This window comes from Pseudomonas fluvialis, from assembly GCF_002234375.1.
GTDB classification, from domain to species: domain Bacteria; phylum Pseudomonadota; class Gammaproteobacteria; order Pseudomonadales; family Pseudomonadaceae; genus Aquipseudomonas; species Aquipseudomonas fluvialis.
On sequence record NZ_NMQV01000001.1, the window covers coordinates 57,011 to 114,681 of the forward strand.

General features: G+C 65.5%; 51 protein-coding genes (1 of these 51 cut by a window edge). 28 read left to right on the forward strand and 23 right to left on the reverse strand.

What is annotated here, in order from left to right; all coding sequences use genetic code 11:
* The 3 genes in view from CFY91_RS00265 to CFY91_RS00275 are tightly spaced (at most 17 nt apart) and all read left to right on the forward strand, a layout consistent with a single transcriptional unit that may run on beyond the window.
* Nucleotides 1-686 carry the final stretch of a putative bifunctional diguanylate cyclase/phosphodiesterase gene (locus tag CFY91_RS00265; RefSeq protein WP_093984326.1) on the forward strand. 1,567 nt of this gene lie to the left of the window's left edge, so 686 of the gene's 2,253 nt are visible here — the last part of the coding sequence; its start codon lies beyond the left edge, outside the window; its stop codon occupies nt 684-686.
* 17 nt (nt 687-703) lie between these two features.
* Entirely contained in the window at nt 704-1,825 is a 1,122-nt protein-coding gene (locus CFY91_RS00270) for an ABC transporter substrate-binding protein (RefSeq protein ID WP_093984327.1), read from the forward strand.
* Nucleotides 1,800-3,815 (forward strand): sensor histidine kinase, encoded by a 2,016-nt coding sequence (locus CFY91_RS00275; protein ID WP_093984328.1) that lies wholly within the window; start codon nt 1,800-1,802, stop codon nt 3,813-3,815. The genes CFY91_RS00270 and CFY91_RS00275 overlap by 26 nt, the downstream gene beginning before the upstream one ends.
* Here CFY91_RS00275 and CFY91_RS00280 read toward each other — a convergent pair.
* A complete protein-coding gene (locus tag CFY91_RS00280; RefSeq protein WP_093984329.1) occupies nt 3,745-4,521 on the reverse strand; it encodes a ferredoxin--NADP reductase in 777 nt (258 codons plus the stop codon). The two genes, CFY91_RS00275 and CFY91_RS00280, sit on opposite strands and share 71 nt — an antisense overlap.
* 72 nt (nt 4,522-4,593) lie before the next feature.
* Here CFY91_RS00280 and CFY91_RS00285 point away from each other — a divergent pair, with 72 nt between their 5' ends.
* The 6 genes from CFY91_RS00285 (at nt 4,594) to CFY91_RS00305 (ending at nt 12,064) form a co-directional block, all read left to right on the forward strand.
* Complete coding sequence (locus tag CFY91_RS00285; protein ID WP_093984330.1) at nt 4,594-5,718, forward strand: methyltransferase; 1,125 nt, start codon at nt 4,594-4,596, stop codon at nt 5,716-5,718.
* Between the two features lie 47 nt (nt 5,719-5,765).
* Nucleotides 5,766-8,462 carry a diguanylate cyclase domain-containing protein gene (locus CFY91_RS00290; RefSeq protein ID WP_093984331.1) on the forward strand — a complete coding sequence of 899 codons (2,697 nt, stop codon included), beginning with the start codon at nt 5,766-5,768 and terminating at the stop codon, nt 8,460-8,462.
* A gap of 193 nt (nt 8,463-8,655) precedes the next feature.
* Nucleotides 8,656-9,951 (forward strand): NCS2 family permease, encoded by a 1,296-nt coding sequence (locus tag CFY91_RS00295; protein WP_093984332.1) that lies wholly within the window; start codon nt 8,656-8,658, stop codon nt 9,949-9,951.
* A 95-nt stretch (nt 9,952-10,046) separates the two neighbouring features.
* Nucleotides 10,047-10,193, forward strand: coding sequence for a hypothetical protein (locus tag CFY91_RS15960; RefSeq protein ID WP_165765279.1), 147 nt, complete (start codon nt 10,047-10,049; stop codon nt 10,191-10,193).
* 80 nt (nt 10,194-10,273) lie between these two features.
* Entirely contained in the window at nt 10,274-11,431 is a 1,158-nt protein-coding gene (locus tag CFY91_RS00300; RefSeq protein WP_093984333.1) for an MFS transporter, read from the forward strand.
* A 63-nt stretch (nt 11,432-11,494) separates the two neighbouring features.
* Nucleotides 11,495-12,064 carry a COG3904 family protein gene (locus CFY91_RS00305; protein WP_093984334.1) on the forward strand — a complete coding sequence of 190 codons (570 nt, stop codon included), beginning with the start codon at nt 11,495-11,497 and terminating at the stop codon, nt 12,062-12,064.
* A 2-nt stretch (nt 12,065-12,066) separates the two neighbouring features.
* On the opposite strand, the gene lipA is transcribed toward CFY91_RS00305, so the two are convergent.
* The 12 genes from lipA to CFY91_RS00365 form a co-directional block, all read right to left on the reverse strand.
* Nucleotides 12,067-13,041, reverse strand: a complete 975-nt coding sequence (gene lipA, locus CFY91_RS00310; RefSeq protein ID WP_093984335.1) for a lipoyl synthase — start codon at nt 13,039-13,041, stop codon at nt 12,067-12,069.
* On the reverse strand, nt 13,038-13,706 hold the full coding sequence (gene lipB, locus CFY91_RS00315) for a lipoyl(octanoyl) transferase LipB (RefSeq protein WP_093984336.1): 669 nt from the start codon (nt 13,704-13,706) through the stop codon (nt 13,038-13,040). Before lipB ends, lipA begins: the two co-directional genes overlap by 4 nt.
* A complete protein-coding gene (locus CFY91_RS00320; protein ID WP_093984337.1) occupies nt 13,706-13,984 on the reverse strand; it encodes a DUF493 domain-containing protein in 279 nt (92 codons plus the stop codon). Before CFY91_RS00320 ends, lipB begins: the two co-directional genes overlap by 1 nt.
* Before the next feature lie 127 nt (nt 13,985-14,111).
* Nucleotides 14,112-15,272, reverse strand: coding sequence for a D-alanyl-D-alanine carboxypeptidase family protein (locus CFY91_RS00325; protein WP_093984338.1), 1,161 nt, complete (start codon nt 15,270-15,272; stop codon nt 14,112-14,114).
* 70 nt (nt 15,273-15,342) lie between these two features.
* On the reverse strand, nt 15,343-16,359 hold the full coding sequence (locus CFY91_RS00330; RefSeq protein ID WP_093984339.1) for a septal ring lytic transglycosylase RlpA family protein: 1,017 nt from the start codon (nt 16,357-16,359) through the stop codon (nt 15,343-15,345).
* On the reverse strand, nt 16,356-17,360 hold the full coding sequence (gene mltB, locus CFY91_RS00335) for a lytic murein transglycosylase B (RefSeq protein WP_093984410.1): 1,005 nt from the start codon (nt 17,358-17,360) through the stop codon (nt 16,356-16,358). The genes CFY91_RS00330 and mltB overlap by 4 nt, the downstream gene beginning before the upstream one ends.
* Before the next feature lie 13 nt (nt 17,361-17,373).
* On the reverse strand, nt 17,374-18,519 hold the full coding sequence (gene rodA / locus CFY91_RS00340) for a rod shape-determining protein RodA (RefSeq protein WP_093984411.1): 1,146 nt from the start codon (nt 18,517-18,519) through the stop codon (nt 17,374-17,376).
* Between the two features lie 2 nt (nt 18,520-18,521).
* Complete coding sequence (gene mrdA, locus CFY91_RS00345) at nt 18,522-20,411, reverse strand: penicillin-binding protein 2 (RefSeq protein ID WP_093984340.1); 1,890 nt, start codon at nt 20,409-20,411, stop codon at nt 18,522-18,524.
* Nucleotides 20,412-20,417: 6 nt separating this feature from the next.
* Nucleotides 20,418-20,885 carry a 23S rRNA (pseudouridine(1915)-N(3))-methyltransferase RlmH gene (gene rlmH / locus CFY91_RS00350; protein WP_093984341.1) on the reverse strand — a complete coding sequence of 156 codons (468 nt, stop codon included), beginning with the start codon at nt 20,883-20,885 and terminating at the stop codon, nt 20,418-20,420.
* A 7-nt stretch (nt 20,886-20,892) separates the two neighbouring features.
* The gene (rsfS, locus tag CFY91_RS00355; RefSeq protein WP_093984342.1) at nt 20,893-21,243 is read right to left on the reverse strand and encodes a ribosome silencing factor; all 351 of its coding nucleotides are present in this window, start codon (nt 21,241-21,243) and stop codon (nt 20,893-20,895) included.
* A gap of 12 nt (nt 21,244-21,255) precedes the next feature.
* Nucleotides 21,256-21,900: a nicotinate-nucleotide adenylyltransferase gene (gene nadD, locus CFY91_RS00360; protein ID WP_093984343.1), complete on the reverse strand. Its 645-nt coding sequence runs from the start codon at nt 21,898-21,900 to the stop codon at nt 21,256-21,258.
* Nucleotides 21,900-23,165, reverse strand: coding sequence for a glutamate-5-semialdehyde dehydrogenase (locus CFY91_RS00365; RefSeq protein WP_093984412.1), 1,266 nt, complete (start codon nt 23,163-23,165; stop codon nt 21,900-21,902). Before CFY91_RS00365 ends, nadD begins: the two co-directional genes overlap by 1 nt.
* A 132-nt stretch (nt 23,166-23,297) precedes the next feature.
* Here CFY91_RS00365 and CFY91_RS00370 point away from each other — a divergent pair, with 132 nt between their 5' ends.
* Nucleotides 23,298-23,987, forward strand: a complete 690-nt coding sequence (locus tag CFY91_RS00370; protein WP_093984344.1) for a DNA-3-methyladenine glycosylase — start codon at nt 23,298-23,300, stop codon at nt 23,985-23,987.
* Nucleotides 23,984-25,300: a bifunctional DedA family/phosphatase PAP2 family protein gene (locus CFY91_RS00375; protein ID WP_093984345.1), complete on the forward strand. Its 1,317-nt coding sequence runs from the start codon at nt 23,984-23,986 to the stop codon at nt 25,298-25,300. Before CFY91_RS00370 ends, CFY91_RS00375 begins: the two co-directional genes overlap by 4 nt.
* A gap of 1 nt (nt 25,301) precedes the next feature.
* Here CFY91_RS00375 and CFY91_RS00380 read toward each other — a convergent pair whose 3' ends face one another.
* From CFY91_RS00380 to CFY91_RS00390, 3 genes are read right to left on the reverse strand one after another with little or no spacing between them, the layout of a single operon-like run.
* Nucleotides 25,302-25,886, reverse strand: coding sequence for an LON peptidase substrate-binding domain-containing protein (locus CFY91_RS00380; RefSeq protein ID WP_093984346.1), 585 nt, complete (start codon nt 25,884-25,886; stop codon nt 25,302-25,304).
* A 17-nt stretch (nt 25,887-25,903) separates the two neighbouring features.
* Entirely contained in the window at nt 25,904-26,617 is a 714-nt protein-coding gene (locus CFY91_RS00385; protein ID WP_093984347.1) for an LrgB family protein, read from the reverse strand.
* Complete coding sequence (locus CFY91_RS00390; protein WP_093984348.1) at nt 26,610-26,972, reverse strand: CidA/LrgA family protein; 363 nt, start codon at nt 26,970-26,972, stop codon at nt 26,610-26,612. The genes CFY91_RS00385 and CFY91_RS00390 overlap by 8 nt, the downstream gene beginning before the upstream one ends.
* A 208-nt stretch (nt 26,973-27,180) precedes the next feature.
* Between CFY91_RS00390 and CFY91_RS00395 the strand changes: the two genes are divergently transcribed.
* The 5 genes from CFY91_RS00395 to CFY91_RS00415 all read left to right on the forward strand — a co-directional run bounded on the left by CFY91_RS00395 (nt 27,181) and on the right by CFY91_RS00415 (nt 31,648).
* Nucleotides 27,181-27,636 (forward strand): MaoC family dehydratase, encoded by a 456-nt coding sequence (locus tag CFY91_RS00395; protein WP_093984349.1) that lies wholly within the window; start codon nt 27,181-27,183, stop codon nt 27,634-27,636.
* Between the two features lie 63 nt (nt 27,637-27,699).
* Nucleotides 27,700-27,912: an NINE protein gene (locus tag CFY91_RS00400; protein WP_093984350.1), complete on the forward strand. Its 213-nt coding sequence runs from the start codon at nt 27,700-27,702 to the stop codon at nt 27,910-27,912.
* A 103-nt stretch (nt 27,913-28,015) separates the two neighbouring features.
* Nucleotides 28,016-28,657 (forward strand): Rossmann-fold NAD(P)-binding domain-containing protein, encoded by a 642-nt coding sequence (locus CFY91_RS00405; RefSeq protein WP_093984351.1) that lies wholly within the window; start codon nt 28,016-28,018, stop codon nt 28,655-28,657.
* Nucleotides 28,658-28,709: 52 nt separating this feature from the next.
* The gene (locus tag CFY91_RS00410) at nt 28,710-28,997 is read left to right on the forward strand and encodes a DUF5629 family protein (RefSeq protein ID WP_093984352.1); all 288 of its coding nucleotides are present in this window, start codon (nt 28,710-28,712) and stop codon (nt 28,995-28,997) included.
* Nucleotides 28,998-29,056: 59 nt separating this feature from the next.
* Nucleotides 29,057-31,648 (forward strand): EAL domain-containing protein, encoded by a 2,592-nt coding sequence (locus CFY91_RS00415; protein ID WP_093984353.1) that lies wholly within the window; start codon nt 29,057-29,059, stop codon nt 31,646-31,648.
* A 5-nt stretch (nt 31,649-31,653) separates the two neighbouring features.
* Here the strand turns inward: CFY91_RS00415 and CFY91_RS00420 are convergent, their stop codons facing one another.
* Nucleotides 31,654-32,292: a response regulator transcription factor gene (locus CFY91_RS00420; protein WP_093984354.1), complete on the reverse strand. Its 639-nt coding sequence runs from the start codon at nt 32,290-32,292 to the stop codon at nt 31,654-31,656.
* Nucleotides 32,293-32,314: 22 nt separating this feature from the next.
* Entirely contained in the window at nt 32,315-34,591 is a 2,277-nt protein-coding gene (locus CFY91_RS00425; protein WP_093984355.1) for a PAS domain-containing sensor histidine kinase, read from the reverse strand.
* A 151-nt stretch (nt 34,592-34,742) separates the two neighbouring features.
* On the opposite strand from CFY91_RS00425, the gene CFY91_RS00430 reads away from it, so the two are divergent.
* From CFY91_RS00430 to CFY91_RS00485, 12 genes are all read left to right on the forward strand, one after another.
* Nucleotides 34,743-36,365, forward strand: coding sequence for an acyl-CoA synthetase (locus CFY91_RS00430; protein ID WP_093984356.1), 1,623 nt, complete (start codon nt 34,743-34,745; stop codon nt 36,363-36,365).
* 99 nt (nt 36,366-36,464) lie between these two features.
* Entirely contained in the window at nt 36,465-37,838 is a 1,374-nt protein-coding gene (locus CFY91_RS00435) for a solute carrier family 23 protein (protein ID WP_093984357.1), read from the forward strand.
* A 172-nt stretch (nt 37,839-38,010) separates the two neighbouring features.
* On the forward strand, nt 38,011-38,877 hold the full coding sequence (locus CFY91_RS00440) for an MBL fold metallo-hydrolase (RefSeq protein ID WP_093984358.1): 867 nt from the start codon (nt 38,011-38,013) through the stop codon (nt 38,875-38,877).
* Between the two features lie 44 nt (nt 38,878-38,921).
* Nucleotides 38,922-39,242, forward strand: coding sequence for a MazG-like family protein (locus tag CFY91_RS00445; protein ID WP_093984359.1), 321 nt, complete (start codon nt 38,922-38,924; stop codon nt 39,240-39,242).
* Complete coding sequence (locus tag CFY91_RS00450; protein ID WP_093984360.1) at nt 39,235-39,984, forward strand: methyltransferase; 750 nt, start codon at nt 39,235-39,237, stop codon at nt 39,982-39,984. Before CFY91_RS00445 ends, CFY91_RS00450 begins: the two co-directional genes overlap by 8 nt.
* Before the next feature lie 77 nt (nt 39,985-40,061).
* Nucleotides 40,062-40,649, forward strand: a complete 588-nt coding sequence (locus CFY91_RS00455; RefSeq protein WP_165765280.1) for a DUF4136 domain-containing protein — start codon at nt 40,062-40,064, stop codon at nt 40,647-40,649.
* A gap of 20 nt (nt 40,650-40,669) precedes the next feature.
* Nucleotides 40,670-41,212 carry a DUF4136 domain-containing protein gene (locus tag CFY91_RS00460; RefSeq protein WP_093984362.1) on the forward strand — a complete coding sequence of 181 codons (543 nt, stop codon included), beginning with the start codon at nt 40,670-40,672 and terminating at the stop codon, nt 41,210-41,212.
* Between the two features lie 8 nt (nt 41,213-41,220).
* Nucleotides 41,221-41,709, forward strand: coding sequence for a GNAT family N-acetyltransferase (locus CFY91_RS00465; protein ID WP_093984363.1), 489 nt, complete (start codon nt 41,221-41,223; stop codon nt 41,707-41,709).
* 53 nt (nt 41,710-41,762) lie between these two features.
* A complete protein-coding gene (locus CFY91_RS00470; protein WP_093984364.1) occupies nt 41,763-42,212 on the forward strand; it encodes a DMT family transporter in 450 nt (149 codons plus the stop codon).
* Between the two features lie 159 nt (nt 42,213-42,371).
* On the forward strand, nt 42,372-43,859 hold the full coding sequence (locus CFY91_RS00475) for a SulP family inorganic anion transporter (RefSeq protein ID WP_093984365.1): 1,488 nt from the start codon (nt 42,372-42,374) through the stop codon (nt 43,857-43,859).
* A 15-nt stretch (nt 43,860-43,874) separates the two neighbouring features.
* On the forward strand, nt 43,875-44,726 hold the full coding sequence (locus CFY91_RS00480) for a universal stress protein (protein ID WP_093984366.1): 852 nt from the start codon (nt 43,875-43,877) through the stop codon (nt 44,724-44,726).
* A gap of 87 nt (nt 44,727-44,813) precedes the next feature.
* Nucleotides 44,814-45,935, forward strand: coding sequence for a GGDEF domain-containing protein (locus CFY91_RS00485; RefSeq protein ID WP_093984367.1), 1,122 nt, complete (start codon nt 44,814-44,816; stop codon nt 45,933-45,935).
* 9 nt (nt 45,936-45,944) lie between these two features.
* On the opposite strand, the gene CFY91_RS00490 is transcribed toward CFY91_RS00485, so the two are convergent.
* The 5 genes from CFY91_RS00490 to CFY91_RS00510 form a co-directional block, all read right to left on the reverse strand.
* Nucleotides 45,945-47,276 (reverse strand): hemolysin family protein, encoded by a 1,332-nt coding sequence (locus CFY91_RS00490; protein WP_093984368.1) that lies wholly within the window; start codon nt 47,274-47,276, stop codon nt 45,945-45,947.
* Between the two features lie 354 nt (nt 47,277-47,630).
* Nucleotides 47,631-49,949: a peptidoglycan glycosyltransferase PbpC gene (gene pbpC, locus CFY91_RS00495; protein WP_093984369.1), complete on the reverse strand. Its 2,319-nt coding sequence runs from the start codon at nt 49,947-49,949 to the stop codon at nt 47,631-47,633.
* A 49-nt stretch (nt 49,950-49,998) separates the two neighbouring features.
* On the reverse strand, nt 49,999-54,903 hold the full coding sequence (locus tag CFY91_RS00500) for an alpha-2-macroglobulin family protein (RefSeq protein WP_093984370.1): 4,905 nt from the start codon (nt 54,901-54,903) through the stop codon (nt 49,999-50,001).
* Between the two features lie 202 nt (nt 54,904-55,105).
* The gene (speA, locus tag CFY91_RS00505) at nt 55,106-57,019 is read right to left on the reverse strand and encodes an arginine decarboxylase (protein WP_093984371.1); all 1,914 of its coding nucleotides are present in this window, start codon (nt 57,017-57,019) and stop codon (nt 55,106-55,108) included.
* Between the two features lie 96 nt (nt 57,020-57,115).
* On the reverse strand, nt 57,116-57,487 hold the full coding sequence (locus CFY91_RS00510) for a translation initiation factor Sui1 (RefSeq protein ID WP_093984372.1): 372 nt from the start codon (nt 57,485-57,487) through the stop codon (nt 57,116-57,118).
* Nucleotides 57,488-57,671 lie beyond the last annotated feature (184 nt).

The window sequence follows — 57,671 nt, forward strand, 5'->3', positions numbered from 1 at the left end:
GCTGGCGCAAGAGCGACGGCCAGTGGGTTGCTCCCGACCAGTTCATTCCGCTGGCGGAAAGCTCCGGGCTGATCGTCAGTCTCGGTGCCTGGGTACTGCAGCGCGCCTGTAGCGATCTGCAACGACTGCAGGCTGCCACCCGGCAACCCCTGCGCATGGCCGTGAATGTCTCGGTCAGCCAGTTCCGCCAGGCCGGCTTCCTGGCAACCCTCGACCAGGCCCTGCAGCACAGCGGCATCGCGCCGGAACGCCTGGAGCTGGAGATCACCGAATCGGTGGCCATGCTGGACGCCGAGTTCATGGTCGAGCTGATCAACCACATCAAGCAACGCGGCGTACGCATCGCCATCGACGACTTCGGTACCGGGTTCTCTTCCCTCAGCTACCTGCAGCAACTGCAGGTCGATCGCCTGAAGATCGACCTCAGCTTTATCCGCCAACTGGAACATAACGAAGGCAGCCGACGCATCGTCGAAAGCATCGTGCAACTCGGCCACAGTCTGCAGCTGCAACTGCTGGCCGAAGGCATCGAGCAGGCCAGCCAGGCCCGTCGCCTGGTGAGCATGGGCTGCCAGGAAGGCCAGGGCTACTGGTTTGCCCGCCCCATGCCGCTGGACGATTTGTTGCAACTGGTGGAGCAGCGCGCCAACGGCAGCCTGCAACTGCCCCAGGAGATCGCCCTGTAAACCTGCGAGGACCTGCCATGCGAGCATTGCCCTTAGCGACCCTGGCCCTGCTGACCAGCCTGCTGCTGAGCGGTTGCGACAGCCCTGCCAACCCCCCTCCCGCCTGGCAACTGGGCATTCTGGTCGACACGTCCGGGCCGAGTGCCAGCCTGGGCATCTCCGGGCGCAACGGCATGCAGCTGGCCGTGGAACAGGCCAATGCCCAGGGCGGCATCCAGGGACGCCCGGTGGAGCTGGTGTTTCGCGACGACGCCTTCAACCCTGTGCAGGCCCGGCACGCCGCGGGCGAACTGATCGCCCTGCAGGTGGATGCCGCGCTTGGCCCGATGACCAGCCTGGTCGCCGAACAGGTAGCCCCGCTATTCAGTGATGCCGGCATTCTGTTGATGGGCGGCTCACCGCTGACCCGCCAGCTGGCCGGACGCGACGACCAGTTCTTCCGCACGCTCAGCCATGACAACCCGGACGCCCGTGCCATCGCCCGCCATCTGCGCGAAGCCCTGCAACTGCAGCACCTCGCCGTCCTCGTGGAAAGCAGCAACAGCGCCTTCACCCGTCCCTGGCTGGATGACTTCACGGCGCACTTCGAGGCGCTAGGTGGTCAACTGCATGCGCCCATCGAGTTTCAGCGCGATCCCCAAACCGACTTTGCCGCGCTGGCCCGCCAGGCGCTGGCCAGCGGTCCGCAAGGGGTGGTGCTGGTCAGCAGTGCCCTGGATACCGCCCTGCTGGCTACCCAGTTGCGCCAGCAACACCCCGGACTGCCGCTGGCGGCACCTGCCTGGTCCGCCGCCGACGACCTGATCGGCATGGGCGGCAAGGCCGTGGAGGGTCTGGTGACCGCACAGGTTTTCGACCTCGATGACCCCAGCGCACATTTCCGGGCCTTTCGCGAAGCCTTTGAAAAACGCTTTGGCCAACCGATCAATACCGCATCGGTCACCGGCTACAACGCTGCCCAGGTCCTGCTCGAAGCCATGCGCCAAGGCCAGCCCGGAGAGCCACTCAAGCAGACCCTGCTACGCATCCGCCGCTTCAACGGCCTGCAGTATGAAATCGTCTTCGATGACTATGGCGACAGCCACAGCCCCTTCTACCTGATGGTGGTGCGCGATGGCCGCTACAGCCGCGCAGACTGACAAGGCCCGGCCACTGCTGTGGACACTGGCCGGACGTTTCCTGCTGGTCGCCCTGCTGCCCATTCTGACCATGGGCCTGCTGTTCTACCTGTACTACGCACCGCTCATGCGCAGCGCCGTGGAGCAACGCCAGCAACTCGCCGCCGACACCACCGCACAACAGCTACAGCGCCACTTCAGCATTGCCAACCGTGAGCTCAGTGCGCTGGCTGCACTGTTTCGGCATAACCGCCAGCTACCGGTCGCCCAGCTGCAGACACTGCTGGACGCTTACGCCGACTCTTCGGACTTCTACGAAGCGATCTACCTGACCGATGCCGAGAGCCGCATTCAGGTCATCGGGCTGCCCCAGGCCAAACGCCACCTGCGCCAGAACCTGGCCGGGCTGGATCTGTCGGCGCGCGATTTCGTTCGCCAGGCCCATCAACAACAGCAAGCCTACTGGTCGAACAGTTTTCTCTCCACGGTCAGCGCCCGCCCGGCGGTGGCCCTGGCCCTGCCGGTTGGCCGGCGTAGCCTGGTCGGCGAGGTGGCGATCAGTCCGCTGCCGCAACTCGCCCACCAGCTGAGTCTGGACGGTACCCTGCAGGTGCGTATCGTTGACCGGCAATACCAGCTGATCGCTGACTCGCAACGCCAGGGCGATCTGCAGCAACTCAACCTGGGACACCTCGCGGTGCTCCAGGACGATGCGCCCAGCCCCCGTGAATTTACCCTCGACGGCCAGCGACTCACCGGCCTGGCCCGCCAGGTCGACGGTCCCGGCTGGCGCGTACTGGTCGCGCAGCCGGTCGAGCAGGCCTATGCGCTGATCCAGGCCACCTGGCAGCACCTGCTGATTGCCCTCGGCCTGACCCTGACCCTCGGCCTGCTGTTTGCCGGGGCCACCAGCTGGGCACTGGCCGGGCGCATTTCCCTGTTCAGCCGGCATGCCCGGGCAATTGCCGCCGGCGACTACCAGCTGCCCCTGGAACACAGCCGGATTGCCGAACTGAACGACCTGAGTCACAGCCTGCAACGCATGGTCGCGGCCATCCATGAACGGGAAAGCGACTACCGCGAACTCAATGCCAGCCTCGAGCAGCGCATCAACGACCGCACCGAAGCCCTGCGCCAGAGCAACAGCGAACTGAGCAGCGCCATGCAGATTCTCCAGCACACACAAAGCGAGCTGGTACAGAGCGAAAAGCTCGCCGCGCTTGGTGCGCTGGTCGCTGGCATCGCCCATGAGCTGAATACGCCGATCGGCAACAGCCTGATGGCTGCCAGCAGCCTGCAGGACTTCAGCCGCGAGGTGGCCAGCGCCATCAGCGACGGCACCCTCAAGCGCAGTGCATTGGAAAGTTTCCTGGCCGACAACCAGACCGCCAGCGACATCCTGATCCGCAACCTGCGACGCGCCAGCGAGCTGATCAGCAGTTTCAAGCAGGTGGCCGTCGACCAGGCCAGCGCCCAGCGCCGCCAGTTCCACCTCGACGAGGTGGTCAGCGAGATTCTCATCACCCTCGGCCCAAGCCTGAAGAAAACCCCCTACCGGGTAGTCAACCAGGTGCAGTTGCATGAGGAACTGGACAGCTATCCCGGGCCGCTCGGCCAGGTGCTGGTCAACCTGATCAACAATGCGCTGCTGCATGCCTTCCACGCTCGCGAGCAAGGCTGTATCGAACTACGCGGACAAACCCTGCCCGGTGACTGGCTGGAACTGCAGGTGTGTGACGATGGCATCGGCATTGCCGATGAGCACCTGCCACGCATCTTCGACCCGTTCTTCACGACCCGGCTTGGTCAGGGCGGCAGCGGCCTGGGCCTGCATATCGTGCACAACCTGGTCAGCGGCGTACTGGGCGGCAAGCTGAGCGTGCGCAGCCAACTGGGCCAGGGCACCTGCTTCACCCTGCGTCTGCCACGCGTGGCACCGCTTACCAGTAGTTCTCCACCGCCACCTGACCGGGCCGACGAGTCAACGCCAACTGCAAATCCCGCTGCCTGAGCGATTCGCGGGTATCTTCGATCATCTGCGGATTGCCACAGACCATCAGGCGCGAGTGCTCCGGCTGCAAGGCCAGGCCAGCGGCGCGCTCCAGTTCACCTGTGGCCAGCAAGCGGGTCAGCCGTCCGTGCAGGCAGCCGTCCTGCTGCTCGCCGGTCAGGGTCACCAGGTACTGCCATTGACCGGCCCGGATACCCAGATAGTCACACCCCGGCAAGGCATCGAGTAGCCCCCGATATACCTGTTCCTCGGCGTGGCGCACGCTGTATAGCAGGCGCACCTGGGCAAAGCGCTGCCAGACCTCTGGCTCCTGGAGAATCGACAGGAACGGCGCAATCCCCGTACCACTGGCCAGCAACCACAGGTCGCGGCCATCGCTGAAGCGGTCCAGGGTGAGAAAACCATAGGCCTGGCGCTCCACCAACAGCTCATCGCCAACCTGCAGGCGGGCCAGCTGGCTGCTGAACTGGCCATCGGGCACCTGGATGGAGAAGAATTCCAGGTAATCATCGTGCGGCGCCGACACCATCGAATAGGCACGCCAGACCACGCAACCGCTGGCCGTTCGTACGCCGAGGCGGGCGAACTGCCCGGCACGGAAACGGAAAGCTGCGTCGCGGGTGCAGCGCAGACTGAACAGCTTGGGCGTATGGCGCTGCAGCGCGGTAATAGTCTGGCGGGTGAACTTGTCGTCACGGGCAGTCATACTGTGTCCCCCTTGTACGCGGCTCACTGCCAGTGTCGCGCAAGTCACGCCGAACAAACACCGCCAGTTGCTATGCCTATTCTGACCAGCCCCTTTGCCGCCCACGACCTGATCCGCCAGCCCGAGATGGCCAACCAGCCACTGCAGGCCTTCGATGCCGCCGATCAGTACCTGCTTGAGCACCTGCATGCCCAGGGCCTGGCCCCGGTCAGCCGGGTGCTGCTGCTCAACGACAGTTTCGGCGCACTGGCCTGTGCACTGACCGGGCACTGCCAGCTCACCAGCAGCGGTGACTCCTTCCTCGGTCACCTGGCCCTGAGCAAGAACCTGCTGCGCAACGGCCTGGCCGCTGACAGCCTGCGCTTCGTGCCGGCCAGCCAGCCCGTCAGCGGCCCCTTCGACTGGGTGGTGCTGCGTATCCCCAAGACGCTGGCCTTGCTCGAAGAGCAACTGATCCGCCTGCACGGCCAGCTGGCACCGGGCGCCCGGGTCGTTGCCGGCGCCATGCTCAAGCACCTGCCCCGCGCCGCAGGCGAGCTACTGGAGCGCTACGTCGGCCCGGTGCAGGCCAGCCTGGCGGTGAAGAAGGCCCGCCTGCTGTTCGCTACGCCGCAGCCGCGTCCGCAGCCGCACTCGCCTTACCCGACCTATTACTCGCTCGAGCAACCCGCCATCCGCCTCGCCAACCACGCCAATGTGTTCTGCCGGGAAGGCCTGGATATCGGCACCCGCGCACTGCTCCCGCACCTGCCCGCGCGCACAGGCGCGCTGCGCGTCGCCGACCTGGGTTGCGGCAACGGCGTGCTGGGGATTGTCTTTGCCCTGCACAATCCCGAGGCACAGCTGACCCTGGTCGACGAGTCCTACATGGCCGTGCAGTCGGCCGAGGAAAACTGGCAGGCCGTGCATGGCGCACGGCCAGTGTCTATCCGCGCGGGCGACGGGCTGGCCGAACAGCCTGCGGCCTCGCTGGACCTGGTGCTGTGCAATCCGCCCTTTCACCAGCAGCAAGTGGTCGGAGACTTCCTCGCCTGGCGTATGTTCCAGCAGGCCCGCGCAGCCTTGGTGGCGGGCGGCGAACTGTGGGTGGTCGGCAACCGCCACCTGGCCTATCACATCAAGCTGAAACGTCTGTTTAGCGAAGTCCATCAGCTGGCCGCCACGGCAAAATTCGTGATTCTCCGCGCAATACGCTAGGCTGGGAAAAACCACCGCAGCGATGGCCACCTGCCACCGAGTTCTCCATGCGCCCCGGCTCACCGAGCGATACGCCCATTCCCTGGCAACGCTACCTGCAAGCCCTGCTGGTCTTTCTGCTGGCCAGCCTGGCCAGCCTGAGCCTGCTTTATCTGCATCAGCAACAGCGCCAGGCAGAAACCGACCAGGCCCTGCGCCAGCAACTGCGTCAGGCCGTGCAACGTTTCGAAGAGGAAGTGCAACAGGCACAGAGTGGCAATGCCGAGCTGCGGCGCCTGCTGGCACGCGGCGCCGAACAGGCCGAACTGGAGCAACTGGCGGCCCAGTTGCTGACCCGCCACCCGCCTATCGTCAGCATCAGCACCACACGCAAGCTGCGCGTCAATTTCATCTACCCGCTACAAGGCAACGAGGCGCTGCTCGGCCTGGACTACAGTGTCAATCCCGAGCAAATGAGCGGCGTTGAACGCGCCATCGCCCAACGCGATACGGTACTGGTCGGACCGATACGCCTGGTGCAGAGCCTTAACCTGGGCATCGTCAACCGCACACCGGTATTTGCCGACGAGGGCAACGGCGAACTACTCGGCCTGGTATCCATCGCGCTCAGTCTGCAGGACACCCTGCAGCGCGCCGGCCTGCTCGATCTGCCCGCCGGGGTACGCCTGGCCCTGCGTGGCGTGGATGGCCAGGGTGAACACGGCCAGATCTTCCACGGCGAGGCCAGCCTGTTTCGCCAGGCTCGCCTGCTACTCAACATACACCTGCCCGGTGGGCAGTGGCAGCTGGCTGCCGACTGGCCACAGCAAGGCCTGACCGCCAGCCGCGAGAGCCGTCTGTTACTGGCCTGCGGCCAGTTGCTGGCCCTGGTGGTCGCCCTGCTGTGGTTTCATCGCCGTCGACCACGCAGTCGCACCGTATTCAGCTCGCGCCCCTTGCCGCTGCGCCAACTGTTGCTCGGCGCCCTGTTGCTGACCCTGCTGCCAATCATCGCCATCGGCGGCTGGCTGGCCTACGAACATGCGCAACGTGCAGCCGAGCAGATCTCCCGGCAACTGGCGGATAGCATCAGCGAACGCACCCAGGACCAGCTGCAGCGTTTCTTTGAGGCCCCACGCAGCGTACTGGCCCTGAATGTCGAGCAAGCCAGCGTGGACCTGCTCGATACACAGCAGCCGGATGCCCTGCTGCAACGCCTGCTCCTGCAACTGCGCCAGCACCCGCTGCTGACCTTTGTCTCGGTCGGCCTCGCCGACGGCCAGTACTATGCCGGCAGTCGTCCACCGATGGGCCCGGACCGCGGGTTGCGCATGCTGCATGCGCGACCGGCCGAGCAGATGCAGATGCAGATCCACCGGGTCGATGCGGCCAACCGCAAAGGCAGCCTGGTTTCTACCGGCGCGCACTTCGACGCCCGCCAGCGCCCCTGGTTCAAGGCGGCCCGTCACAACGGCAGCATGGCCTGGTATGAGGTATATGCCTATGCCATCCATGATCAGGAGCAGGCCTATGCCACCCTGGGTATCGGTATGTCCGCACCGCTGCACGACAGCCAGGGGCGCTTTCTCGGTGTGGCCACCGCGGATATCGCCCTGCCGCAACTCAGCGGGTTTCTCGCCGAACTGAGCGAGGGCACCCAGGCCCTGGTATTTCTTCTGGAAAACGACGACCAGTTGCTGGCCACTTCCAGCACGGACGCCCTGTACCGACGCCAGGGCGAACAGGTCGAGCGCCTGACCAGCCAGACCAGCGATAACCCACTGATTCGTGCCGCCGGCCAGGCCCTGCGCGACAGTGGGGACAGCGAAGGCAGCCTGCACCTGCAGATCGACGGCCAGACCTACCACCTCGACTGGCGTCCCTATGTACTGGCCAAGGGGCCCCGCCTGACCCAGGTCGTGCTGCTGCCGGACAGCCAGTTCGCCAGTGCCATGCAGGCCCTGCTACACAACACCCTGTACCTGGGCCTGGCGGTTCTGGCCCTCGGCCTGCTGATCGCCCTGTTTGTCAGCGACTGGGTCGCCCGTCCGCTGGTTGCCCTCAACCACTGGGCGGCGCAACTCGCCGCCGGACAGTGGCAGGCCAGCCCACCACAGCGCAGCCCGGTGCGCGAGGTCAGCGACCTGGCACGCTCGCTGGACCAGATGGCCAGGCAGTTGCAGCAGAACACCGAGCAACTGGAGCAGCGTGTGGCGCAACGCACCGCCGAACTGCAGCAGGCCAACCTGCAACTCGCCGAGCTGTCACGCACCGACGCACTGACTGGCCTGGGTAACCGCCGCCACTTCGATGAAATCCTCGCCGACGAATGGGCGCGGGCCGCGCGCAGTGGCCAGCAGCTGGCCTTGCTGATGCTGGATGTCGACCACTTCAAGCTGTACAACGACCACCTCGGCCACCAGGCCGGCGACCAGTGCCTGAAGACCATCGCCAGCGTGCTGCAATCCTGCGCACGGCGTGCCGGCGATCACGTGGCCCGCTATGGCGGTGAGGAGTTCGCGGTGATTGCCGCCGATTGCGACCTGGCCCGCGCCCGCCAGCTGGGCGAGACCATCCTCAGCGTACTGGCCACCTTGGGCCTGCCCCACCCGCATAGCCCACTGGGCCGGGTCAGCCTGAGCATCGGCGTGGCGGTACGTGCAGCAAGCAACCAGGGCAGCGCCGGCGAACTCATCGAGCAGGCCGACGCAGCGCTGTACCGAGCCAAGCAAAACGGTCGCAACCGGGTAGAGTCCGACGCGTAGCGTCTCGCCGGCGCACACAAACTGGCTGCACGGTCAGATTCTCGACCTGCCAGCAAGCTGCTATGATGCCGCCGCTTTTTGCCCGGGACGGCGCATGGCGCGGCCTGCAGGGCCATACGCGAGGTCGCTCAGAGCGGTCACGCGTTGCCGAATCAGTCATTTCACGGCGCCCTGGCGCCAGCGGGGAATCCACATGCTGGAAAAACTCTTCCAACTGCAGGCTCACAACACCACGGTGCGCACCGAGCTGCTGGCCGGCCTGACCACCTTCCTGACCATGGCCTACATCCTCTTCGTCAACCCCAGCCTGCTCAGCGAAGCCGGCATGGATCGCGGCGCGGTATTCGTCGCCACCTGCCTGGCGGCCGCAATCGGCTCGGCCATCATGGGCCTGGTTGCCAACTATCCGATCGCCCTGGCGCCCGGCATGGGCCTCAACGCCTTCTTCACCTACACCGTGGTACTGACCATGGGCTACACTTGGCAAGTCGCGCTGGGCGCGGTGTTCCTCTCCGGGGCGATCTTTTTCGCCCTGTCGATCTTCAAGATCCGCGAGTGGATCATCAACAGCATCCCGCTACCACTGCGCTCGGGTATTGCTGCCGGTATCGGCCTGTTCCTGGCGATCATTGCCCTGAAAAATGCCGGCATCGTGGTCGATCATCCGGCCACTCTGGTAACCCTCGGCGACCTCAGCAGCGGCGGCGCCCTGCTCGCCTGCCTGGGCTTCTTCGTCATCGCCGGGCTGTATTACCGCCAGGTCACCGGGGCCGTGATGATTGGCATCCTGCTGGTCACCGTACTGTCCATCGTGCTCGGTCTGTCCAAGCTTGATGGCGTGGTGTCCATGCCGCCCAGCCTGATGCCCACCCTGATGCAACTGGATATCGCCGGTGCTCTGGATATCGGCCTGATCAGCGTGATTTTTGCCTTCCTGTTCGTCGACCTGTTCGACACCTCGGGCACCCTGGTCGGCGTGGCACAAAAAGCCGATCTGCTCGACAAGGACGGCAAGATGCCGCGAGTCGGTCGTGCACTGCTTGCCGACAGTACCGCAACCATGGCCGGCGCTGCGCTGGGTACCAGTACGACCACCAGCTATATCGAATCGGCGGCCGGCATCAGCGCCGGCGGGCGTACCGGCCTGACGGCACTGACCGTGGCGGCGCTGTTCTTGCTCAGCCTGTTCTTCGCCCCGCTGGCCGGCGCCGTACCGGCTTTTGCTACCGCACCGGCGCTGTTGTTCGTCGCCGTGCTGATGACCAGCAGCCTGGCGCGCATCGACTGGGATGACCTGTCGGTTGCCGCCCCGGTGGTGGTCGCCGCGCTGGCCATGCCGCTGACCTTCTCGATCGCCAACGGCATCGCCTTCGGCTTCATCGCCTGGACCGCCATCAAGCTGCTGGCCGGCCAGTGGCGCCAGCTGAACCCGGCGCTGTGGATCCTCTCTGCCCTGTTCGTGGTCAAGCTCGCCTACTTCAGCGCCTAACGCGCTTCGCCTTGCCGGCACTGCCGGCAAGGCTTGGCCTGACCTGCGCAACCGGCTACACTCGCCGCCCGCTGAACAACCCTGCGTCTTTCGTCATGTCGCTGCTCTGCTCACTGTCCTTCTACGTGGTCCTGGCCCTGCAAGCCATGGCCAGCCGTGAGTGGCCACGCGACGCCCTGCTGCGTCGTCGTCGCAGCGTACTGTTCGCCTTCACCTTCTCGCCTCCCGCCGGCTACGCCTGAGCCGCGCCGGCGCCGCTGCCGGCCCTACCTTGCCTGTCTGTCGCAAGCCCGGCTGTCCGTATCCGGGTGGGAGTCTTTTGATGCGTAACTATCTGCTGGCCCTGCTGATCTTCGCCGTTTCGGTGGTCGGTCTGAGCATGGGCGCCACCCTGCCCCTGGTTTCCCTACGTCTGCACGAGGACGGCGCCAGTCCCTGGCTGATCGGCCTGTTCAGTGCGCTACCCGCCGCCGGGATGATCATCGCCGCGCTGCTGATCAATCCATTGCAGCGCCGCTTGAGCGGCCGACACCTGTACCTGGGCAGCTTTGCCGTCGCCCTGCTGTGCTGCGCCGTCCTAGAGTGGCCACAGCCCTCAGCCTGGTTTCTGGGCCTGGCGCGCCTGGGCCTGGGCCTGGCCATGGGCATCCTGGTCATTCTCGGCGAGTCGTGGGTCAACGAACTGTGCAGCGAGGCGCGCCGCGGTCAGGTGGTGGCGTTGTATGCCGCCTGCTTCACCGGTTTCCAGTTGGTCGGCCCGGCGATGATCGGCCTGTTCGGCGCCGCCAGCCCCTGGCTGATCGGCCTGGTCAGTCTGGCCAATCTGCTCGCGTTGCTACTGGTCTATGCCTATCTGCCGGCCGGCTGGGGGCAGGTTGCCGCACACGCCACGCGCAGTTTCTCCCTGGTGGGCTTTTTCCGGGTAGCCCCGGCGCTGTGCATGGGCGTGCTGTTCTTCGCCTTCTTCGATAGCGTGGTGCTGTCGCTGTTCCCGGTTTATGCCAGCGGCCATGGCTATGCGGTGGCTGCGGCGGCCTTCATGGCCACGCTGATCCTGCTCGGCGACATGCTCTGCCAGGTGCCGCTGGGTTGGCTGTCGGATCGCCTGGACCGCCGCCGCCTGCACCTGACCTGCGGGGTTCTGGCTCTGCTGCTAGGCATGGCACTGCCCTGGCTGATGCAACACCCCTGGCTGCTCTGGCCAAGCCTGGCGCTGCTCGGCGCGGTAGCCGGCGGCGTATACACCCTGGCCCTGGTACTGATTGGTCAGGACTTCCGTGGCCAGGACCTGGTTACCGCCAACGCCTGTGTCGGCCTGCTGTGGGGCGTGGGCAGTCTCAGCGGGCCGCTGCTCAGTGGCGCGCTGATGGGCCTGGCCAGCCACGGCCTGCCCCTGGCACTGAGCCTGGCCGCCGGCCTGTTCGTGGTGACCGCGCTGGGCAGCGCGCATCGTCTGCGCCACAGCCTGCCGGCCAGCTAGCCGCTCACCCGCGCAACACGTAACATGCCGGTGCCACTGCCGCGCCGAGGAGACCCACCCGTCATGTTGCGTATTCCCGCCCTTGTTCTGTTTGTCCTGAGCAGCCTTGGCCTGTCGCCTGCACTGGCCCAGGTCGAAGTGCTGCCGGTGGATCACCAGCGCCTGGGACGAGTCTTGGTGGCCAAGGTTTCCGCCGACATCGCGCCAGGCGACTACGAAACCCTGCTCAAGGGGCTGCGCGACCACCCGGGGCACTACCAGCAGAAACTGCTGCTGCTCGACAGCATTGGCGGCAGCGTGCCGGAAGCCCTGCGCATGGGCCGCCTGCTGCGCGAAACCGGTTTTGTTGCGCTGGTAGCGTCCCACGCGGTGTGCCAGGGCAGCTGTGTCTACCTGCTGGCTGCCGGGCAGTCACGCACCATACGCGGTGCGGTAGGCCTGCATCGCCCCGCCTATCCGGGTGCCGACTCCAGCCTGGGCGCCGAGCAGGCCCGCCAGCAGCGCTATAACCCGCAGCACTACCTGCGCGAAATGGGCGTTTCCGCACAGCTGTTCCGCGACATGCAGGCCATCGCCCCGCACAGCCCGCGACTGCTCTCCGCGCTGGAGCTCAGTCGCTACGGGCTGCACTGAGGCTACTTGCAGCCGCCACCGTGCGCCTGCTGGTCGGCATGGTAGGAGGAGCGTACCAGCGGGCCGGAGGCCACATTCTTGAAGCCCATGCGCGCACCTTCCTCGGCAAACCAGGCAAAGGTGTCCGGATGTACGAAGCGCTGCACGGCCATGTGGCTGCGTGACGGCTGTAGATACTGACCCAAGGTAAGCATGTCGATCTCGTGCTCGCGCATGCGCTGCATGACCTCCAGCACTTCCTCGTCGGTCTCGCCCAGGCCGAGCATCAACCCGGATTTGGTCGGTACCCCTGGCACGCGCTTCTTGAAGTTTTCCAGCAGGTCCAGCGACCACTCGAAGTCGGAGCCGGGACGCGCAGCACGGTACAGCCGCGGCACGGTTTCCAGGTTGTGGTTGAACACATCCGGCGGCTCGCTGGCAGTGATATCCAGAGCAATCTCCATGCGCCCACGGTAGTCCGGCACCAGGGTTTCCAGCTGGATGCTCGGCGACAGGCGGCGAATCTCGCGCAGGCAGTCGGCAAAATGCTGAGCTCCGCCATCACGCAGATCATCACGGTCGACCGAGGTGATCACCACGTACTTCAGGCGCATGTCGGCAATCGCCTTGGCCAGGTTCCGCGGCTCGTCGGGGTCGAGCGGCTTGGGCCGGCCATGGCCGACATCGCAGAACGGGCAGCGCCTTGTACAGATATCGCCCATGATCATGAAGGTCGCGGTGCCACTGGAGAAGCACTCGCCCAGGTTCGGGCAGGACGCTTCCTCGCAGACGCTGTGCAGCTTGTGCTGACGCAGCGTGCTCTTGATCTGGTCGACTTCGGCCGACACCGGCACGCGCACGCGAATCCAGTCCGGCTTGCGCGGCAACTCGTCGGTGGGAATGATCTTCACCGGAATACGCGCGACCTTCTCGGCACCGCGCAGCTTGACGCCAGCTTCGACTTTGGCCGGCTTGCCGGCGGGGTTTTCACTACTCATAGGGATTCGATACCGCCCGCGAGGGTCTGCTGTACTGGGTAATCGAGGTGTGTGACGAGCTGTTCGCGCAATTGGCCACTGACCCTGGCGAAATCCACCGGGGCGTCGATCAGCTCGCGCAACTGAGTCATGGCCATGCCCGCATAGCCACAGGGGTTGATACGACTGAACGGCTGCAGATCCATGTCGAGGTTGAGTGCCAGGCCATGGAAAGAACAACCGCGGCGGATGCGCAGGCCCAGCGAGGCGATCTTCGCCGCGCCCACATACACCCCCGGCGCATCGGCACGTGGCGCGGCACTGACGCCATATTCGGCCAGCAAGGCGACCAGGCTCTGCTCGATACGGCTGACCAGCTCCCGTACGCCGAGACCCTTGCGGCGCACATCGAGCAGCAGGTAAGCCACCAGCTGCCCCGGACCGTGGTAGGTCACCTGACCACCGCGATCGACCTGCACCACCGGAATATCGCCGGGGAACAGCAGGTGTTCGGCCTTGCCGGCCTGGCCCTGGGTAAATACCGGCGGATGCTGCAACAGCCAGATTTCGTCAGGCGTCTCGGGGCCGCGCGCATCCGTGAAGCGCTGCATCGCCTGCCAGGTGGGGAGATAGGGCTGCAGCCCCAGATCGCGCACGCCCAACGGGGGCAGCGGCGCGCCGTCCATCACAACACCATGTGCACGCGCCCGGTGGCGCGCAGGTCGACATGGATGGCCTGCAACTGCTCGACACCCGTGGCGGTGATCAGCACCTGCACGGACAGGAAGCGACCATTGCGGCTATCGCGGATCACCAGGCTGCCGGCATCGAAATCCGGCGCATGGCGCTGCATCACCTCGATGATCAGCTCGGTGAAGCCCTCGCCCGCCTCGCCGATCACCTTGATCGGGTAGCGCTCGCAGGGGAACTCGATTTTCGGAGCTTGTACGTCGGTATCGTTCATGACTTCTGCAGGCTTGTGGCCTGTTGGCAAGGGGCTGTCGGGTAGACAGCAAATGGGGGCGTGCCTGGCCGATTGCAAGCAGGCCCGGGCAAGTTTGCCGGACGCCCCGCAGGGCGTCCATGCGACCTCAGTTGAACAGGTTGAAGAAGAACAGTCGTACGCTGTCCCACAGACGGCGGAAGAAACCACCCTGCTCAACTGCTTCCAGGGCCACCAGATCGCTGCTGTGCACCAGTTGCTCGCCCAGCTTGACCTCGACCTTGCCAATCACCTGACCGGCTTCGATCGGGGCTTCCAGCTGCGGGTTGAGCAGCATGCCGGCCTGCAATTGGGCCATCTGGCCCTTGGGCAGGGTCAGGCTGAGGTCTTCGGCCAAGCCGGCCTTGACCTGGCGTGTCGTACCTTTCCAGACCGTCGCCTGGGCCAGCTCGGCGCCTTTCTGGAAGAAGGTCTTGGTTTCGAAGAAGCGGAAGCCGTAGGTCAGCAGTTTCTGGGTTTCCGCGGCACGCGCCTGCTCGCTGACCGTACCGAATACCGAAGTGATCATCCGTGCGTTGTCACGCACCGCTGACGCCACCAGGCAGAAGCCTGCCTCCTCGGTATGCCCGGTCTTCAGGCCATCGACCGTCTTGTCGCGCCACAGCAGCAGGTTGCGGTTGGGCTGCTTGATGTTGTTCCAGAAGAACTCCTTCTGCGAGTAGATCGCATAGTGCTCGGGGTCTTCGAGGATGATTGCCCGCGCCAGGATGGCCATGTCGTGCGCGCTGGAATAGTGGTTGGGGTCTGGCAGGCCCGTGGCATTGACGAAATGCGTGTTGTGCATGCCCAGGCGCTGCGCAGTGGCATTCATCATGTCAGCGAAGGCTTCCTCGCTGCCGGCAATGTACTCGGCGATCGCCACACTGGCATCGTTGCCGGACTGGATGATGATGCCGTGCAGCAGGTCGCTGACGCTGACCTGGGTGTTGACCTGGATGAACATGCGCGAGCCGCCGGTACGCCAGGCCTTTTCGCTGACAGTCACCATGTCCTGCTCGCCGATCTTGCCGTTACGGATTTCCAGGGTGGCGATGTAGGCGGTCATCAGCTTGGTCAGGCTGGCGGGCGGCAGGCGCTGGTCGCCATTGTTTTCCACCAGCACCTTGCCGCTGGCGGCATCCATCAGCACGTAGGACTTGGCCGCCAGCTGCGGCGCGGCCGGCAGTGCCGGGGCGCTGGCCTGGGCCAGGCCGGCAAGGCTCAGGGACAGGGTCAGCAGAAGGGATTTGCCAAGGGTCAGAATGTTCATCGTTCTCTCTAAGGGTCAGCGGGACAGCACCCCTGCCCAGGCCAAGGCCTGCACAAGGGCATGGAAAAACTCAATCGCCACGCACCAGGGTGGCCAGGCCGAAGTTGGCCAGGCTCAGGTCGTCACGCAGGCGTTCAGCCTCGCTCTGGCTGGACAAGGGCCCGAGCCGCACGCGGTGCAGTATCTGCTGGTTGCGCACCACCGAACTGATCAAGACCGGCGCACTCACGGCTGCGCTCAACTTGGCTTTGAGCAGCTCGGCAGCGTCGGGATTGGCGAAGGCTGCCAGTTGGAGATACAGGCCAGAGGCTGCGGGTAAAGCGTTTTTTTTTACGTCGACTTCCACCGGCAGCACGGCAGCCGCATGTTGCTGGGGCGGTGGCGTGTACTGCTCGACCGCCAGCGGGGCAGCCGCCTGCGGGGCGCTCTGCACCTGACTGGTGAGGGGTTGCGCAACCTGCTGCGGCTGGGCCAGGACCATGGGCACCGGACGCCCCTGCTGGGCCCACCACTGGTGCGGATCGATGCCTTCGACCTTGACCCGTGCCGTACCACTCTCGGCATAACCGAGCTTCTTGGCGGCGGCAAACGACAGGTCGATGATGCGGTCGGAATAGAACGGCCCGCGGTCATTGACGCGCAGGATCACCGTACGGCCATTCTCCAGGTTGGTCACCCGCACGTAGCTGGGCAACGGCAGGGTCTTGTGCGCTGCGGTCATGCCGTACAGGTCATAAGCCTCGCCATTGGCAGTGGCCTGCCCGTGAAACTTGGTGCCGTACCAGGAGGCAATACCCGTGGCGCGATAATTGCGCGCATCACTGATCGGGTAGTAGGTCTGCCCGAAAACCGTATAGGGATTGGCCTTGAACTTGCCATAATGGGGCATGGGTACCGCATCGGGAATGCGCGATACATCAACGTCCCACCAGGGCGCACCATCCCGCGAAGGACGCTGGTAGTTACCGGGACCGGAGATCACCCCACCCTGGGCTACCGGCGCCACAGGCTGTGGGGTACGGCTGGTGGTGCAACTCGCCAGCAGCACGCTGAAAGCCAGCAGGCTCAGGCTCAGGCGACGGCTCATCGAATACCTCGGCGGGCAATTTCCTCAGACAGCTGATGCACCGCCAGGGCGTACATCAGGCTGCGGTTGTAGCGGGTGATGGTGAAGAAGTTGGGCAGGCCCATCCAGTACTCGACACCTTCGGCTCCATCCTGACGGAATGCCGTCACCGGCAGGTCATCACGCAGTACGTCCTGGCTACGCCAGCCCAAGGCGCGCAGCTTGCCGACCGTACTGGTCGCGTCCAGCCCAGGGCTCAGCGCATCGACGGCGGAGGCGTCGCGCAGTTCGGCACGACTGACCACCGGCTCACCGCTCTTCCAGCCGTGCGCCTTGAAGTAGCTGGCGACACTGCCAATGGCATCCACCGGATTGGTCCAGATATTGATATGCCCATCACCATCAAAATCCACCGCATAGGCACGGAAGCTGCCCGGCATGAACTGCGGCAAGCCCATGGCCCCGGCATAGGAGCCCTTGAGGCTGAGCGGGTCAACCTGCTCCTCACGGGTCAGCAGGAGAAACTCGCGCAACTGCTGGCAGAAGAACGGCGCACGCGGCGGATAGTCGAAACACAGTGTGGACAGTGCATCGAGCACCCGCCAGCTGCCGGTATTGCCACCGTAGAAGGTTTCCACACCAATGATCGCCACGATAACCTCGGCGGCCACGCCATATTCGCGCTCGGCACGCGCCAGCGCCTCGGCATGCTGACGGGCAAACGCCTGGCCCTTCTGAATGCGTGCTTCGGTAATGAAAATCGGCCGGTATTCGCTCCAGGGGCGGACCCGTTCGGCGGGGCGCGAAATGGCGTCGAGAATGGCCTGCTTGCGCTCTGCCTGGGCAAACAGCCGCTGCAATTGCTCGCCGGCAAAGCCATGTTCACGGGTCATCTGCTCGATGAATTGCTCGACGGCAGGTACACCACTGTAGTCAGCCGCCTGCGCAGCACTCTGCAGGCCTAGGCCGACCAACAATGCCAGGGCGCCGCGACGCACCTGTAAAAGCCAATTTCCGTTCAAATTCTGCACTCTTTCAAACCTGGGCAATCCATTTGCGATGGGTATGGATCGCCATCAAAATCCCGAAACTGGACAGCAGCGTCACCAGCGAAGTTCCTCCCAGGCTGATGAAGGGCAAGGGCACCCCCACGACGGGCAACAGGCCGCTGACCATGCCGATGTTGACAAACACATAGACGAAAAAGGTCAGGGTCAGGCTGCCCGCCAGCAACTTGCCAAACAGCGTCTGCGCCTGGGCGGTGATCATAAGGCCACGAGCAATCAATAGCAGGTACAGCAACAACAAAATAGCGATGCCGACCATGCCGAACTCTTCGCCAAGCACGGCAATGATAAAGTCCGTGTGGCTTTCCGGCAAAAAATCCAGATGCGACTGGGTGCCTTGCAACCAGCCCTTGCCCCACACGCCCCCCGAGCCAATGGCGGCCTTGGACTGAATAATGTTCCAGCCAGCCCCCAAGGGATCGTTCTCCGGGTCGAGAAAGGTCAGCACCCGGCGCTTCTGATAGTCGTGCATGTAGAAGGTCCACAGCGCGACAGCCAGCGGCACGGCGGCGGCCAACGCACCCAGCATCCAGCGCCAGCGCAGCCCGCCGACAAACAGCACGAACACGCCAGCGGCCAGGATCAGCAACGAAGTTCCCAGATCAGGTTGCTTGGCAATCAGCACCACCGGCATGCCGATCAGCACCAGGCTGATGGCGATATGTTTGAGGCGCGGCGGCAGGTTGTGCCGCGCCAGATACCAGGCGATGGTCATCGGCATGATGATTTTCATCAGCTCGGAGGGCTGGAACCGCATCACCCCAGGAATATGAATCCAGCGGGTCGCGCCCATCGCCGTGTAGCCGAACAACTCCACCCAGACCAGCAACAACAAGCCACCCAGGTAGGCCAGCGGCACCCAGCGCGCCATGAAGCGCGGCTCGATCTGGGCAATCACCAGCATGGCCGCCAGGCCGATGGCAAAAGAGCTGGCCTGTTTATAGAGCAGCTCCCAGTTCTTGCCACTCGCCGAATAGAGGATGAACAAGCCGGCACAGGCCAGAGTGACCAGCAACAGCAACAGGATGCCGTCGATGTGCAGGCGCTGCAGCAGGCTGGCACGTCGCTTGAGCACATCCTCCTGGGAAATGGTCCGATCGAAATTACCCGTCATATTCATGGCTTGCTCCCGGCGCCAGGCAGCGCAGCGGCATACTCGGCCTTAAGCTGGCCCTGCTCGTCGAGCAGCCAGGCATCCATCACCGCCTTGGCCACCGGCGCCGCCACACCCGACCCCGATTCGCCGTTCTCGACCATGACCGCCACGGCAATCTGCGGTGCTTCGGCCGGCGCGAAGGCAATAAACAGCGCATGGTCACGATGCCGTTCAGCCACCTTGTTGCGGTCATACTTCTCGCCCTGCTTGATCGCCACCACCTGCGCCGTGCCGCTCTTGCCGGCAATCCGATAGAGCGACGCCGCACCGACCTTGTTGGCGGTGCCGCGCGGACTGTGCAACACCGCCTCCATGCCCTGGCGAATCAGGTCCCAGGTACGTGGATCGCGGTAGACGATATCCGGCATCGGCTTGGGGTCGACCGGCGGCGTGCCATCCAGGCTGCGCGCCAGGTGCGGGCGAATCCACCGACCGCGGGTAGCCACCAGCGCCGTGGCCTGGGCCAACTGCAAGGGCGTGGCCTGCATATAGCCCTGGCCAATACCGAGGATCAGCGTTTCCCCCGGGTACCAGGCTTGGCGATAGCGGTTGCGCTTCCACTCGCGCGACGGCATCAATCCGCCGGTTTCCTCGTACATATCCAGCGCCACGCGCTGACCAAAACCGTAGGCACTCATGTACTGGTGCAGACGATCAATACCCAACCGGTTGGCCAGATCGTAGAAGTAGGTGTCGTTGGAGCGGGCAATGGCCAGTTCCATATCGACCCAGCCATCGCCATTGCGATTCCAGTTGCGGTACTTGTGACTATGGTTGGGCAGCTGGAAGAAGCCCGGATCGAAAACCCGCGAACTGCGGGTAATCACCCCGGCATCCAGCCCCGCCGCAGCGACCATTGGCTTGATCGTCGAACCCGGCGGGTAAAGGCCGCGCAACACACGGTTGTACAGCGGCCGGTCGATGGAGTCGCGCAACTCGGCATAAGCCTTGAAACCGATGCCGGTGACGAAGGGGTTGGGATCGAAGCTCGGCTGACTGACCATCGCCAACACTTCGCCGCTGTCCGGCTGGATCGCCACGATGGCACCACGTCGACCGCCCAGCGCCTCTTCGGCAGCTTCCTGCAGGCGTACATCCAGGGTCAGGTGCAGATCAGCCCCCGGCTTGGGGTCGGTGCGCTTGAGTACCCGCAGCACCCGGCCACGGGCATTGGTCTCAACCTCCTCGTAGCCCACCTGACCATGCAACTGATCTTCGTAGAATTTCTCCAGCCCCGTCTTGCCGATATGGTGGGTGCCGCTGTAATTGGTCGGATCGAGGTTTTTCAGCTCTTGTTCATTGATCCGCCCGACATACCCCACCGAATGGGCAAAATGCTCCTTGAGCGGGTAATGGCGGACCAGTTGCGCCGCCACGTCGACGCCGGGCAAACGAAACTGATTGACGGCGATCCGCGCGATCTGCTCTTCCGACAACTCGAACATGATCGGCACCGGCTCGAAAGGCCGGCGGCCCTGGCGAGTGCGCCGCTCGAACAAGGCACGCTCTTCCTCGCCCAATTCAAGCACCTCGACCACCTGATCCAGCACCTGCTGCCAGTCGCCGGCACGCTCGCGGGTCAGGGTCAGGCTGAAGCTGGGCCGGTTGTCCGCCAGGATCACCCCGTTGCGGTCGTAGATCAGCCCGCGAGTCGGCGGAATCGGCTGCACATGGATGCGGTTGTTTTCCGCCAGGGTCGAGTGATACTCGTACTGCACCACCTGCAGGTAATACAGGCGCGCCAGCAGCACGCTCATCAGCAGCAGCACCACCGCGGCACTGACCAGCACCCGGCGTTTCACCAGGCGGGCATCGCGTTCGTGGTCCTTGAGGCGGATCGGCTGCGGCATCGACGCTTACTTGTGGTAGGGGTGGCCGTTGAGTACGGTCCAGGCCCGGTAGATCTGCTCACCCAGCAGGATACGCACCAGCGGATGGGGTAGGGTCAGCGGCGACAGCGACCAGCGCTGCTCGCTGCGCGCACAGACCTCCGGCGCCAGCCCTTCCGGACCGCCGACCATGAGGTTGACGTTGCGCGCCTCGAGGCGCCAGCGCGCCAACTGCTCGGCCAACTGCTCGGTACTCCAGGGTCGCCCTTGGACTTCCAGAGTGACGATGCGTTCCCCCGGCTGCACCTTGGCCAGCATGGCCTCGCCTTCCTGGCGGATCAGCCGGGCCACATCGGCATTCTTGCTGCGCGTGTGCAGGGGTATTTCCACCAGTTCCAGAGGCAGCTCGGGCGGCAGGCGCTTGGCATATTCCTGCCAGCCGTCTTCCACCCAGCGCGGCATGCGCGAGCCCACGCAGATCAGCCTGATGCGCACGGCCGTGTTACTCCTGGTGTTGCGCGCGGCTCTGTTCGGCGCCCTGCCACAGACGCTCCAGGTCATAGAACTCGCGGGTAGCTTCCTGCATGACATGCACAACCACGTCACCCAGGTCGAGCAGCGCCCATTCGCCGCCATCCAGGCCTTCGTTGCCGACCGGCCGCACACCCTGTTCCTTGACCTTCTCCAGCACGTTCTCGGCAAGCGACTTGACGTGGCGCCCGGAAGTACCGCTGGCAATCACCATGAAATCGGTGATGCTGGTCTTGCCGCGCACATCGATGGTCGTGATGTCCTTGGCCTTGAGATCTTCCAGGGCGGCGATCGCCAGCTGGAGCAGTTGTTCGTTTTGCATCGTTACCTCGGTTCAATGAGCAGCACGGTACAGTCCGTGCTGCTGGATATAGGCGAGTACGGCATCGGGCACCAGGTAGCGCACCGAGCGGTTCTCTGCCAGCAAATGGCGAATCTGCGTGGCCGACACCGCCAGCGGGGTCTGCCAGACACAGGCAATCTGTCCGGCCGGCCCTTGCAGTTGCCCAGGATCGGCCACACTGCGCGCCGCCAGCAGGTCGCGCAGCACTTCGGGCGCCTCGCTGTCGGCATCCGGGCGCTGCAACACCAGGATGTGGCACAACTCCAGCAACTCCGTCCAGCGGTGCCAGCTCGGCAGGCCGCAGAAGGCATCCCAGCCCAACACCAGCAGCAGGCTGTCCTGCGCAGCCAGCTCACTGCGCAGCGAACACAGCGTGTCATAGGTATAGGACGGGGCCTGCCGAGACAGCTCGCGATCATCCACGCACAACGGCGGCAGGTCCTGCACGGCCAGGCGCACCATCGCCAGGCGCTGCTCGGCACTGGCTTGCGGTGCCTGGCGATGCGGTGGCCGTGCACTGGGCAGCAGGCGCAACTCCTGCAACTGCAGCAGTTCGGCCACTTCCACGGCCGCCCGCAGGTGGCCGATATGAATGGGGTCGAAGGTGCCGCCGAGCAGGCCGATGCGACGGCTCATCAGCTGCGTACGTGGCCGTCGCCGAACACCACGTATTTCTCGCTGGTCAGGCCGTGCAGGCCGACCGGGCCGCGCGCATGCAGCTTGTCGGTGGAGATACCGATTTCTGCGCCCAGGCCATATTCAAAACCATCGGCAAAGCGTGTCGAGGCATTAACCATCACCGAACTGGAATCAACCTCAGCAAGGAAGCGCCGCGCATCACTGAAGTTCTCGGTGATGATCGCATCGGTGTGCTGCGAGCCGTAGTGATTGATGTGCTCGATGGCCGCTTCCAGCGAATCGACAATACGGATTGCCAGGATCGGCGCATTGTATTCGGCAAACCAGTCATCCTCGCTGGCCGCCAGCACCGCACTGCCCAGCAGCTCGCGGGTCGCCGCACAGCCACGCAGCTCCACCCCCTTGGTCTGGTAGATCTCGCCCAGCGGCGGCAGTACGCGCGCAGCGATGGCGCGATGCACCAGCAGCGTTTCCATGGTATTGCACGGCGCATAGCGCTGGGTCTTGGCGTTGTCAGCCACGCGCACCGCCTTGTCCAGATCGGCAGCCTGGTCGATATAGACATGGCAGACGCCATCCAGATGCTTGATTACCGGTACGCGCGCCTCGCGGCTGATGCGTTCGATCAGGCTCTTGCCGCCACGCGGCACAATCACATCGACATACTCGGGCATGCTGATCAGCGCACCCACGGCCGCCCGATCGGTGGTTTCCACCACCTGCACCACGGCAGCCGGCAAGCCGGCAGCGGCGATACCCTGCTGCACACAGCGGGCAATCGCCTGATTGGAATGGATGGCCTCCGAGCCGCCGCGCAGGATGGTGGCATTGCCGGACTTGAGGCACAGGCTGGCCGCATCGATGGTCACGTTAGGACGCGATTCATAGATGATGCCGATCACCCCCAGCGCCACGCGCATCTTGCCGACCTGAATACCTGAAGGCATGTAGCGCATGTCGCGGATCTCACCGATCGGGTCCGGCAGGGCGGCCACCTGGCGCAGGCCTTCGATCATGTCGTCGATGCGTGCCGGGGTCAGCGCCAGGCGATCCAGCATCGCCTCATCCAGCCCGTTTTTCCGGCCAGCCTGCAGATCCAGTTGATTGGCCTGCAACAGCGCTTCGCGCTCGGCATCCAGGGCCTCGGCGGCAGCCAGCAGGGCATGATTCCTCTGCGCGGTACTGGCCCGCGCCAGCTGACGCGAGGCCTCGCGGGCGGCACGTCCCAGGCGGGTCATGTAGTCGAGTACGGTCTCGGTCATCGGGTCGGTCTCGCTGGACGAACGTCGGAGAAAGCCGCTGAGTATACCCAGCGCGGCACCAGGCTGCACAGCAGCAACCGCTGCCGCCAATCGGTATAATCCGCGCCTGCCGCCCCCCTTCGGGACCCCCGCATGAGCTGTTCTTCTCGTATCGACCGGCCCCTGCCGGCCAGTTTCTTCCAACGTGACGCGCAGTGCCTGGCCCAGGCCTTGCTGGGCAAGGTGATCCGCCATTACCACAACGGCCTGTGGCTGAGCGCGCGGATCATCGAAACCGAAGCCTACTATCTGGCCGAGAAAGGCAGCCATGCCTCGCTGGGTTACACCGAGAAGCGCCGCGCGCTGTTCATGGACGGCGGATATATCTACATGTACTACGCACGCGGCGGCGATTCACTGAACTTCAGCGCCGCCGGCCCCGGCAATGCGGTACTGATCAAGTCTGCTTATCCCTGGCAGGACGCGCTGAGCGACGCCCAGGCCCTGGCGCGCATGCAGCACAACAACCCTGACCGGCAAGGGCGAGCGCGGTCTGTCGAGCGCCTGTGTGCCGGACAGACCCTGCTCTGCCGCGCCCTCGGGCTCAAGGTCAGCGAGTGGAACGCCCAGCCCTTCGACACCCAGCGCCTGTTCGTCAGCGACCTGGGACTGCGCCCACGCGCCATCATCCAGACCCAGCGCCTGGGCATTCCCCCTGGCCGTGACGAGCACCTGCCCTACCGTTTCGTCGACGCCGACTATGCCGCCTGCTGCACGCGCAATCCCTTACGCCGCGGCCAGCGTGCCGGGCAGGACTATCAATGGCTGGAGACGCCGCCATGAGCGACTGGCTGAATGCAGCCCACGCACTGCTCGCCAGCCATCCGCAATGGCTGGCACTGGCGATCTTTGCCATTGCCCTGCTGGAATGCCTGGCCATCGTCGGCATCCTCCTGCCAGGCGTAGTGCTGCTGTTTGGCGTGGCGACGCTGGCCGGCAGCGGTCATCTGTCGCTCGCCCAGACATTGCTCTGGGCCTGGGCGGGCGCGCTGTGTGGCGATCTGCTGTCCTACGCCCTGGGGCGCAGCTGCCAGGCACGCCTCCAGCGCCTGCCCTGGCTGCGCGATCATCCGCAAGCGCTGCAGAGCGCCGAGCAGTACATGCAGCGCTACGGCATGGCCAGCCTGCTGGTCGGCCGCTTCATCGGCCCGCTGCGCCCGCTGCTACCCATGACCGCCGGCATGCTGCGCCTGCCCGCCGGCCAGTTCCTGGCCATCAGCCTGCTGGCCTCGGCCGGCTGGGCCGTGGCCTACCTGCTACCCGGCTGGGCCACCGGCGCTGCCTTGCGCCTGCCGTTGAGCAGCAGCTTCTGGCAACAGGCCGGCCTGCTCGCGCTGGGTCTACTGGGCTTGCTGCTGATCGCCGCCCAGGCCAGCCTGCGCGAACGGCGCCAGGCCAGCCTGCTCTGTGCCCTGCTGGCCCTGGCCGGCCTGCTCGGCCTGCTCCTGGGTTGGCCATGGCTGGAGGATTTCGACCGCGGACTGATGCACCTGGTACAAAGCCTGCGCCAACCCTGGCTGGACAGCTGGATGGTCTGGCTAACGCGCCTGGGCGACCTGCGCAGCCAGTTGCTGGCCGGCCTGCTGCTGGTCGCACTGCTGACGGCGGCACGCCAGCGCCAGGCCGCTCTGTGGGCGGCCATCGTGCTGATTGGCTGCGCGCTGAGCAATGCCGGCCTGAAGCTGTTACTGGCGCGCAGCCGCCCGGATGTACTGCAACAGGCTCTGGAAACTCACAGCATGCCCAGCGGCCATAGCGCCGCGGCCTTCGCCTTGTGCCTGGTGTTGGGGGTTCTGGCCGGACGCGGCCAGCCGGCCCGCCTGCGCCTGACCTGGCTGGCGATCGCGGCGCTACCCGCCACAGCCATCGCGCTGTCACGCCTGTACCTGGGCGTACACTGGCCCAGCGACATCCTCGCCGGCGCGCTGCTGGCCATGTTCTGCTGTGCCGGCGGGCTATACCTGATGCAACAGCAACAACGCCTGCCCGCCTTGCCGCGCCGCTTGTGGCTTGGCCTGCTGCCGTTGCTGCTGGTCGTACTGGCTGGCCTGGCCAGTTGGCAGCTGGACGCCGCCGTGCTGCGCTATCGCTACTGAATCAGCCCTGCAACTGTTCGAGCAGTTCGCGCAACTGCGTACAGCGCGCGCACGGATCGTCCTGGGCGAGCAGGCGCAGCTTTTCATCACGCTGCAGCGGCAGCAGGTAGGCCAGCTCCCAGGTCAGCGCCTGCAGCCCACGCGGGCGGCGCTCTGCCAGCAGATCAGCGACCTGCGGATGACAGGCTAGCGCTTCACGCAGCAGCAACAACTCCTCGTGCTCGGCCTGCAGCGCGACATCTGCCTGCTCGGCCAGCCAGTCGATGTCGCCCAGCAGCAATTGATCGGGCTGCGCCTGCCAGTCATGCAGACGAAAGCGCCGTGCGCCGCGTACCCTTACCCCCAGCAGGCCGTTGGGTAACTGCTGCCAGTCGCACACCTCGGCCTCGCAGCCCAGGGCCGACAGACGCCGGGCCGACGCGCCCACTTCACCCCCTTCCAGCAGCGCCACCACGCCAAAGCCACTGCCCTGGCGCAGGCAGCGGCTGAGCATGTCCAGATAACGCGGCTCGAACAGCTGCAGGTCGAGCAGACAGCCCGGAAACAGCACGGTCTGCAGAGGGAACAGCGCTAACGACTGAAGCATGCTGGCACCTCACCCGGTCAACGCAAGAAGAGTACCGCCAGCGGCAGGAGAATGGCCGTAGCCGCCCCCAGCACGCTCATCGCCAGCGCGGAAAACGCCCCGGTCTCCTCGCTTTCCTGCAGGGCCTGGGCAGTGCCTACCGCGTGCGCGGTAATGCCCAGCGCCATGCCCCGCGCAGCCGGATGGCGCACACCGATCCAGCTCAGCAGGGGCGGGCCGAAGATCGCCCCGAGCACCCCGGTGATCAGCACGAACACTGCCGCCAGTGCCGCCACGCCACCAATCTGCTCGGCCACCAGCATGGCGATGGGCGACGTCACCGACTTGGGTAGCAGCGTCATCAGCACCATCTCATCGGCACCGAACCACCACGCCAGCCCTACGCCTGCCAGGGTGGCGAACAGCCCGCCAATCGCCAGGGTCAGCACAACCGGCCAGAATAACTGGCGAATCCGCCGCAGGTTGAGATACAGCGGCACCGCCAGGGCGACAGTGGCCGGGCCGAGAAACAGGCTGAGCAACTGGGTGCCATCGCGATAACGGGCAAAATCGATATCGCACAGCAGCAACACCGGAATCACCATGAGCATGGCCAGCAGCACCGGCTGCATGACCACCCAGCGCGTGCGCTCATACAGCGCCAGGGCCAGCTGGTAGGCTGCCAGGGTCAGTGCGAAACAGAACAGCGGATGATCAATCAATGCACGCAACGCCGCCTGGCCGTCAAACATCGTGCTTCTCCTGTTGCTGGCGCTCGATCAGGCGCTGCATCAGCCAGCCACAGAACAGCAGCGACAGCAGCAACGACACGACCAACGCCCCGACAATCGCCCAGGCATCAGCCCAGATCGCCGCCGCGTAGACCATCACCCCGACCGCGGGCGGCACCAGCAGCAACGGCAGGTAGCGCAACAGGCTGTTGGCCGCCACGCTCAGCGGCTCGCCCACTTCGCGGCGCAGCATGAGAAAAACGAACAGCAGCAGCATGCCCAGAATCGCTCCGGGCAACATCGGCAACAGCAGCGCGCTGAGCATGCTGCCCAGCAACTGAAACAGCACCAGTGTGGTCAGACCGCGCAACAGCATCGGCACCATCCTCCTCTTCGGGCAACCCGTTCAACCGGGCGCCACGCTCTAAAACGCCATTATAGGCCGTTCGGTCAGCTTCTCGCCTAGCGACCATGGCCGCACAAACAAATGCTTGACCTCAGCCCAGCGCACTGGCATTTGTTAGCGCAAAGGCGCAGTGACGCGCCAGACAAAAACAACAAACAGCACCACCCCAGGAGACGCTATGCCATACGTTACTCTCGAGGAACTGCTTGCCTGCGTGGGCAAGGACCTTGGATTCTCCGACTGGATTCAGATCGATCAGGAACGTGTCAACCAGTTCGCCGAATGCACCGGTGACCATCAGTTCATCCACGTCGATCCGGAAAAGGCCAAACTTACCCCCTTCGGCTGCACCATCGCCCACGGCTTCCTCTCGCTGTCTTTGATCCCCAAGCTCATGGAAGGCCTGATGCCGCTGCCCAAGGGCCTGAAGATGGCCGTCAACTACGGCCTGGACAGCGTACGCTTCATTCAGCCGGTCAAGGTCGGCGCGCGCGTTCGCCTCGGCCTGACCCTGCTCGACGCCCAGGAAAAAAATCCCGGCCAGTGGCTGCTCAAGGCCCGCACCGTGCTGGAGATCGAAGGCGAGGCCAAGCCGGCCTACGTCGCCGAACCGCTCACCCTGTGCTTCGTTTAAGCTAGCCTGTGCCGCGCTTCGGCGCGGCCATTTACCTTCTTGATATTCATCCAAGGACAGATGATGAGCGAAAAACGCATTCTGCCGGCCTTCCTGCTGTGCTTCTTCCTCGGCTGCTTCGGCGCCCACCGTTTCTACGTCGGCAAGATCGGCACCGGCATCCTGCAACTACTGACCCTCGGCGGCCTGGGTATCTGGGCACTGATCGACTGGATCATGATCATCATCGGCGCTTTCACCGACAAGCAGGGCCAAAAGCTCACCGAGTGGACCTGAATCCAACCGTTCTGGACGGGCAGCCCCAGGCGGGCGCCCTGCCATACCCACAGTCCCTTCGGACATGCCACACTGAGGGCATCGGACTGGCGGAGCCCCCTTCATGCAACCCACCCCCCAACGTATCCTGCTGGCCGGCGCCAGCGGGCTGTGCGGCAGCCACCTGCTGGATCGCCTGCTCAGCGAGCCAACGGTAACCCAGGTCGTCGCACCCAGCCGACGCACGCTCACCGAACACCCACGCCTGAGCAACCCGCAAGGTGAACTGCTCGACCTGCTGCCCCAGCTGCAAGGCCCTTTCGATAGCGCATTCTGCTGCTTGGGCAGCACGCTGCACGATGCCGGCAACAGCCAGACCTTTCAGACACTGGAAAAAGCCCTGGTACTGGGATTTGCCGAACGCGCCCGTGCGCTGGGCGTTCGCCATTTGCTGGTGATCAGTGCGCTGGGCGCCAATGCCGGTTCACGCCTGCTCTACAACCGGGTCAAGGGCGAGGTGGAACAGGCGCTCAGCCAGCAGGGCTGGCCACAGCTGACCCTGGTACGCCCCTCGCTACTGATCGGCGAGCGCGCCCGCCCGCGCCTGGCCGAACGCCTGGCTGCGCCACTGCTGCGCTACCTGCCCGGCAACCTGCAAGCCATCGAGGCCAGCGTATTGGCCCGCGCGCTCTGGCGCCTGGCCCTGGAGCAGGGCGACGGCCTGCGCATCGTCGAGTCGGCGGAGTTGCGTCGCCTGGGGCGCTGAGCCGGCCACAGCGGTTACAATCGCGCCCCCTTTACACGGAGCCTGCCCGAGCATGCCCATGACCCTCTGCGAAGCCCTGCAAGGCGCCGACCTGTTGTTGATCGACGACCTGCACGCCTGGCAGTTCCACTACGCGCCAAGCGGCGAACCGGCCCTGCGCATTGACTGCCAGGATGGCAGCCAGGCACGCCACTGGCAGTTCAACCAGGCCGAGCTGGCCGCGGCACAGTATGACCCTGGCGAGGATTGCTGGCGGCTTGGCAGCCATCGCCTGCAATGCCTGGGCGCATTCACTGGCGACAATCTCGACAGTGCGGAAGGCAGCGACAGCAGCGCCTGAAACAGGCAAAACGCCAGCCAGCATCTACAGTTGAGACACCCACTGGAGAGTCTCGAGCCATGCTGCCGCGCCTGTTTAACGCCTGTCTTTGCTGCCTGCTGCTGGGTCTGCCTGCGCCGCTCCTGGCGCAACTCCAGCTGCGCGTGGGCAGCTATGACAACCCGCCCAAGGTCATCAGCAACGCCCAGCACCCCCTGGGCGGCATCTTCGGCGAGCTACTCGAGGAAATCGCCCAGGCCGAAGGCTGGCAACTGCACCACGTGCCTTGTCAGTGGCAGGAATGCCTGCAGGCCTTGCAGGACGGACGCATCGACCTGATGCCGGATGTGGCCTGGAGTGAAGAACGCAGTCGCGTCATGGACTTCCATGCCACCCCGGTACTCTACAGCTGGTCGCAGCTGTATAGCCGCAAGAGCCAGGCTGCGCAGTCACTGCTCGACCTGCAGGGCGCGCGCATCGCCGTACTGCAAGGCTCGGTGCAGCAGCATTATCTGGCCGAGCAACTGGCCGCCTTCGCCGTACAGGCTGAACTGGTGCCGGTAGCCAGCCTGCAGGAAGGCTTCAACCTGGCCCGCGATGGGCAGGTGGATGCCGCAGTGGCCAACTTCCAGTACGGCAACTACCAGGCACGTGACTATCAGCTGCACAGCACGCCGATCATGTTCATGCCGGCCCGCCTGTTCTATGCCAGCGCCAAGGGGCGCCAGGCCGGCGTGCTCAACGCTATCGAAGCCCGCCTGCGCCAGTGGCAGGCAATGGAGGACTCGCCGTACACACGCATCCTGCAACGCTGGACCGGCAGCACGGCGCAGCCGCTCATCCCGCCGCTGCTGTGGTGGCTGCTGGCCAGCCTCGCCGCACTGCTGCTGGTCAGCCTGGCGGCCAGTGCCTGGCTGCGCCAGCAGGTCAGGGAGAAGACCCGCCACCTACAGGCCAGCGAAGAGCGCCTGAACACCATTCTCGACACCGTCGAAGCCTGCATCTACATCAAGGATCGCCAGGGGCGCTACCAGTACGCCAACCGCAAGATCGCCGAACTCTACGGCATGCCGCAGGCGACGATCCTCGGCCTGGATGACAGCGCGTTCTTCGACAGCCATACCGTAGCCCAGCTGCGCGACAACGACCGCCGTGTTCTGCTCGATGGCCAGCGCATCGAGCTGGAAGAAAACCTCTGCATGCCCGGCGACAGCCGGGTGCATGTCTACCTGACGGTCAAGCTGCCCTTGCGCAATGCCCAGGGCGAGGTCATCGGTCTGTGTGGCATCTCCACCGATATCAGCGAGCACAAGCAGAACCAGGCGCAGATTCACCGCCTGGCGTTCTACGACTCGCTCACCGGGCTGCCCAACCGCCGCCTGCTGCAGGAACGACTGCAGCACGCCCTGGCCCAGCAACAGCGCAGCGGCCTGGAAGGCGCCCTGCTGTTCATCGATCTGGACCACTTCAAGAACATCAACGACACCCTCGGCCACGCGGTTGGCGATCAGCTGCTGATGCAGGTCGCCCAGCGCCTGAGTAGCTGTCTGCGCCAGGGCGATACCCTGGCACGCCTGGGCGGCGATGAGTTCGTGCTGATGCTGGAAAACCTGCCGCGCGAACGCAGTCGGGCCCTGGCGGAAATCGGCACGGTGGCCAACAAGCTGCTTGGCACCCTCAGTCAGCCTTACGAATTACTCGGCCAGCCACGCAGCAGCGGAGCAAGCATCGGCATCGCGCTGTTCTCGGATGCCGCCGGCAATCCGGAAGACCTGCTCAAGCGTGCCGACCTGGCGATGTATGAAGCCAAGTCCGGCGGGCGCAACACCCTGCGCTTTTTCAATCCGCACATGCAGGCCCAGCTGCTCGCCCGCACCCAGCTGGAAGCCGACATGCGCCGCGGCCTGGCCGCGGGCGAGTTCATCCTGCACTACCAGGCGCAGGTCGATGTGCAAGGTCGGGTGGTCGGCGCCGAAGCCCTGGCGCGCTGGCAGCACCCGCAGCAGGGGCTGGTAGCTCCCGGCGCCTTCATCCCGCTGGCGGAAAGCACCGGGCTGATCCGCCCACTGGGCCGCTATCTACTGCAACAGGCCTGCCAACGCCTGGCCAGCTGGCAGGCACGCCCGGAACTGGCGCACCTGCGCCTGGCGGTCAACGTAAGCATGCCGCAACTGCACCATGAGGCGTTTGTCGAGGAAGTGCTCGACTGCCTGCAGCACAGCGGCGCACATGCCGCCGGCCTGGAACTGGAGCTGACGGAAAGCCTGTTGGCGGAGGACACCGAGCGACTGATCGAGCGCATGCAACGCCTGCGTCAGCATGGCGTTGCCTTTACCCTGGATGACTTTGGCACCGGCTTTTCCTCGCTCAGCTACCTCAAGCGCCTGCCGCTGGCGCGCCTGAAGATCGACCGCAGTTTCATCCACGACCTGCTCGACGACCCCAATGATGCCGCCATCGTGCGCACCATCCTCGCCCTGGGCCGTAGCCTGGACCTGCAGGTGGTCGCCGAAGGCGTGGAAAGCTGTGCCCAGCACCAGGCATTGGTCGAGGCCGGCTGCACGCTGTTCCAGGGCTACCTGTTTGCCCGCCCCGACCAGCCGGAGCGTCTGGAACAGGCGCTGATGGCCCAGGCCCTGGCCCAGTTCAAGCCCGCCGAGCGCGGTGAGTAACCGCCCTAGTCACGCACGGCCAGCGGATCAAGCAGGCCGGCGGCAATCGCCATGCCCACCAGTTCTGGCAGGCTTTCCGCCTGCATGCGCTTCATGACCCGCGAACGGTACAGATCCACGGTCTTCACGCTGATCTGCAGTTGCTCGGCCACTTCGCGATTGGTGTAACCGCGCACCAGCGGCAGCAACACATCGCGCTCACGCGGAGTGAGGCTGTCCAGGCGCACCTGCACCTCGGCCAGCCGTGCATCGCCGCCGCCCGCGGGGCGCGCGCGACTGGCCAGCGCCTGTTGCACGCTGTCGAGGAGTAGTTGCTCGTTGTAGGGTTTCTCGATGAAGTCCACCGCGCCGGCCTTGAAGGCTCGTACCACGATGGGCACATCGGCATGCCCGCTAACGAAAATGACCGGCAGGTTCAGACCGCGCTGGCGCAGTGCTTCCTGCACGTGCAGCCCGCCCATGCCCGGCATGCGCACATCGAGCAATACGCAGGCCGGCAACTGGTCGTCACAGGCGGCCAGAAAGGCCTGGCCGCTGGTGAATGGCAGCGCGCGCAGGCCGACCGACTCCAGCAACCAGACGGTGGAGTCGAGCATGCCCTGGTCATCATCCACCACGTAGACGCGTTGTTCCTGCTGATTCATGCGCTGTGTTCCTGGCTTCTTGTCATTGTTCGTGGTCCTGGCGAACCAGCGGCAGGCGGCACTCCAGGCACAGCCCGGCACTAACGCCTGGGCGTGCCTCCAGCGAGCCACCAAAGCCTTCGATGATACTGCGACTCATCGACAGGCCCAGCCCCAGGCCTTCCGCCTTGCTGGTGTAGAACGGCGTAAACAGGTGCTCCAGCGCCTCGGCCGGCACCCCCGGCCCCTGGTCCTCGACACGCATGCACAGGCTGCCCTGCTCCACCCGCGCACTGATGACGATCTGCGAAGGCTGGCCGGCACAGTGCTCGCGGTTGGCATCGATGGCATTGCGCAGCAGATTGAGCAGCACCTGCTCGAGCAGCACGCGGTCGGCATACACGCAGCCCAGCGCCCCTTCGGCCTGTTCGATGATGCTGATCTGGCTGTTGCCGGCCTGCCACTGGCAGAGCAGCACCGCCTCATGGATCAGCTCGGCCGGTTGCAGGGCCTGCATGCGCCGCTGGCCCTTGCGCAGGAACGCGCGCAGACGGCGGATCACCTCGGAGGCATGGTTGGCCTGCTCGGTGATCCGCGCCAGCCCCTGGGCCACGCGTTCAGCAGCCTGCGGATTGTCCCCCAGGCTTTGCAAGTAACGCTGGCTGGCACTCGCGTAGTTGACCACGGCTGCCAGCGGCTGGTTGATTTCATGGGCGATCCCGGAAGCCAGCTCACCCAGGCTGACCAGCCGCGCGGTGTGCGCCAGTTCGTCCTGGTGACGACGCTGTTGCGCCTCGCGCAGCTCGCGTTCGGTCATGTCCCGGGCAATCAGCGAGTAGTAGCGCTCCCCGCCCGCCGCACGGTGTGCCAGCAACACCAGCGAGACCGGCAGGCTGGCACCACTGGCTGCGCGCAACTGTCCTTCGCTGCTCCACACGCCGTCGCGTTCGGCCAGTTGCCGGCCACTGCCGTGCAACTGCTGCAGCACCGCCGGTGCCAACAGCTCACACAGCGCCGGCAGTACCGCCCCGGGGGCCAGGCCGAGGGCACGCCGCGCCGCCGGGTTGAGGTAACTGAGCTGGCCGGCTGCGTCGATAAACAGCACCAGATCGGTATTGGCCTCGACCACCTCGGCCAGGCGCCTGCGGTTTTCTTCGGCCTGCACGCGCAGGGTGATATCCCGCGACACACTGACCACCTCGACCACCGCCCCGGTGTAGGTTTCGCGAATCGCCCGGCTGGCCGTTTCGAACCACAGATAATGCCCCTGGCGATGGCGCAGGCGCATGGTCATGGTGTGGTAGCCATCCTGTTCCAGCGCCTGGGCCGCCAGGCGCAGCAGGCGACGATCCTGGCGGTGCAACAGGCGCCGCACCGAGCTGCCACGCAACTGCTCCGGCCAGTAACCCAGCAAGGTCCAACTGGCTGGCGAGGCATCCAGAAAGCGTCCGTCCGGGGTATGCCGGGAAATCAGGTCGGTGGTGTTCTCGGTGATCAACCGGTACAGACGACGCGCCTGGGCCGCCTCGCGGGCACTGCGCAACTCCTCGCTGGCCTCCCGGCAACGGGCCAGCACACGCCCTTCGGCCGGCTCGGGGATAAAGCACCAGACCAGGCTACGCTCGCCATCCTGCGCCTCCACCGCATCGATGGCACGCTGCTGCTGCAAGCAGGCGCGCCGCAAGGCGGCATGATTGACCGGCAGCAGTTGCGCATAGTCGGCAAACGGCCGCTCGCCCAGCAGGCGCAGCAAGGCCGGGTTGCAAGCCAGCGGCCGGCCGCCGGCATCCAGCAACAGCGCGGGCTGCGGGTCATTGACCAGCAACGGGCTGCTGGCTGGCTGCCCACCCGCCAGACTGGCCAACTGCTTCAATAGCGGCTGCAGCCAGGCCAGCCAGGCGCTCTCCAGCTCTTCCGCGCACTCCACCAGGAGCAGCCCGGCGCCATCTGCCTGCCAGCTCAGCGCCAGCACCCAGCCCTGGCTAAGCGCGGCACGACGCAAGCGCCCGGCCAGCCAGCAGGGTAGCTGGCGGACCTGTTGCAGGCTCAGGCAAGGCTGCTCGGCCAGCAGCTGGTGCAACGCCAGGTCGCTGGCCTGCAGCGGATCACCCTGTCCGGGTGGCAGGGCCGGGCCGCCATCCTGCTGGGCATAGATGCCACTGCTGGCCTGCCAGGCCAGGTAGCCCGCCTGGCGCACCCCGGGCGCACTGAGCAGGGCGCGACGCAAGGCCTCGCCCTGCGCCGCCAGGGGCAGTTGCTCGCGCAGGCTGGCCAGCCAGCCCTGCAGGGCCAGGGCAGCAAAATCATGCTGTGCAGTCATGCCAACACCATATAGCAATTCACCTATACAACCTTGGTATAGATTCCATATTCACCGGGCAAATTCTATAAAGCAAACCCGTGATCTCCCGGTATCCGCTAGAGACTACCGGAATAACCAGAGCTAACAATTCGCCAAAGGTGTCAGCCGCATGTCGATCTATGAACAGGGCCTTGAACGCGCGCCCGTCAACCACATCGCCCTCAGCCCGCTGAGCTTCATCGAACGCACCGCAGCGGTGTACCCCGACTACCCCGCGGTGGTGCACGGCTCGATCCGCCGCACCTGGGCAGAAACCTACGCGCGCTGCCGGCGCCTGGCCTCGGCCCTGGCCGGACGCGGCATCGGCAAGGGCGACACCGTGGCGGTAATGCTGCCGAATATCCCGGCCATGCTTGAAGCGCACTTCGGCGTGCCGATGATCGGCGCGGTACTCAACACCCTCAACGTGCGCCTGGATGCCGAGGCCATCGCCTTCATGCTGCAGCATGGCGAAGCCAAGGTGCTGATCACCGACCGAGAGTTCTTTGACGTGATCCACGCCGCCGTCGGCATGCTCGACCATCCGCCGCTGGTGATCGATGTCGATGATCCGGAATACGGCGAAGGCCAGGCCGCCAGCGATCTGGATTACGAAGCCTTCCTCGCCGAAGGCGATCCGCAGTTTGCCTGGCAGTGGTCGGACAACGAATGGGACGCCATCAGCCTGAACTACACCTCCGGCACCACCGGCAACCCCAAAGGCGTGGTCTATCACCATCGTGGCGCCTACCTGAATGCCCTGGGCAACCAGATGACCTGGGCCATGGGCAACCATCCGGTGTACCTGTGGACCCTGCCGATGTTCCACTGCAACGGCTGGTGCTACCCCTGGACGGTCACCGCGCTGGCCGGTGTGCATGTATTCCTGCGCCGGGTCGATCCGCAGAAGGTACTCAACCTGATCCGCGACGAGCAGGTCACCCACCTGTGTGGCGCGCCCATCGTGCTCAATGCGCTGGTCAACATGCCGCCGGAAGCCAAGGCAGCCATCGACCACCCGGTCAAGGCCATGGTCGCCGGCGCCGCGCCACCCGCCAAGGTCATCGGTGCCGTCGAGGAAATGGGCATCCAGGTTACCCATGTCTATGGCCTCACCGAAGTCTACGGCCCGGTCACCCTGTGCGCCTGGCATGCCGAGTGGGACGCCCTGCCACTGGATGAACGCGCCGTGCTCAAGGCCCGTCAGGGCGTGCGCTACCCGACCCTGGAAGGGGTAATGGTCGGCGATCCCAAGACCCTGGAGCCGGTGCCGCGTGACGGACAGACCATCGGCGAGATCTTCATGCGCGGCAACACCGTGATGAAGGGCTACCTGAAGAACCCCAGTGCCACCGAAGAGGCCTTCGCCGGCGGCTGGTTCCACACCGGCGACCTGGCCGTCTGCCATCCCAACGGCTACGTGGAAATCCGCGACCGCCTCAAGGACATCATCATTTCCGGAGGCGAGAACATCTCCACCATCGAGCTGGAAGGCGTGCTCTACCGTCACCCGGCAGTACTCGAAGCGGCCGTGGTAGCGCGCCCTGACGAGAAATGGGGCGAGACGCCCTGCGCCTTCATCACCCTCAAGGCCGACCGCCAGGATGTACGCGACAGCGACATCATCCACTTCTGCCGCGAGCACCTGGCCGGCTTCAAGGTGCCCAAGACCATCGTCTTCACCCAACTGCCCAAGACCAGCACCGGGAAGATCCAGAAGTTCGTGCTGCGTGACATGGCCAAGGCGCTCTGACCACTCACCAGGCGCGGCCGGTTCACCCAGGCGAACCGGCCGCCTGCGACACCGTTTGTACAACAACAAGAAGGGCCCTCGGGCCAACGGAGAACCCCTATGCAACTGATCCACCGTAAAGACGGCGACGAACAGCCGTTCTGGAAGGCCGGCCCGTTCAAGGTCCGCCTGCCGTTCGTGCACTACCGCTGGGAAACCGCGGAAATGCTCCAGGCGCTGATCATGTTCGTGGTCAGCCTGGCAATGATCCCTCTCTTGGAAAAATACCTCGGCCTGCCCTATGACGTGGCGCTGGCTTACGTAGTGGTCTGCGGCGTCGGCTTCATGCTGCCGGCCCTGCTCGGTGTACCCCTGGTACCCGGCTGGATCACCCCGGGCATCCCGGTGGTGCTGCTGTTCCTCGGCAAGTTCGAACCCGGCCCGGAGGCCATCCAGGCGTTGTTCGCCCTGCAGTTCCTGGTCTTCGTGATCTTCCTGTTCCTCGGCATCACCCGCCTGGGCAGCACCCTGGTGCGCCTGTTCCCCAACTCCATGAAGGGCGGCATCATCATCGGCGCCGGTATCGCCGCGCTGATCGGCGAGATCGACGCCGGCGGTCGCCTGGCCAACACGCCCATCTCGCTGGTCGCCGGCAGCCTGATCTGCCTCTACCTGATGTTTTCGGTGTCCTTCAAAGGCCTGACCGAACGCCTGCCGCTGGCCCGCAAGGTGGTCAACTACGGCATGGTGCCGGGCATGCTGATCGCCATCTTCATCGGCATCGGCGTGGGCGAATACAAGATGCCCGACATCAAATGGGGGATCACCGCGCCGGCCTTCGGCGAGATGTGGAACTATCTGCCGTTCAACGTCGGCTTCCCCAGCCTGGATATCTTCCTGCTGGCCGTGCCCACAGCGGTCATCGCCTATGTCATCGCCTTTGGTGACATCATCGTCGGCCAGTCGCTGATGCAGCGTGCCGATGAGCTGCGCACCGACGAGAAAATCGACAACAACGTCGACCGCATCCACCTGGTTACCGCCATCCGCAACGCCCTGCACGCCTTCTTCGCCCCCTACCCGGGCCTGGCCGGTCCGCTGTGGACTGCCGTGGCTGCGACCATGGCCGAGCGTTACAAGTATGGGCGCAAGGCCATGGACTCGATCTACAGCGGCGCTGGCACCTTCTGGATCACCGGCTTCATCGCGCTGTTCCTCCTGCCGCTGGTCAGTTTCTTCCAGCCGGTACTGCCGATCGCCCTGTCGCTGACCCTGATCCTCACCGGCTATATCTGCCTGATGGTCGGTTTCGAGCAACTCAATGACAACACCGAGCGCGGCATCGCCGGGACCATGGGCGTTGTCCTCGCCGTGTATGGCGCTGGCTGGGGCCTGGCGGCCGGGGCTGCGCTGTACATCATGATCGAACGCACCCACCTGCTGAAGTTCACCATGCCCGGTGACCGCCTGAAGAAGAGCGCGGAAGCCGAGTAACCCGTTCGACCGCTGCAACCCTTGGGGGCGTCCGGCCCACGGCGCCCCGCTTTTTTATTCCGGCAGGAGGCCATGGCCGCCTGCCACACGCTTGAGCGTTGGCGTGGCGGCTGCGGCCGCTGCGTCCTTTTTATCCCTCTGCTGCAACGGCCACGCCGGCCAGGATACTGACATGCGTACTCTCTCCAGCCTTACCGGCAACAGCCAGAAACTCGACGGCGGCGCCATGTTCGGCAATGCCCCCAAGGCACTCTGGCAACGCTGGATGCCCGCCGACGAGGACAACCGCATCGACCTGGGCTGTCGCGCCCTGCTGGTCCAGGAGCCGGGGCGCAATATCCTCATCGAAACCGGTATCGGCGCCTTCTTCAGCCCGCAGATGAAGCAACGCTATGGCGTACAGGAAAGCCGCCATGTGCTGCTCGACAGCCTGGCCGAGCTGGGCCTGAGCGATGCCGACATCGACCTGGTGATCCTCACCCACCTGCATTTCGACCATGCCGGCGGGCTGCTCGCCCCCTGGGCCGAAGGCCAGCCGGCGCGCCTGCTGTTCCCGCGCGCGCGCTTCATCACCAGTCGTCGCCACTGGCTACGCGCCGGCAATCCGCACCCGCGTGACCGCGCCTCGTTCATTCCCGAACTGCTGCAACTGCTTGAGCAAAGCGAGCGCCTGGTGCTCCTCGAACCCGGTGACGAACAGCATGTACTGGGCCAGGGCTGGCGCATGCACTGGAGCGACGGGCATACCCCGGGGCAGATGCTCCCCGAGGTGAGCATGCCGGATGGCCCGGTGGTGTTCGCCGGCGACCTGGTGCCCGGCGCACCCTGGGTGCACTTGCCGATCACCATGGGCTACGACCGTTTCCCGGAAGGCCTGATCGAAGAGAAGGAGCGCCTGCTCGACAGCCTGGCGGCCTGCGGCGGGCGGCTGTTCTTCACCCACGACCCGCACTGTGCGCTCGGCCAGGTACAACGAGACGAACAGCAGCGCTACAGCCTGAGCCAACGCTGGACAAGCCTGCAGCGCCTGGCGCGGTAACCCCGCACAACCGCTACAATGGCGGGCCATTCCGGGAGCCCGCCATGCCTTTCACCGACCTGCTTGCCCGTCTGCACGCGATCCGCGACCACAATGCCTGGGCGCCGCTGCACAGCCCGAAGAACCTGGCCATGGCCGCCAGCGTGGAAATGGCCGAGCTGTTGGAAGTCTTCCAGTGGCTCAGCGAAGCGCAATCCCGCCAGCTGGATGAAACCCAGCGCCACCAGGCCGGCGCTGAGGTAGCCGACGTGATCTTCTACCTGCTGCTGCTCAGCAGCGAACTCGGCCTGGACCTGCCGCAGGTGCTACAGGACAAGCTGGCTGACAACGAGCGACGCTTTCTCGGAGCACCTGCCCATGCATGATCGCCACTTCGACCAGCTGGCCAGCCGCTTTGCAGAAAAGATCTATGGCGGCGCCAAGGGGGCCATCCGCCTCGCCGTGCTGCAGGCCGATCTCAAGGAAGTCCTGCCACAACGCCCGCTGCGGGTCCTCGACATCGGCGCCGGGCTCGGCCACATGAGCCTGTGGCTGGCCGAGCATGGCCACCAGGTGACGCTCGCCGAACCCTCCGCGCCGATGCTCGACGGGGCGCGCCAGCGCTTTGCCGACGCCGGGCAGCGTGCCGAGTTCATCCAGGCCCCCTGGCAGGACTTGCCCGGCCAGCTGCAGCAGCCCTACGACCTGGTGCTCTGCCATGCGGTGCTGGAATGGCTGGCCGAACCTGCGGCCATTCTGCCCGTACTGCACCAGCTGACCCGCGCCGATGGCTGGTTGTCGCTGGCCTTCTACAACAAGGACGCGCTGGTCTACCGCAACCTGCTCAAGGGGCATTTCCGCAAGCTGCGCAAGGCCCACTATGCCGGCGAAGGGCAAAGCCTGACGCCACAGCAGCCGCTCGACCCACTGGAGCTGGCCGCCCTGCTCGACGGCCACTGGCATATCCACAGCCAGAGCGGTGTACGGGTGTTCCACGACTACATGCCGGTGGAGTTCCAGCAACGTGCCGAGCTGCTCGACCTGCTGGAAATGGAGCTGGCTTACCGCCGTCACCCGACCTTCGCCGGTTTGGGCCGCTACCTGCACTGGCTGTGCCGCCCCTTGTGATACCTGCCGCGTAAAGGGGCGCGACTTTTTCGCGGTTTCGCGCTCCAATGCTTCATCCTCACTGCGGAGTCTTCCACATGCCGCGCTTAGCGATACTCCTGCCACTGCTGCTCCTGCTGGCTGCCTGCCAGTCCGACAACCCCTACCAGGCCAGCAGCCTGCCACTGCCCCCCGCACCGGCCGCTGCCGCCAACAGCTTCGACGCCAGCGCCTATCCGGCCGCCCCGCGCGACTGGGCACGCTACCAGCACTGGCGCTGGCAGCAAGCGCCGGCCGGCCAGGCCCTGGCCGAGGACGCCGAACTGGCCAGTGCCGTGGCCAACGCGCTGGAACAGCGAGGCCTGCGCCCGGCGCAGCCAGACCGGCCTGCCGACCTGCTGGTACGCGCGCAGCTCGACGAACAACGCCGCTACTACTCGTACCCTGAGCAACTGGGCGGCCACTACGCTCACGGTCCCTATGGCGATTACCGTGGCGTGCATGGCCAGGTGCCGCTGACCCGCGAGGTCGAGGAACGCTTTCTGCTGTTACAGGTCGAACTGCTCGACGCAGCCAACGGCCAGGTCATCTGGCGCGGCCGCAGCGAACAGCGCCTGACCGGCCCGGCCAGCACACTGCTCTACCCGGCCGCCGAGCAAGCCCTGCAGCCGTTTCCACCGCACTGATCCCGCCCCGGAGAACTTCCATGCATCGCTCCCTGCTATGGCTGTCCTGCCTGCTCCTGCTGGCCGGCTGCCAGAACCTGCCGATCGAGCAGGACTACGACACTCAGCGCGACTTCAGTCGCTACCAGAGCTGGCAATGGGCCGAGCCAGCGGTACAGTTCCGCCCGGACAGCCCGTTGCTGCGCAGTGACCTCACCGCGCAGCGCATCCGCCAGGCCACTGCCGAACAACTGCTGCAGCGCGGCCTGCGCGAAAGCCCTACAGCCGACCTCAAGGTGCAGGCCAGCCTGGTGGTCGAGCAGCGCCAGCAGCACATCAGCAGCGGCTATGCCAGCAGCTACTGGGGCTATCCCTGGGGCTATTGGGGCGCGCCTGTGGAAACCCGCACCCTCGACTATCAGGTGGCGACCTTGCAACTGGATCTGTTCGACGCCCGCGACGGCAAGCTGGTCTGGCGCGGCAGCCTGAGCAAAACGCTGCGCGACGGCAGCACGCCCAGCCAACGCGAAGCAGAAATCCGCCAGGTCATGACCCGCCTGCTCAGCCACTACCCGCCACAGTAAAGCCGCCCATGCCTGCCAGCGACCTGCAGCACCGCCCCGCCGAAGCCGCCGACCTGCCGGCCATCGTGCAGTTTCCGCAAAGCGCCGAGGAGCTCTTCTACTGTTTCCCGCGCGCCCGCTGGCCGCTGGATGTAAGTCAGTTGGCCAGCGCCATGGCCGAGCGCCAGGACAGCACGCTGATCCTCCTCGACCGGCGCCCGGCGGCGTTCGCCAACTTCTACCAATGCCAGCCCGGCGAGTACTGCGCGCTCGGCAACCTGATGGTCGCCCCCTGGGCCCGCCAACGCGGCATCGCCGCCCATCTGGTCGGCCTCATGGAGCAGCGCGCCCGCGAGCAGCACCAGGCGCGCGAGTTGCGGGTATCCTGCTTCAACGGCAACAGTGCCGGCCTGCTGCTCTACCCGCGCCTGGGCTATCAGCCCTATGCGCTGGTCGAGCGCCAGGACTGGCTGGGCCGACGGGTCGCACTGATCCAGTTCAGCAAGGCACTTTCCTGACGAAAAAGACAGCTTCTGAGATAATCCACCGCCCCATTGTTCGGAGCCTGCCTGTGTCTACCCCGAGTATCTGGTTGCTGCTTCTGCCACTGCTCGCCGGCGCCCTGATGCCCCTGCAGGCCGGCGTCAACGGTCAGCTGGCCAGTCATCTGTCGAGCAGCCTGGTCGCCGCCCTGCTGTCCTTTCTGGTCGGCACCCTGGCCCTGCTTGCCGTGGTGCTCTTGCAACGTGATCTTCCCGCACTGGGACAGTTCAAAGGGCTCAGCTGGTGGCACTGGACGGGTGGCCTGATGGGCGCCTTCTTCATCGCCACGGCGGCCTTCAGCGGCCCGAAGATCGGCGCGCTGCTGTTCACCGCAATGATCCTCGCCGGCCAGCTCGGCGCCGCCCTGCTGCTTGATCACTTCGGCTGGGCCGGCTTTCGCGAGGCCCCGCTGAGCCTCGGCAAACTCGCCGGCCTGGGCCTGGTGATCGCCGGCGTGGTGCTGATCCAGCGCGGCTGAATGCCCGCCGGCGTATTAGCCGCCTGGCACCCGGCATGCTAAGGTGCGCGCCCTTTGCCAACCCAGGGGCGCGCTCACGACACGCCAGGCTCCGCGCCGCAGTCCCGCGTTCCTCTTCATGCCGCCCTGCCACGGGCCCGTCACCCGGAATGCGCCGCCATGCTGCACAGCCTGAAAAACACCTGGTTCTTTAATACGCGCGGCGACGTGCTCGCCGGCCTGGTGGTCGCCCTGGCGCTGATCCCCGAGGCCATCGCCTTTTCCATCATCGCCGGGGTCGACCCCAAGGTCGGTCTGTATGCCAGCTTCTGCATCGCCGTGGTGATCGCCTTTGTCGGCGGGCGTCCCGGCATGATCAGCGCGGCGACCGGCGCCATGGCACTGGTCATGGTCACCTTGGTCAAGGAACACGGCCTGCAGTACCTGCTGGCCGCCACGCTACTCACCGGGGTACTGCAGATTGGCGCGGGCTACCTCCGCCTGGGCAGCCTGATGCGCTTCGTCTCGCGTTCAGTGGTCACCGGCTTCGTCAACGCCCTGGCCATCCTGATCTTCATGGCCCAGTTGCCGGAGCTGACCAATGTCACCTGGCAGGTCTACGCCATGTGCGCGGCAGGCCTGGCCATCATCTACCTGTTCCCCTATGTGCCCAAGGTGGGCAGGGTCATCCCCTCGCCGCTGCTGTGCATCCTGTCGATGACCGCCGTGGCCATGTACTTCGGCCTGGATATCCGCACCGTGGGCGATATGGGCGAGCTGCCGGACACCCTGCCGATCTTCCTCTGGCCGGATGTACCGCTGACCTTCGAAACCCTGGCGATCATCTTCCCCTACTCGGCAGCCCTGGCGGTGGTCGGCCTGCTGGAATCCATGATGACCGCCACCATTGTCGATGACCTGACCGACACCGAAAGCGACAAGAACCGCGAGTGCAAGGGCCAGGGCATGGCCAATATCGCCTCCGGCCTGCTCGGCGGCATGGCCGGCTGCGCCATGATTGGCCAGTCGGTGATCAACGTGAAATCCGGCGGCCGCGGCCGTCTGTCGTGCCTGGTCGCCGGCGTGGTGCTGCTGCTGATGGTGGTCTTCCTCAGCGAATGGGTCAGCCAGATCCCCATGGCGGCCCTGGTGGCGGTGATGATCATGGTGTCGATCGGTACCTTCAGCTGGGACTCGATCCGCAACCTCAAGCAGTTCCCGCTGTCGACCAATATCGTCATGCTGGCCACCGTGGCAGTGACCGTCTACACCCATAACCTGGCCTATGGCGTGTTTGTCGGCGTGCTGCTGGCCGCCCTGTTCTTCGCCAACAAGATCGGCCACTTCCTATATATCCAGTCGCAAACCGATGGCGAAGATCGCCAGCGCACCTACCAGGTGATCGGCCAGGTGTTCTTCGCCTCCGCGGATAAGTTCATCGCCGCCTTTGACTTCAAGGAAGCCATCGACAAGGTGATCATCGATCTGTCTCGCGCACACTTCTGGGACATCACCGCCGTGGCAGCGCTGGACAAGGTGGTGATCAAGCTGCGCCGCGAAGGCACCGAAGTCGAGGTCATCGGCCTCAATACTGCCAGCGCGACCATTGTCGATCGCTTTGCTGTACATGACAAAGACAACCCCAGCGACCTACTGTCCGGCCACTGAGCAAGGAGCTTCCCGATGAGCGACGTACTGGCCTGCATTGATGGTTCCCCCGCCAGCCAGGCGGTCTGCGACTACGCAGCCTGGGCCAGCCGGCGCCTCGACGCGGCACTGACCCTGTTGCACATACTGGATCCGCAGCGCTACCCGCAGCAGCGCGACTTTAGCGGAAGCATCGGCCTGGGCAGTCGCGAGCATCTGCTGGATGAACTGGCCCTGCTCGACCAGCAGCGCCACCGACTGGCCATGGAGCAGGGCCGCCTGATGCTGGAAGCCGCCCGCGACCGCGTGCATACCGACGGCGTTGCCCAGGTGCAGCTGCGCCAGCGCCATGGCGACCTGCTGGACAACCTGCTGGAATTGCAGGACGACACGCGCCTGCTGGTTATCGGTCGCCAGGGCGCACGCAGCAGCGCGCACCTGCAGCAGCTCGGCAGTCATCTGGAAAGCGTAATTCGTGCCGTACAGCGCCCCATCCTGGTCAGCTGCGGCGAGTTCAAGGCCCCACAAAGCTACCTGCTGGCCTACGACGGCAGCCCCACCGCACAGCACAGCCTGCAACGGATAGCCGCCAGCCCACTGCTGCAAGGGCTGCCCTGCCACCTGTTGCTGGTCGGTAACGCCAGCGACACCCAGCGCGCCCTGCTGGAGGACGCCGCTGCCCAGCTGGCCGGCAGTGCCAGCCAGGTCAGTTGGGCGATCCGCCAGGGCGACGTCGAACAGGCACTGCCTGCCTATCAGGCCGAGCAACAGCTCGACCTGCTGGTGATGGGTGCCTACGGCCACTCACGGCTGCGCCAGTTCTTGCTCGGCAGCACCACCAGCGCGTTGCTGGCCAGCAGCCAAAGCCCCTTGCTGATCCTGCGCTGACACAACCAGCAGGCACTCTGCAGGCCACTTGCCACCAGCCTTACCGCTGACGCACCATGCGCGCATAGCCGTTGTCCGCGAGCCCTCATGCAGCCGTCAGCACACCCCAGCCAGCCCGAGGCTTTTCGCCTGTGGCGTGAAGCCCAGGACACCCAGGTACGCACCCGCCTGGGTGGCGTGTTCTACCTGCTGGCCTGGCTGCTGCTGTGGGGTTTTGCCGGCGCACCCGGCCAGTTGTTGCTGGCGGGCATTCTGCTGAGCCTGCTGTTTGCCGGCCTGTGGCTGCTGCGCCTGCTGCACCGCCTGCCCGACGCCCATGACCAGGCCAGCCTGCGTCACTGGCTGGACAGCCACTGGCGGCTGATCTTCGCTACCGCCCTGGCCTGGGGACTGACCCACGCGGCGGCACTGCACCTGGCGGTATTCGCCGATTCACGCCTGATCGCTACGCTGAGCACGGTGGCTTTCAGTACCGCCATGGCCTTCAACTTCGCCATGCGCAAGCGCCGCGCCATCATCGCCATGACCCTGCTCTACCTGCCGGGCCTGCTGGTCCTCTGGCTGAACCGCGCAGAACAACTGGCCAGCCTGGTCACGCTGGCCTGCTACCTCGGCTACCTCTTGCTGGCCCTCAGCCGTAGCCACCGCGAGTACCACACGACCCTTGACCTGGAGCTGCAACTGCTCGAGCAGCAGGCACGCCTGCAGCAGCTCAGCCATAGCGACAGCCTCACCCAACTGGGTAACCGCCATCTGTTCAACAACCGCTTTCCCCAGTTGCTCGAACAGGCACGCCGCCACCTGCGCCCTCTTAGCCTGGTGCTGCTTGATCTGGACTTCTTCAAACAGGTCAACGACCGCCACGGCCACCTGACCGGCGATGCCTGCCTGCAATGCTTCGCCGACTGCCTGCGCCGGCATTTTCGCCGCGACAACGACCTGCTGCTGCGTCTGGGCGGCGAGGAATTCGCCGTGCTGCTCCCCGACACGCCGCTGGAGCAGGCGGTCAGCCAGGCCGAGCAGTTGCGCCAGTACCTGTCCAGCGAGGGCCTGCAGGTACATGGCCAGCCGCTGGCACTGACCACCAGCATCGGCGTGGGTGGCTACGACCCGCAGCAGGATGACGATGCCGAAGCCTTCTTCCGACGCGTCGACCAGGCGCTGTACGCCGCCAAGCACAACGGCCGCAACTGCCTGGCAAGGGCCTGAACGGTCTGCTCAGCGCGCTTGCAGCGTCTCGTCAGGCGACTCGACCGGCGCGTCACCTGGCAGTTCGACAGGCGTAGCCAGCACCTTGTCGATGCGTTTGCCGTCCATATCGACGACTTCGAACATCCAGCCCTGCCACTCCACCCGGTCACCGGTCTGCGGCACACGCCCCAAGAGCAGCATGAACATGCCGGATACCGTGTGGTAACGCCCCTTGTCCTCCTCCGGCACCTGCTTGAGCAACAGGCGATCCTTCATTTCCGGGATGGGAATAGCCCCGTCCAGCAGCCAGCTGCCATCGTGCCGCTGCACCGCCCAGGCATCCTCGGCGTTGTTCGGCGTGAACTCGCCGGTGACCGCTTCCAGCAGATCCTGCAGGGTAACGATACCTTCCAGTTCACCGTACTCATCGATCACGAAGGCCATCTGCATGCCGCTGGCACGGAACTGTTCGAGCAGTTCCATGCCGGTCAGGGTTTCCGGTACAAACACGCAGGGATGCAGCTGCTGGCTGAAATCCGGCTTCTCGCCACGGGCCAGGCTGGCAAAAGCCTGTTTGGCATGCAGGACGCCGAGCAGGTTGTCCAGACCGCCATCGCAGACCGGAAAGCGCGAGTGTTCGGAGTCGATCATCGCCTGGATGTTCTGCTCGACCGGCTGACGCAGGTCGACATACACCAGGTCGGAGCGCGGGATCATCAGCGAGCCGAGCTGGCGGTCATCCAGCCGGAAAACGTTGCGCACCATCTCGTGCTGGTGTTGCTCGATGATCCCCGCCTCCGAACCTTCTTCAAGCATGGCGTGAATCTCTTCCTCGGTAACCCCGCTGGTATTGCTCTGACGTACACCGAGCACCCGCAGCAGGGTGTGGGTCGACCAAGACAGCAGCAGCACGAAGGGTCGGGTGAGGAACGCCAGGGTAACCATCGGCCGGGCCACCAGGCGGGCAATGCTCTCCGGACTGAGCTGGCCGATACGCTTGGGCACCAGTTCGCCGATGACGATCGACACATAGGTGATCACCAGTACTACGCCCGCCGTGGCCGCGATACCGGCACTGCTGGCCGGCATACCCAGGCCCTGCAGCCAGGCGGCCAGGGGTTCGGCCAGCACCGCCTCGCCGACGATGCCATTGAGGATACCGATGGAGGTGATGCCAATCTGGACGGTCGAGAGAAACTGAGTGGGGTCCTCTGCCAGTTTCAGCGCCACCCCGGCGGCCGAGTCACCCTCGGCCGCCAACTTCATCAGACGTGCCTTGCGGGCCGCCACCAGGGCAATCTCCGACATGGCGAACAAACCATTGAGGACGATGAGCACGCCCAGAGCAAAAAATTCCACTGCGATTCTCCTGCCGCCACATATGCGCCACGGCCACTGCACAACATCAAGCGCGGGCAACGCCCGCTATCCCATGCCCACCGCCAGTCGGTGGGTCAGGTTCAATCAGTCACGGCGCCGGCACGCCTGCCGCCTGACAGGCCAGGTCAGACTCTGCACGAGAGCAGGCGTTAGGCAAACAGCTGCAAGGGAGACACAGCGCAACGGCACTGCCAGAGGAGGGAAAAAGCAACGACAGGGAGGTTCCGCAGGGGTGTTCATACCGATCAGCGAATGGCCAAAGATGGGGCATCATAGCCAGACCATGGGTGACGGCCATGGGGAAGGTTTTACAAAGTGTTTTACCTACCCGGCTCAGTCACGCAACTCGAAGTCCAGCAACGCGACCTGACCGCTGTCGTCGAGCAGGCTCAACTGGTAATCCCCCAGGCGCGGCAGGCTGAGCGCCTGCTCGCGGCCATCGCCGAGCACTGCCAGCGGCTGGCCATCGAGGAACCACCAATAACGCCCGCTCCCCCCCAGTGCACTGACCTGCAGGTTCAGTGCGCCAGCCTGCAGGCGCCGCAGGCGATCGCCCTGGCGCACCCCGACGATACTCAGGGGGGCCTGCGCCTGGGCGCTGGGCGGGCAGTCCGCGCTGGGCGCCGGCAGGCGCGCACTACGCCGTTCGCGGCGCGGCAGCCAGGGCTCCAGCGGCGCGGGCCAGAGCAACCGTTCAGCCGGCTGCGCCCCAGCACAGTGGCGCGCTACCCGCCGGCCCTGCTCGTCTACCCAGAAGTGTTCGCGCAAGCCCACCCCCAACGGCTGGTCAGCCGCCAGCAGGGTCGGCGGTACGGTGCCGTTGAGCGTCCAGGCAAAGCGTTGGCGGCGACAGTCGGCATGCTGGCGCGGCAACACCTGGCCCAGCGGCCAGCAGATTGCCGCCACACCGACGCTGTCCGGCTGCGGGTCGGCCGGCGCCACTCGGCCACGCTGGCGTTCGCGGTTTTCCAGCAGGTCATGTACCTGCAACAGCAAGGGCGCGGCGGAAGCCAGGCCAAACTGCCCCTGCACCGGCGTGCCATCCGGGCGACCGATCCACACACCGATGCTGTAGCGCGGCCCCACGCCAATCGCCCAGGCATCACGAAAGCCGTAGCTGGTGCCGGTTTTCCAGGCCAGCGGGGCACGCTGACTGAGCGCCGCGCGTGGATCACGGTCAGGGCGTGCCTGGCCGGAGAGAATGCGCCGTACGATCCATGCACTGCCCGGCGAGAGCAGGCGCCGTTCACGCAACGCCTGTTGCGGCTGCAGGCGCACGTCTGCGGCCATGCCGCCTCGCGCCAGGGCACTGTAGGCGCCCACCAACTGTTCCAGGCGCGCGCCGGCACCGCCGAGGATCAGCGCCAGGTTCGGTTCGGCGCCCGCCGGCAGGTACAACGGCAGACCGGCCGCACGCAGCTCGCCGGCAAAGCGCTTCGCGCCATAGGCCTCCAGCAGTTGCACCGCCGGCAGGTTGAGCGAGGTGGACAGCGCCGTGCTGGCAGCCACCGGACCGCTGAAACCGGCGGCGAAGTTACCCGGCCGGTAGTCGCCATAACGTCGCGGCACATCCTGCAGCAACGATTCGGAATGGATCAGCCCGGCGTCCAGCGCCAGGCCATAGAGAAACGGCTTGAGCGTCGAGCCGGGCGAGCGCAGGGCACGCACCATGTCGACATGACCGAAGCGCTGGTCATCGCTGAAGTCCAGCGAACCGAGGTAGGCGCGCACCGCCATGCTGTCGTGCTCGACCACCAGCAGGGCCGCCGAGGTACGCGCCGGCAGGCGACCGCGCCAGCCCAGCAGGAGATCCTCCAGGCGCTGCTGCAGGGCTGCATCGAGGGTGGTGCGCAGGTGCGCGGGGGTATCGCCGCGATTCAGCCGGCGCGCCAGCAACGGCGCCAGCTGCGGTTCGCGGCGCGGGGCAAGAAACAGCTGTTCCTGCAAGGCATCACGCACCGCCTCGGCCGGCCACTGGCCGCTGGCCAGCAGGCGGCGCAAGACCTTGTCGCGCGCCGCCTGGGCACGCGCCGCATGACGATCCGGACGCAGCCGGCTGGGCGCCTGTGGCAGCACGGCAAGCAAAGCCGCCTCGGCACGGGTCAGCTGACTGGGCGGCTTGCCGAGGTAGGCCCAGCTAGCCGCCGCCACGCCCTGCAGGGTGCCACCGAACGGCGCCCGGTTGAGGTACAGGGTGAGAATCTCTTCCTTGGACAGGTGCCACTCCAGCTGCAGGGTGCGCCACAGTTGCTGCAGCTTGCCGGCATAGCTGCGCGCATGCGGATCGAGCAGGCGTGCCACCTGCATCGACAGGGTGCTGCCGCCGGACAGCACGCGCCCGGCACGCGCGTTCTGCCAGGCGGCGCGCGCCAGGGCCAGCGGATTGACTCCGGGATGCTGGTAAAACCAACGATCCTCGTAGCCGAGTAGCGCTTCCAGGTAATAGGGTGAGACTTCTTGCGCGGTCACCGGGTAGCGCCACACCCCGTCATGATCGGCAAAGCGCCACAGCGGCGTGCCATCCTCGGCCAGCACCACCCGCGCCAGGTCATCGCCTGGCAGCGGCAAGGGCCACAGCCGGTCGGCCAGCCAGAGCAGGGCCAGCAGGCCGAGCGGCGCCAGCAGCCAGGGCCGGCGCTTCAGCCGCAACATGCCGGCGCTCCGCAGGCGCGCAACCGGCGGCACCGGAGCCCGGCCATGCTCAGCGCCCCTTCACCACCAGCCAGTCCGCTGTCTCGCCGACGGCCTGCCATTGCGGGCGATACATCGATTCGACCTGCGGCGGCGGCACCCGATAACGCCCCGGCGTCACCGCCCGCGCCAGGTACAGCAGGTGGGTGGTGTCGTAGCTGTCGACATCCACCGCGGCGACGTAGCGATCAGCACGGTATTCCTGGTGGCGAATGCGCGCGTTCTGCATCTTCTCCTGCCAGTCACGCAGGTTGCTCGCGGCATCCTCCAGGGACGCCGAGCTGCCGGCCAGATTCTGGTTCTCCAGCTCCAGGCCCGCCGGCAGCAGGTCGACCACCAGCGCATCGGGGACGCGCTGCTCGGCACGTACCGCCAGATGCACCAGCACCAGGTCACCACTGCGCAGCTGCTCCAGCTGCAGCGGCTGGCCATCCAGGCCGTAGTACTCGCGTTCGATGCTCAGCGTATCGCCACCGGCCGCCGGCGCCTGACGCGGATAACCGGACAGGCTGAGCTGCTGGTAAACCGCCTGTTCGCCCGCCTGGCTAAGGCGCCACGGCGCTTGCAGCCAGTCGCCCTGCAAGGTCACGCCGGCTTCGGCAGGGCTGAACTGGCGCTGCCGTTCGCCGGCCTGCAAGCTGACCTGCCAGCTGCCTTCAGGACGATCCAGCAGACGCCGTCCGGCCAGGAACAGCGCATTGCGCTCCTGGGTCGACCAGTACTCGCTGCGTACCGCGCGCTGCGACAGCTGCAGCAGCCGCTGCTCCAGGTCGTCGCCCAGGCCATGTTCCTCGCGCAGCGCTAGGCTCAGCGCTTCGTCGCGCAGTTCGCTGCCGTAGTCCCCCAGCCAGTCACGCGCCGGTCGGCGAATCGCCTGGCTGGCGAGCAGCGCCTGCTCGGCACGCGGCGCGTCGCCCATCGCCTTGAGCGCCGCGGCCAGGTGTACCAGCGGCAGTCCGGAACGTGCATCGCTGCGCCGCTCGAACAGCGAACGCAGCGCGCCCAGCGGTGCCTGCTGGCTGCGCGACAGGACATAGCCGGCATAGGCCTGCACGGCAAAGCGGCTATGTTCCAGGCTGTCGCTATAGTGCAGATCGATCAGTTGGCGCTCCTGCAGGTAGCGCAGCAGGCGCGCATTGGCGCGCTGCAGGGCCTCGGCCGGCACGGCAAAGCCCTGCTCGCGGGCGCGCAGGAGGAAGTCGGTGACATAGGCGGTCAGCCAGTACTCTTCCTCGCCATCGCTGCTCCACAGGGCAAAGCTGCCGTTGTGGCGCTGCATGCCGAGCAGGCGTTCGATACCCAGTTCGATCTTGCGCTGCCGCTCAGACTCCGCTTCCACGCTGATACCCAGGCGGGCCATGGCCTTGGCATCGGCATACAACGAGGGATACAAACCGCTGGTGGTCTGTTCGAGGCAGCCGTAGGGATAGGCTTGCAGGGCGCGAATCTGCTCGCCCAGGTTGAGCGGCGGACGGCTCGACAACTGCAGCACGGCCTGCAGGCCGGCAGGCTCGAAAGCCTCCAGCTGCGCCGGGCTGAGCTCGAAGGGCTGCTCGGCCTTGAGTACCGCGAGGTGCTGGCGGGTCACGGCCGCATAGGCCGGGCGCACGCCCAGCGTCCACTGCCGGCTGAACGGCGCGGCGGGCTCTCCGGGCAGCTGCAGGTTGTCGACGCGCACCGCCAGCGTGCCACTACCGAAGCCACCGCCCGCCTGCACCTGCAGCGGCAGGGTCAGGCGCTGGCCGGCCGCCAGTTCGACACGCTGACGCGTGTTGCCAAGCAGTTGCAGCAGGCCATCGGCTGACAGCTCGACCTCCAGCTGCTGCGCCTGCCCGCTGAGGTTACTGAGATCCAGGGCCAGCTCGCTGCGGTCACCACCGGCCAGGAAGCGCGGCATCGACAGCTCGGCAATCAGCGGCGCGGCGACCAGCGTCTTGCCTTCAGCCATGCCGTACTCCTCGTCGTTCCAGGCCTGCACCATCAGGCGCAGCTCGCCATTGAAATCGGCAATGTCCAGGCTCAGTTCCGCTTCGCCCTGGGCATCCAGGCGCACCGCCTGGCTCTGCTCGGCGACGATGGTCACGCTAGTGGGCGGGCGCTTGCCGCCACCGGCCAGCGCGGCGTCACCGCCAAAGGCCAGACTGGCGGCACGTCCCTGACCGACTTCGATCAACTGGTCGTAGACGTCCAGCTGGTCGAGGCCGTAGGCCTTGCGCCCGAAGAAGGCCTGGAAGGGATCGGGCGTGGCGTATTGGGTGATGTTGAGGATGCCGACATCCACCGCAGCCAGCAGCACGCGCACCTCACTGGGCAGCGAGCCATCGGCACGCTGCGCCTTGATGCGCACCTTGAGCGGCTGCAGCGGACGCATGCGCTCGGGCGCCTGCACGCTGAGCGCCAGCTTGCGCTGCTCACGGGCCAGCGGCAGGTGCAGCAGGCCAACCGCACGCTTGGGCGTGACCTGCGCCTTGCGCTCGCCGGGACGCACCACCAGCGCACTCAGGTACAGGTCATGACGTGCCCAGTCGGCACTGATCGGCACCGTGAAGGTCTTGCCTTCGGCCGGCACCTCGATGCTCTGCCACCACAGCGGGCCATCCGCCGACTCGACCAGCAGGTAGCCCTTGCCGGCACTCGGCGGGGTGAGGGTGACCCGAGCCTCGTCGCCACCGGCATAGGCCGGCTTGTCCAGCGCCAGCTTGACCTGGTCGGGACGCACCGCGCCGCCCTCGGCGTTGTCCTGCCAGCGGTAACCCGCCCAGAAACGCAGGCTGCTGACCAAGCCGCTGTGCATGTCCTGCACTTCCAGGCGGTAGGGTCCCCACTCCACCGGCACGCTGACTTTCGCCGTGCCGCCGGCGGGCACGCTCAGGCTGTCTTCGCTGAGGGTGATGAAGCGCTCGTTGTAGCGCTGGGTCCAGCCATCACTGTCGGAATGGTTCCAGTAGTAATCGCGCTGCTCGCGGATCAGCCGCACGCGCAGCTGGTCACTGGCCAGCTTGTTGCCGGCGACATCGGCCAGCAGCACCTCGAACTCAGCCTGACTGTCGGCATCCACCTCTTCGCCATCGAACAGTGCACGCAGCCCCGGCAGGCGCTCGGCCGGCCAGACCGGCTGCAGCAGACGACGGGTCAGCGGACGGCCGCCGGACTCCTGCAGACTGGCCTGGAGGATCAGCTGGACAGGCGAGCGGACCTCCTGCCACTGGCTATCGATACTCAGCCGTGCTTCCCCCTGGCTATCCAGGCTGGTTTCTTCCAGCTCCAGGTCCTGGCTCAGCTCACTTTCGGTCAGCGAACCGAACTGGAAACCCGGCAGGCTGGCTACCGCCTCGCGCAGCGGACGCACGAAGAGCTGCCCGGAAACACGGTTACCACTAGCCGGCGCACCGTACAGGTAACGTCCGCTGAGCTGGAACTCGGCGTTCTGCTGGGGGCTCAGGGGTTGCTCGCTGCCACGGATATCCAGGGCCAGGCGCTCGGGCAGGAAGTCTTCGACCAGGAATTCATAGCGTTGCTGCTGGCCATCACCGAGATCGAAACGCAGCTGCCAGCGGCCGGTTGGTGCCTCTTCGGCGAGCGGCAGGCGGTACTGATAGAGGCCACTGTCATCGGCCTGCCAGACAAAGCTGCGGCTCAGTTGCTGGTCGGGACGCCACAGCTCCACGGCAATCGGCGAGGCCTCGCCGGCGCGACCATCGCGATCACGCAGCAGGCCGTTGAGCAGCACGGTTTCCCCGGGACGATAGAGATCGCGCGGACCGAATACGAAGAACTGGCGCGGTAGTGCCGGCGCCCCGCCAATGGCGAACTCGGCGAGATCGAGCGCCGCGCCCTGCAGGTTGAGCAGGCTGGTCTGGCCATCCTGGGTCGCCAGCAACAGGCGCGCCGGCTTGCTCAGCGGCAACTGGGCATGCCCCTGGCTATCACTGACGGCCTCGGCCAGTTGGTTGCCCTGTTCGTCGAGCAGTTGCAGATGCACCTTGCCCAGCGGCTTGCCGCCCTGCAGCGCCTGGGCAAACACATCCAGCGCCTGGCGACTGCGATGCACCGACAGACCAATGTCACTCAGGGTGAACAGGGTCGCCGGCATGCTGTAGTCGTACTGTCCGGAGCGGCGCATCACCGCCAGGTACACTCCCGGCTCCTGCAGCGGCTCAATACCGGCCATCGGCAGCCAGAGCGTTTCCCGGGTATTGCGTGCCGGCTGCAGGTCGAAGCGCCCGGCATACACCAGCTCGGCCATCTTCAGCAGTTCACGCGACTCCCAGAGGTCGAGGCTGCTGCTGCGTCCCCAGCGACTGACGAAGCGCGGAAGCTGCTCCTGGCGCACCCGAAAGAATTCCACATCGATACGCGGCACATTCAGCGCGATCACCGGCAAGCCCTCGCCAAGCCGCGTCGGCAGCAACGAGCCACGGCTGGCAAAGCCCACGCTGGGCTGCAGATCGCGGGTTTCCAGGCGATGCTCCTGCTCCTTGCCCAGGCGCTGGCCGTTAACGCCACGCAGCCCGCCATCCACGGTAAGCACCAGCTTGCGCTTGGGCTCCAGCGGACGCAGGCGCAACTCCATCAGGTTGTCGCTCAGCTCCCAGGCGCCATCGACCTTGCCGGCCACGCTGTCGACCAGGTGCAGCCGCTCGGCAAAGGGCTGCTCGGGGTCGAGGGGAATATTGAAGGTCAGGTTCAGCGTGCTGGCGCCATCGCGCTGCACTTCCGCGACATCCGCCAGACGCAGTGCCTGGCCGGCATAGCGCTCGGCCAGCGCCGGCAGGTCACGGTTTGCCTGGCGCGCACTGGGTGCACTGGACGCCACCGGGGCCACGGCACTGACACTGGCTTTTTCCGAGGTAGAAGAATCACAGCCGCTGAGCAGGCTCAGCAGCAAGGCCAAAAGCAATCCCTTGTTCGGCATGGGGGCTCCAGCAGGCGCGGATTAGGAAGGACGACAGCCGCCTGAGACCGGCGCCGCGGGAAATGCTTCCCGCACTGGCCGGGCAGACAGAAAAAACCCCGGCACTATAGCCCAGGCCACGTTGGGGCAACGTGGCACGCCCAGCAAAATCCGCGACGCCCTGCCCTGCCAGACAGCACAGTCACCGGCTCGGGGCCGGGGCTCAGGGCGCCAGGTAGGAGGAGCGGGTCAGGCCCAGGCGCAGGGCATCCAGGTACTGGGTACGCTCGCGAGCCGTGAGTCGCGCACCGGCCACCTTGTCGCGATACAGCGTCATCAGCTCTTCGGGCGACAGATGCACATAGCGCAGCATGTCCTCGATAGTGTCGTGGGTTTCGATGCCGGCGTGGTACACGCTGCCATCCTCACGCTGGTAGATGTTCACCGAGTCGGTATCGCCGAACAGGTTGTGCATGTCGCCCAGGATCTCCTGGTAGGCACCTACCAGGAAGATACCCAACAGGTAGTCCTCACCCTCGCGCAACTCATGCACCGGCAGGCTGGTTTCGATGCTTTGCTCGTCGACGTACTGGCGGATCTTGCCGTCGGAGTCGCAGGTCAGATCCTGCAGCACGGCGCGGCGCAGCGGCTCCTCGCACAGCCGCGACAACGGCAGGATGGGCAGGATCTGGCCGATCGCCCAGGTATCCGGCAGGCTCTGGAACACCGAGAAATTGCAGATGTACTTGTCGGCCAGCTTGTCGTTGAGTTCGTCGAGTACCGCGCGATGGGAACGCTGGCGTGCCTTGAGCTGATTGTGCAGGCGCCGGCAGATGGCAAAATAGCACTGCTCGGCCAAGGCCTTGTCGGTCAGGCTGAGCTTGCCGGAAGAGTATTGCGCGGCGACTTCCTCGATGTAGTGCGTCGCCCGCCAGTAGCTTTCCGCGACCATCTCCGGGTCACTATCGCCGAGCAGCTCGACCAGGTTGGCCAGCACTTCGGGCAGTTCCTGCGCCGGGTCGACCTGCGGCACGGCATCGTTATGGCGCTCCACATCGGTGACCTGCACCACCAGCAGGGCATGGTGCGCGGTCATCGCCCGGCCGCTTTCCGAGAAGATATGCGGATGCGGGATATCCTGGCGGTCGCAGAACTCCTTGAGCATGTCGACCACCGTGGCCGCATAGTCGTCCATGTCGTAGTTGATCGAACTGGCATTGCGTGAGTGCGTGCCGTCGTAATCGACACCCAGTCCACCACCGACATCGATGTGATCGACCGGCAGGCCGAGTGCGCGCAGTTCGCCGTAGTAGCGGATGGCCTCGCGAAAGCCCTTGCGGTAATCGGCAATGTTGGCGATCTGCGAACCCATGTGAAAGTGCAGCAGGCGCACTCCCTGCTCCAGTCCAGCCTGTTGCAGGCGCGCCACGACCTTGAGGATCTGTGCCGCGGACAGGCCGAACTTGGATTTCTCGCCGCCGGTATCGGCCCACTTGCTCGACGCCAGCGAGGACAGCCGCACCCGCAGACCGATCTGCGGCAGCACCTGCAACTCGGCGGCCTCCTCGATCAGCAGCGGGACCTCCGACTCCTTCTCGATGACGATGAACACGTTATGGCCGAGCTTTTGCCCCATCAGCGCCAGGCGGATGAACTCGCGGTCCTTGTAGCCATTGCAGACGATGGTGCCGCCTTTCGGCGCCAGCGCCAGCACGGCCAGCAGCTCCGGCTTGGAACCGGCCTCCAGGCCAATCGATACATTGGCGGTGGCAATGATGTTTTCCACCACCGCCTCCTGCTGGTTGACCTTGATCGGGTACAGCGCGGTGTAGCGATTCTGGTAGTCGAGGCGGGCAATGCTCGCGTCGAAAGCGCCGGTCAGGCGACGCACACGGTCTTGCAGGATGTCCGGAAAACGCACCAGCAGCGGCAGCGACAGGCCACTCTCGCGCAACTGTTCAACCTGCTCGTAGAGATCGATCGGCGCACTGTCCGGCCCCTTCGGGCGCACCTGCACACGGCCGTCGTCGCTGATGGCGAAATAACCGGCGCCCCAGTGGCGAATGCCATACACGCTGCGGCTGTCGGCAGCAGTCCACTGGCTGCCATCGTCTTTACGGGTACGTCGTGCGGCCATCGCAATCTCCTGTCAATGAGGCAAGGTGCCGGCCCGGTGGGCAGCATGATGAAACGGATAGATGAACAGCCGTGTGACACGGCCGTATGCGGCCGATCAGCCGCCGGATTTGCGGGCCTTGAAGCCGCGCCTGGCCAACTCTTCGAGCAACAGCTCGACCTTGTCACCCTGGATCTCGATGACCCCGTCCTTGAGCCCGCCACCACAGCCGCAACGCTGTTTGAGCGCACTAGCCAGGGCCTTGAGTTCGCTATCGGCCAGCGGCACACCGCTGATGGTGGTAACCGTCTTGCCGCCACGCCCCTTGGTTTCCCGGCGCACCCGGACGATGCCATCACCAACCGGACGCTGCACCTCGGCGCAGCGACAGGCGTCCTGCGGCTGACTGCACGCCGGACAATGCCGCCCCGCGTCCGTGGAGTAAACCAGCCCACCCAGGGCTGACAATGACGAAGCTTTCTTGACCACCGGCTTTTCCTCAGTAGGGGTCAGGACAGGCAGGCCCCGCTCGGCCAGGGGCAACGCCACGAAGGCCGTGGCGCATCAGGCCAGACCGTGAAGGCCGCGCAGTGTAAGGGCAAAGCCATACCCTGCTAAGTGGCAAATTGCGCCATCCAGCGACGGATTGGCGACCTTGTGCAGCATAGCCCAC

Coding starts and splice junctions, on each gene's coding strand:
- CFY91_RS00320 (WP_093984337.1), bottom strand. CDS start 13,984: ATGAACGATACCGACGTACAAGCTCCGAAAATCGAGTTCCCCTGCGAG.
- CFY91_RS00275 (WP_093984328.1), top strand. CDS start 1,800: ATGGCCGCTACAGCCGCGCAGACTGACAAGGCCCGGCCACTGCTGTGG.
- CFY91_RS00295 (WP_093984332.1), top strand. CDS start 8,656: ATGCTGGAAAAACTCTTCCAACTGCAGGCTCACAACACCACGGTGCGC.
- CFY91_RS00300 (WP_093984333.1), top strand. CDS start 10,274: ATGCGTAACTATCTGCTGGCCCTGCTGATCTTCGCCGTTTCGGTGGTC.
- CFY91_RS00375 (WP_093984345.1), top strand. CDS start 23,984: ATGAGCGACTGGCTGAATGCAGCCCACGCACTGCTCGCCAGCCATCCG.
- CFY91_RS00460 (WP_093984362.1), top strand. CDS start 40,670: ATGCATCGCTCCCTGCTATGGCTGTCCTGCCTGCTCCTGCTGGCCGGC.
- CFY91_RS00380 (WP_093984346.1), bottom strand. CDS start 25,886: ATGCTTCAGTCGTTAGCGCTGTTCCCTCTGCAGACCGTGCTGTTTCCG.
- CFY91_RS00440 (WP_093984358.1), top strand. CDS start 38,011: ATGCGTACTCTCTCCAGCCTTACCGGCAACAGCCAGAAACTCGACGGC.
- CFY91_RS00285 (WP_093984330.1), top strand. CDS start 4,594: ATGCCTATTCTGACCAGCCCCTTTGCCGCCCACGACCTGATCCGCCAG.
- CFY91_RS00325 (WP_093984338.1), bottom strand. CDS start 15,272: ATGAACATTCTGACCCTTGGCAAATCCCTTCTGCTGACCCTGTCCCTG.
- CFY91_RS00465 (WP_093984363.1), top strand. CDS start 41,221: ATGCCTGCCAGCGACCTGCAGCACCGCCCCGCCGAAGCCGCCGACCTG.
- CFY91_RS00290 (WP_093984331.1), top strand. CDS start 5,766: ATGCGCCCCGGCTCACCGAGCGATACGCCCATTCCCTGGCAACGCTAC.
- CFY91_RS00365 (WP_093984412.1), bottom strand. CDS start 23,165: ATGACCGAGACCGTACTCGACTACATGACCCGCCTGGGACGTGCCGCC.
- CFY91_RS00400 (WP_093984350.1), top strand. CDS start 27,700: ATGAGCGAAAAACGCATTCTGCCGGCCTTCCTGCTGTGCTTCTTCCTC.
- CFY91_RS00455 (WP_165765280.1), top strand. CDS start 40,062: ATGCCGCGCTTAGCGATACTCCTGCCACTGCTGCTCCTGCTGGCTGCC.
- CFY91_RS00445 (WP_093984359.1), top strand. CDS start 38,922: ATGCCTTTCACCGACCTGCTTGCCCGTCTGCACGCGATCCGCGACCAC.
- CFY91_RS00475 (WP_093984365.1), top strand. CDS start 42,372: ATGCTGCACAGCCTGAAAAACACCTGGTTCTTTAATACGCGCGGCGAC.
- CFY91_RS00430 (WP_093984356.1), top strand. CDS start 34,743: ATGTCGATCTATGAACAGGGCCTTGAACGCGCGCCCGTCAACCACATC.
- CFY91_RS00305 (WP_093984334.1), top strand. CDS start 11,495: ATGTTGCGTATTCCCGCCCTTGTTCTGTTTGTCCTGAGCAGCCTTGGC.
- CFY91_RS00390 (WP_093984348.1), bottom strand. CDS start 26,972: ATGCTGTTGCGCGGTCTGACCACACTGGTGCTGTTTCAGTTGCTGGGC.
- lipB (WP_093984336.1), bottom strand. CDS start 13,706: ATGGACGGCGCGCCGCTGCCCCCGTTGGGCGTGCGCGATCTGGGGCTG.
- rsfS (WP_093984342.1), bottom strand. CDS start 21,243: ATGCAAAACGAACAACTGCTCCAGCTGGCGATCGCCGCCCTGGAAGAT.
- CFY91_RS00485 (WP_093984367.1), top strand. CDS start 44,814: ATGCAGCCGTCAGCACACCCCAGCCAGCCCGAGGCTTTTCGCCTGTGG.
- CFY91_RS00415 (WP_093984353.1), top strand. CDS start 29,057: ATGCTGCCGCGCCTGTTTAACGCCTGTCTTTGCTGCCTGCTGCTGGGT.
- speA (WP_093984371.1), bottom strand. CDS start 57,019: ATGGCCGCACGACGTACCCGTAAAGACGATGGCAGCCAGTGGACTGCT.
- CFY91_RS00280 (WP_093984329.1), bottom strand. CDS start 4,521: ATGACTGCCCGTGACGACAAGTTCACCCGCCAGACTATTACCGCGCTG.
- CFY91_RS00370 (WP_093984344.1), top strand. CDS start 23,298: ATGAGCTGTTCTTCTCGTATCGACCGGCCCCTGCCGGCCAGTTTCTTC.
- CFY91_RS15960 (WP_165765279.1), top strand. CDS start 10,047: ATGTCGCTGCTCTGCTCACTGTCCTTCTACGTGGTCCTGGCCCTGCAA.
- CFY91_RS00385 (WP_093984347.1), bottom strand. CDS start 26,617: ATGTTTGACGGCCAGGCGGCGTTGCGTGCATTGATTGATCATCCGCTG.
- lipA (WP_093984335.1), bottom strand. CDS start 13,041: ATGAGTAGTGAAAACCCCGCCGGCAAGCCGGCCAAAGTCGAAGCTGGC.
- pbpC (WP_093984369.1), bottom strand. CDS start 49,949: ATGTTGCGGCTGAAGCGCCGGCCCTGGCTGCTGGCGCCGCTCGGCCTG.
- CFY91_RS00330 (WP_093984339.1), bottom strand. CDS start 16,359: ATGAGCCGTCGCCTGAGCCTGAGCCTGCTGGCTTTCAGCGTGCTGCTG.
- CFY91_RS00480 (WP_093984366.1), top strand. CDS start 43,875: ATGAGCGACGTACTGGCCTGCATTGATGGTTCCCCCGCCAGCCAGGCG.
- CFY91_RS00435 (WP_093984357.1), top strand. CDS start 36,465: ATGCAACTGATCCACCGTAAAGACGGCGACGAACAGCCGTTCTGGAAG.
- CFY91_RS00410 (WP_093984352.1), top strand. CDS start 28,710: ATGCCCATGACCCTCTGCGAAGCCCTGCAAGGCGCCGACCTGTTGTTG.
- CFY91_RS00395 (WP_093984349.1), top strand. CDS start 27,181: ATGCCATACGTTACTCTCGAGGAACTGCTTGCCTGCGTGGGCAAGGAC.
- CFY91_RS00450 (WP_093984360.1), top strand. CDS start 39,235: ATGCATGATCGCCACTTCGACCAGCTGGCCAGCCGCTTTGCAGAAAAG.
- CFY91_RS00500 (WP_093984370.1), bottom strand. CDS start 54,903: ATGCCGAACAAGGGATTGCTTTTGGCCTTGCTGCTGAGCCTGCTCAGC.
- CFY91_RS00405 (WP_093984351.1), top strand. CDS start 28,016: ATGCAACCCACCCCCCAACGTATCCTGCTGGCCGGCGCCAGCGGGCTG.
- CFY91_RS00270 (WP_093984327.1), top strand. CDS start 704: ATGCGAGCATTGCCCTTAGCGACCCTGGCCCTGCTGACCAGCCTGCTG.
- CFY91_RS00425 (WP_093984355.1), bottom strand. CDS start 34,591: ATGACTGCACAGCATGATTTTGCTGCCCTGGCCCTGCAGGGCTGGCTG.
- CFY91_RS00420 (WP_093984354.1), bottom strand. CDS start 32,292: ATGAATCAGCAGGAACAACGCGTCTACGTGGTGGATGATGACCAGGGC.
- rodA (WP_093984411.1), bottom strand. CDS start 18,519: ATGACGGGTAATTTCGATCGGACCATTTCCCAGGAGGATGTGCTCAAG.
- mrdA (WP_093984340.1), bottom strand. CDS start 20,411: ATGCCGCAGCCGATCCGCCTCAAGGACCACGAACGCGATGCCCGCCTG.
- nadD (WP_093984343.1), bottom strand. CDS start 21,900: ATGAGCCGTCGCATCGGCCTGCTCGGCGGCACCTTCGACCCCATTCAT.